We start from the raw sequence: 50,007 nt of genomic DNA on the forward strand, positions 1-50,007 counted from the left end.
CACAAGGGCAGCCCCACCCTGATCATCCCGCGCACCGTCAAGGGCTACGGCCTGGGCGAATCGGCGCAGGCCCGCAACGTGGCCCACAATGTCAAGAAGCTGGATGTGGAGAGCCTCAAGGGGCTGCGGACGCTGCTGGAGCTGCCCCTGACCGACGAGCAGGTCGAGCACATGGAGTACTACAACCCCGGGCCCGACAGCCCGGAAGTCAAGTACGCCCTGGAACGCCGCGCCGCGCTGGGCGGTCTGGTGCCGTCGCGCCACGTCGAGTACCCGCACCCCAGCGTGCCCACCGGCGAGTTCTACGAGGAATTCGCCTCTGGCAGCAAGGGCCGCGCCGTGTCCACCACGATGGCCGCCGTGTCGATCCTGAGCAAGCTGCTGCGCGACAAGGAAATCGGCAAGTACATCGTGCCCATCGTGCCCGACGAGGCCCGCACCTTCGGCATGGACGCGCTGGTGCCGCGCATCGGCATCTACAGCCCGCGCGGACAGACCTACACCCCCGTCGATTCCGGCAGCCTGATGGTCTACAAGGAAAGCATCGACGGCCAGATGCTCGAAGAAGGGCTGACCGAAGACGGCGCGATGTCCTCGTGGATTGCCGCCGCCACCAGTTACGCCAACCACGGCGTGCCCACCATTCCCTTCTACGTCTACTACTCCATGTTCGGCATGCAGCGCATCGGCGATCTGGTGTGGGCGGCGGCAGACCAGAAGGCGCGCGGCTTCCTGATCGGGGCCACCGCCGGGCGCACCACCCTGAACGGCGAGGGCCTGCAGCACCAGGATGGCAACAGCCACCTGCAGGGCTACGTGGTGCCCAACATGAAAACCTATGACCCGGCCTTTGCCTACGAGCTGGCGGTGATTATCGAGGCGGGCATCCAGCGCATGTACGTGGACGGCATCGACGAGTTCTACTACATCACGGTGGACAACGAGAACGAGATTCAGCCCGCCATGCCCGACGACGGGCGCACCCACGAGGAAATCCACGACGGCATCCTCAAGGGCATGTACGTGTTCCAGCGCAGCGGCAACAAGAAGGCCAAGCTGCGTGCCCAGATCCTGGCCAGCGGCCCCGCGATGGACGCCGCGCAGAAGGCCGTGGAGATGCTGGAAGGCTACGGCGTGGCGGCGGACCTGTGGAGCGTGACCAGCTACAAGGAACTGCACCAGGACGCCCTGCTGACCCAGCGCCACAACATGCTGCACCCCACCCAGGAGCCCAGGGTCAGCTACGTGGCCGGGCAGCTGAGCCCCCAGAACGCCCCCGGCGTGCTGATCAGCGTCAGCGATTACGTCAAGCTGGGCGCAGACGGCCTGAACGGCCACCTGGACCGCAAGCTGTGGACCCTGGGCACCGACGGCTTTGGCCGCAGCGAGGGCCGCGCCGAACTGCGCGACTTCTTCGAGGTGGACGCCAAGCACGTTGTGCTGGCCACCCTGTACGCCCTGCAGCGCGACGGCAAGGTCAAGGGCGACGTGGTGGCCAAGGCGATTGCCGATCTGGGCATTGACCCTGAACGCGACGCCCCCGTGCTGCGCTGAGCCGTCCTTGCCCCCTCTCTCCCGATGTGATAGGGGAGGAGCACCCCAGCGTTCTAGAATTCAAATCAAAACCACAAACCAAGGAGCCTGCCAATGGCGACAGAACTGAAACTCCCCGACGTCGGGGACAATATCGAGAAGGGCACCGTCGTCACCGTGCTGGTCAAAGCGGGCGACACCATTGCTGAGGGCGACCCGATCATCGAGATCGAGACCGATAAGGCGGTCATTGAAGTTCCGGCCTCGGCAGGCGGCACGGTGGAAGCCGTGTCCGTCAACGTGGGCGACACCGTCAGCGTGGGCGGCGTGATCCTGACCCTGAGCGGCGGCGGTGATGCTCCGGCGGCCCCCGCGCAGGCTGAGGAGCCTGAAGCCGAGGCGCCCAAGCAGGAAGCGGCAGCCCCGGCCACCCCAGCTCCGGCCATGCCAGCGACTCAGGCTCCAGCGCCCGCAGCCCCGGCCAGCTCCGGCGGTGGCAGCACCGAGGTCAAACTCCCTGACGTCGGGGACAACATCGAGAAGGGCACCGTCGTCACCGTGCTGGTGAAGGTGGGCGACACCATTGCCGAGGGCGATCCGGTCATTGAGATCGAGACCGACAAGGCCGTGATCGAGGTTCCGTCAAGCGCGGGCGGAACGGTGGAAAGCATCGGCGTGGCTGTGGGCGACACCGTGAACGTGGGCGGCACCATTCTGACGCTGTCGGGCGAGGGTGGGGGAGACGCGGCGGCACCACCTGCCCAGGGCGGCGGCGACACGGCGGCCACGGTGGAATCCAGCGCCACCGCCTCGGATCCGGCCACCGCCAACCGCGTGGCGCAGGCGCAGCAGGAATCCCAGAAGGAACAGGCCGCGCCGCAGGGTGGGGGGCAGCCGTCCCCGGCCCCCGCCGCCTCGGATGACCATGACAAGGTGCCCGCCGCTGCCGGGGCCACCACCCAGGCGCCCGGCGCACAGCGTCCGTACAACACACAGACCTACGATGGGCGCACGGTCATTCCCGCCGCACCCAGCGTGCGCCGCATGGCCCGCGAGATCGGCGTGGACATTCACGACGTGCAGGGCACCGGCATTGCCGGACGCATCAGCGAGGAGGACGTCAGGCGCAGCGCCGGAACACCCAGCGTGCCACCTGCCGCCGCGAGTGCCGCTGGCACTGGCAGTGCGCCCGCCGCCGCCGCCCCCGCCCCGGCCCAGGCCGCGCCCCTGCCCAATTTCGAGAAGTGGGGCACGGTCAAGCGCGAGGACATGTCTGGCATCCGCAAGGCCACCGTGCGCTCCATGACGGCCTCGTGGACCACCGTGCCGATGGTCACGCACTTCGACAAGGCCGATGTGACGGCCATGGAAGAGACCCGCAAACGCTTCGGGGCGCGCGTGGAGAAGGCGGGCGGCAAGCTGACCATGACCCACATCCTGATGAAGGTGGTAGCCAACGCCCTGCGTCAGTTCCCCAAATTTGGCGCGAGCCTGGATCTGGCCGCCGAACAGGTGATCTTCAAGGACTACGTGAACATCGGCGTGGCGGTGGACACCCCGGTGGGCCTGCTGGTGCCGGTGGTCAAGGACGCCGACCGCAAGAGCATCACCGAACTGGTGCTGGAACTCTCCGAGCTGGCGGGCCGGGCGCGCGAGCGCAAGCTCAAGCCCGACGAGATGTCGGGGGCCACCTTCACCATCTCCAATCTGGGCGGCATCGGCGGCCACGCCTTCACGCCCATCGTCAACAGCCCCGAAGTCGCCATCCTGGGCGTCTCGCGCGGCGGCATGGAACCCGTGTGGAACAAGGAGAAGGGCGAGTTCGAGCCGCGCAACATGCTGCCCATCTCGCTGACCTACGATCACCGCCTGATCGACGGCGCGGACGCGGCCCGCTTTGTGCGCTTTATCGCCGAGGCGCTGGAAGATCCGTTCCTGATCTCGCTGTAAGTCTCTGGCTGCCCAACTGATTGAAAGTGAATCCCCGTCCGGTGCGGCGGGGATTTGCCCTGTCGTTATTCGGTCAGGATTGACCCGCTCTCGTCCGGAAAATGAAGAGGCTGTTCTTGCCTGTGCTCCGGCCTACACCGGCGCCAAGCCCGGCCCAGATGAGATCATGGTGGAAGCGGTGCACCAGCCCCTGTCTTCCGTGCCAGGGGCGTTGCCAGATGAGCGGGCCGCCGGACAAAAGGCTTTCTCGTCCTTTCGACGATGCTTCTGACCAGCTTCAATGGAGTGCCCGCCCAGACGGGGCCGGGAAAGCCCCCATTCAGTGTGAAGGGACCTTCCCGGCGGCTCTCTGTGCTGGCGCGGCTCCCGAGACCTTATTTCGGTGTCCGCTTCACCACCCACGAAGTCTGCGCCAGAGGCTGCGGCCGCACCGAGCCCTGACCCGGATACACCAGCAGTTCCACGCGCTGCTGCGCGGCGTCGTACAGATGGCCGCCGAGCTTCAACAGCGGTGTGGGACCGCTGGCCGGCGCCGTCACAGGCAGCGTGATAACCGTGGAGCAACTGCGCTGACAGGCCCGCAGGGACACGCGGTACGGCCCGGGGGGCAGATTCAGGCGCACGAACGCCTGATAGTTCTGGGTGTCCTGAACGTCACGCGGGGCGATCAGGGCGTCCAGCGAGGCCTTGATGTCCGGTGCCGGCCGCAGGGCCCCCACCAGCAGCGGAAACGACAGCGCGGCCATCAGGCCCGCCGCCGCCGCGCCCCCGGCCCAGCCCACGGCGGGGGAACCCTGAGGCATGCGCGCCAGCACACTTCCCGCCGTGACCCAGAACAGTTCGCCCACAAAGGCGCCGGGCACGATCAGGGTGTTGTCGTTGGCGGTGGCCACCAGCAGCCCCGAGAGGATGGCGAGACCCAGCGGATCACGCTGCCGCCACGCCGCCGCCACAACCACCCCCAGCAGCACGAACAGGCCCAGCAGGCCCAGTGGTCCGGTCTCGGCCAGTTGTTGCAGGGTGACGTTGTGCGCGATCAGCCACGGCTGGCCCAGGCGCTCGATCCATGTCGGGCAGGGGGTCACGCGGCCGTCGGGGGCGGGCCACAGCGTGCAGCCCTCGCCGGGCGGGGAAAGACGGGTGCCCAGGCGGTAGGTGCCCACCCCGCTGACCGGCTCACTGCGGATCACCGACAGGGCGTTGTTCCACACCAGATCCCGCCCGGAGGTATCGGCCTTGCTCAGGCGGCTGACAGCCGGCAGGTCCAGGCGCTGGCCCAGGTAAAAGCCCCCGGCCAGCAGCGCTGCTCCGGCCAGGATGCCCAGGGCCACCCGGCGGTTCTGGCGCACGGCGAAGCCCAGTGCAGCGCCCGCCAGGGCGGCAGCCAGCGGCCCCCGGCTGCCGGACAGCAGCAGGATGCCCAGGGCCAGCGTGCCCAGCGGCACGCGCCACCACAGGCGTCCGCCCGCAAACAGCGCCAGCCAGATGCCCGCCGCCCCGGCCAGCCCCAGCGTGATGGGCGTCATGTAGGGGTGGCCCAGGCGCTGACTCAACGGATTCAGGCCGTCCCCCACGGTCAGGCCCAGCGCCGTGACGTACACCAGCGCCAGACCCACGCCCAGCGGGGCCAGCTGACGGGTGCTGTTCAGGCTTGCCCCCAGCGCCATGAACCCGAACACCAGCAGCGTGCGCCCCAACGCCAGCCCGGAGCTGAGCAGCGGCTCGGGGGTCAGCAGCGCCGGGAGTTGCTGGCTCAGGGCGTAGAAACCCAGCACCCACCACGCGGCCCTGGGCAGGCGGCGCAGCGCCGGGAGGGCCAACACTGCCACAGGCGCGAAAAAATACAGCGGGGCCAGCAGCGCCAGCCACACGCGAATCCACCCTCCAGTCCTGCGCTGCATCTGTCTCAGCTGAATTTGCCTCAGTCCCGGACTGCGGGCAGGACGGGGGCTGCGCCCGTTGTTTCGGGGCCGTAGGCGTAGTAGGTATCGCTGGTCCGCGCGATCTTGTTCAGCACAATGCCCAGCATCTTCACGTTGGCCACCCTTGCGTTCTGCAAGCTGCGCTCCACGTCATTCAGGCGGGTTTTGCCGCCTTCCACCACCAGAATCACGCCGTCGGTATAGGGTGCCACGGCCAGCGTGTCGGGCAGACCCAGCATGGGGGGAGTGTCGATCAGCACATAATCGTAACCCTGCGCCCAGCGGTCCAGGTAGGTGCGGAAGGCTGGTTGGCTGAGGATGCCGCCTGCACCGTCACCACGGTGGGGTGTACCGGCGGGCAGCAGGTCTACGTTGGTGCCCACGCGGGTGGCATAGGCCGCGTCTGGGCGCAGGAACATCTCGGTTACGGTAGTGGCGGGCGGCAGGGTCAGGTCGGTGCCGAGCAGTGGATGGGTGCCGATGCGGTCCGGGGACCAGACCTTGAGCTGGGTGGGGCGGCGCAGGTCGGCATCGATCACCAAGACCTTCTGACCAGCCGCCCCCAGACTCTCGGCCAGGGCCGCCGTAGTGGAGCTCTTGCCCTCGCCGGGATATGAGCTGGAGATTACCAGTCGGCGATGTTCGCGGTTTCCCAGCATGGACTGCACATTGATTCGCAGGAAGCCGATGCCCTCATACAGCGGGCCGCTGTGGGCAGCCGGCAGAAAGCCGGCGGCCAGATGGCGGCGGCGCAGCAGCGGCAATTGCGCCAGCACCGGCAGGCCCAGCGGTAGCAGGTCCTCGGTACCGTTGACCCGGCGACGCAGGCTGTCGCTGAGCAGCACCAGACCTGTGACCAGGAACAGCGAGAGCAGCCCGGCCAGCGCGGCGTTGCGCAGCGGGCGCGGCGAAACCGGACGGTTGGGGGCCACCGCATCGGCCACCGGAATCAACGTGCCGGTGGCCGCCGTTTCGAGCACGACCAACTGCGACAGGTTCTGCAAAAGCTGCCCACGGGCTGACAATAGACTCTCGCGTTCGAGCGGTTCATCAACAGATTCAATGCGCTCTGTCAGATTCTTCAGCTGAGCCTGAAGGCTCTCAAGTGAGCGGGTGACGCCCTGCTTGGCGCGGGCAGTGTCCCATGCCAGCAGCGCGGCCACGCTGGTCTCGGCCAGCAGTCTGGCAGCTTCAGGGGTTTCTCCCTGCGCGCTGATCTCGTACACACCGCGCTGCTGGGGGTCCAGGCGTGCCCGAACCTCGACCCGCTTGAAGACGTTGGCCGAAAGCTCCTTTTTAAGATCGCCGCTGATCTCGCGGATGACTTCAGGGGAGAGACTGCTTTTTTCCAGACTGTTAATGATGTTGTTGACTATATTTTGACTGTGCAGAACCTCTTGGACGGCGCCCTGCGGCAGTGGCGGCGCGGTCAAGACCGTGTCCTTAAGCAGTGAGTTCTGGGCGGTGGGGTCCACCGCGATGATGCTGGCACTGGACTCGTACAAGGGAGCCTGCTGCTGCGACAGTACGTATGTTGCCGCAGCCACCACTAGTGGGGTCAGGGCCAGTGGGACGGCGTATCGCCGGAGGGTACCAAAAACTTGCCGAAGGTCTATTTGATCCGCGTTTGCGGTACGGGGAGGCGGACTCTGCATTCTTGCTCAGTCTAACCTTAAAGGCGGAGAAGTTTCTGCGCTTTGCTAAGCCCCGTTTATAAGATGTATGTCCTGAGCAGTTGTGTTGCCATGGTCCTGGCCTCTACTTCCTCAGATGACCCCGCCGCCCAGCATCAGCCGCAGCGCGCCCAGCACGGCCACCACCGCGTTGAGGGTAACGGCGCCCCGGTCACGCGCCAGCGCCCCGAAAATCAGGCCCAGCACGGCGGGCGGCAGCACAAAGATCCAGTTGAGCCAGCCGAAGAACGGCAGGAACCCCAGCAGCAGGCCCAGCGCGGCGAGGATACCGAACACGACAGAAAGGACTCTCATGTCACGCAATACGCGCCGGACGCGCGGAAAGTTGCGTCCGTTCCGGGCGGACAATCGGGCGTGGGACGCGCTAGCTTGGACGCGTGACCCCTTCCGCTCCAAAAAAACCCGCTGGGCGCGGCGCGGCGCTCTCTTCGGGGCCGCGCCTGCCCAGTGGGGCCAGGCGGCGCGCCCCGCAGGTGCTGGTCTTGCTGGAACGGCTGTACCCCGACGCCCGCACCGAGCTGGACTTCGGCACGCCCTTCGAGCTGCTCGTGGCCACCGTTCTGAGTGCCCAGGCCACCGACGTCAGCGTGAATGCGGCCACGCCCACCCTGTTTGCCCAGTACCCGGACGCCCACACCATGGCCCAGGCCTCGGCGGAGGACATCGAGCCGTTCATCCGGCGCATCGGGCTGTTCCGGGGCAAGGCACGCAATCTGGCGGCGCTGGCCCGGCTGCTGGTGGAGCGGCATGGGGGCGAGGTGCCGGACGATTTTGACGCTGTGGTGGCCCTGCCCGGCGCGGGCCGCAAGACTGCCAACGTGGTACTGAGCAACGCCTACGGTTTTCCGGCCATTGCGGTGGACACCCATGTGGGCCGCCTGTCGCGCCGGCTGGGCCTGAGCGTGCAGACCAATCCGGACCGGGTGGAACTCGACCTGCAAAAGCTGTTCCCGCGTGGGCGCTGGGTCTTTCTGCACCACGCGCTGATCCTGCACGGGCGGCGCGTATGCATGGCCCGCAACCCGCAATGTCAGGTGTGTGAGCTGGCGTCGTTCTGCCCGAAAGTTGGGGTGGAGGCTTGAGGGCAGACAGCACGACCCACCGTGTACAGGGGATTGCGTGACCTGGCGGTTTTCCCCGCAGGTCTGGCTGTACCTGACCACCTCGTTCTCTTTCGGGCTGGCGCAGGCGTTTCTGGCGCTGTTCCTGAACTTCTATCTGCGGGCGCTGGGGCTGGGGCCGGAGTGGCAGGGCATCATGAACGCGCTGCCCGCGCTGACGCTGGTGTTTCTCAGCCTGCCTGCCGTGGCGCTGGCCCGGCGCATCAGCAACGCGCACACCATCAAGATCGGGGTGGCCCTGAGCCTGCTGGGCACGCTGATTCTGGCGCTGGCAGGGGGGCCGGCTGGCGTGGTCACGGGCGCACTCGTTCAGGGTGCGGGGGCGGCGCTGATGATCGTGGCCGGCTCGCCCTTTATGGCCAACAACAGCGACGAGCGCAGCCGCATCACCCTGTTCAGCGTCCAGAGTGCCCTGATGACCGGCGCGGGGTTCGTGGGCAACCTGATCGGCGGACGGGTGCCGGAAGCCTACGCGCTGTTTACCAGCACCCAGGCTGACGGCGTGGGGGCGCTGCGAACTGCACTGCTGGTTGCCACCGCCCTGCAACTGCTGGGCCTGCTGCCCGCCCTCAAGCTCAAACCCAGCGGCAAGATCTCGCACACCGGGCGCAGCTTCGCGGTGCGCGACAAGCGGGCGATGTTCCGCCTGATCTTTCCCAACCTGCTGGTGGGGCTGGGGGCCGGGGCCACCATCCCTTTTCTGAACGTGTTCATCGAGGGCAAGTTTCAGATCAACTACGCCAGTCTGGGCCAACTGTTCGCGTGGGCCAGCCTGGCGACGGCGGCCACCGCGCTGCTTCAGCCGCTGCTGGTGCGCCGCCTGGGGCAGCTTCAGGTGGTGTTGCTGGTCCAGGCGGGCAGCCTGCCGTTTCTGGCGCTGCTGGGTTTCGCGCCGCACCTGTGGATGGTCACGCTGGCGCTGTTCACGCGTGGGGCGCTGATGAACGCCGCCGGGCCGGTGTACGGGGCCTACGCCATGTCCTCTTTAGAGGAAAACGACCGCCCGATGTACTCGGCCCTGAACGTGATCGCCTGGGATTCCGGCTGGGCCGTCAGCAGCGTGCTGGCCGGCGTGGTGCGCGGGCAATTGCCGTTCACGCTGGCCTTTCAGGTGCTGTTTGGGTGGACCCTGCTGATGTACGGCGGCAGCGTGCTGGCCATTTACCTGGGGCTGTACCGCCCGGCACAGCGGCAGGCGCTGACGTTGCCGGTATAGGCAGGCGCCTCGCCCCAAGCCAGGATCTACCTCTTCCCCGGCCTCAAGGCAACCCGCCTCACATCCCGGCCTCGCGGCCTCTGTTAGCCTGTTTTGTTCGAGTGGGGCCGCCCTTTGTCGTGTTGAAACCGGTGTCCCTCCGCAGCAGGCCAGCTTTTCCACCGGCCAGAGGGGTGATTTTTTTGACCGCAGCAGCAAAGCAACCCGTGCCAGAGTACTTTCCCGCGCCCATCAAGACCGTCGAGGCGGGCAGCGCCGCTGCGCGTGCAGGTGTGCGGCCCGGCGACGTGCTGCTGCGCGTCAACGGGGCGGCCGTGACCGATGTGCTGGCCTACCGCCACCTGCTGTCGCAGGGCAAGGCCACGCTGGAAATCGCCCGCCCCAAAGAGGCCCCACGGGCCATGACCGGCGTGCCCGGCACCTCACAGGACCACCACCGTCTGCAGATGGCCGCGCCGCCCAGCCTGGACGACACCTTTACCTTCGATGTGGAGTGGGAGGATCCGGGCCTGGAATTCGAGGAAGTGCTGTTCGACGGCATTCATCTGTGCGCCAACAAGTGCGATTTCTGCTACGTCCATCAGATGCCGCGCGGTTTTCGCAAGAGCCTGTACATCATGGACGACGATTACCGCCTGTCCTTTCTGTACGGCTCCTTCGTCACGCTGACCAACCTGAGTGAGGGCGACATCAACCGGATTCTGGACGAGAACCTCTCGCCGCTGTACGTGTCGGTCCACACCGCCAACCAGGACCTGCGTCAGGACATGATGAAGTGGTGGAAGCTGAAGGTCAAAGACCAGAAGGCCGTGCAGATCCGCGACATGATCGAGCGGCTGGAAAGCATTGACCTGTACACCCAGATCGTGCTGGTGCCGGAGCGCAACGACGGCGAGAACATCGACGACACCGTGGAGTACCTGAGCAGCCGGCCCAACGTGATCAGCGCGGCGGTGGTGCCCATCGGCCTGACCTCGCACCGCACCAACCTGCCGGACGTGCGGACGTTCAACCGGGAAGAGGCCCGAGACAGCCTGCGCCGCCTGAACGTGTGGCGCAAGAAATTCCTGACCGAGCGCGGCACCCGTTTCGTGTTTCCCAGTGACGAGCTGTACCTGCTAGCCGGGGAGCCGCTGCCCAGCGAGGAAGAGTACGAGGGCTTTCCCATGCTGGAAAACGGCGTGGGCATGATCCGCGACTTCCTGACCGAGGCGCTGCCGGAACTGCCTGCCGCGCTGCCGGAGCCGCGCCGGGTGATTCTGGGCACCGGGACGCTGTTTGCCGAGGCGCTGGACCGCGCCGTGGAGCCGCTGCGGGCCATTGAGGGCCTGACGCTGGAGGTCCGTGCCGTGACCAACAAGACCTTCGGCCCGGTGACGACCGTGGCAGGCCTGCTGACCGGGCGCTGCTTCCGGCACGCGGTCAAGACCGGCGAGGCGGACCTGCTGATCGTGCCGCCCACCACCCTGCGCTACGGCACCGAGCTGATGCTGGACGACGTGAGCCTGGGCGAGCTGCGCCAGGAATTCCGCATGGACGTGCGGGCCGGCGGCGCGACGCTGGGCGAACTGGCCCGCGTGATCCTGGACGGCGCGCAGAGCAGCGGCCACCAGTGGGGCATGAGCGCCCACGCGGTCAAGGACAGCGGTCACACGCCCCTGGAGATCGAGGTGGCCGAGCAGGGGATGCGCGGGCAAGCGTAAGGGCCGCCGAAGGGAACGAAAAGGCCAGCCGCCCGGAGAAAGTTTCCGGGCGGCTGGTCCATATCAGGCGGACTCCCTACGGCCAGCGCGCTACGGGACCACCACTTTCCCCAGGGAGCCGTAGGTGGCCAGCACGGCCTCGCCCACGGCCGCTGCCGTCCCCTCGCGTACCAGGGCCACCACCGCGCCGCCGAAGCCCGCCCCCGTGATCCGCGCGCCAAAGACGTCCGGGTGGGCCTGCAACAGCACCACCAGGTCATCCACCAACGGGTGCGACACGGCATAGTCGTCACGCAGGCTGGCGTGGGTGGCATTCATCAACCCACCGAAAGTCACGGCATCGGCTTCCAGTCCTTCCAGCACGCGGGCATTCTCGGACACCACATGGCGGGCACGTTCTTTCAGCGGTGAGGGCAGCGCCTCCACGACGCTGATGTCGGTCACGTCGCGCAGCTCCTTGACGCCCAGCAGCCGGGCGGCTTCCTCCACCTCCCCTCGCCGTTCGTTGTAGCCGCTCTCGGCCAGACGGCGCGGCACCCCGGAGTCCAGCACCAGCACCTCGGCCCCCGCTGGAAACGGCACCGCGCGGCGCTCCAGGCTACGGGTGTCGATCAGCAACATGGTCCGGGTGTCGGCCAGACTGCTGGCCAGCTGGTCCATCACGCCGCACTGAACGCCCACAAACTGGTGTTCCACCTGCACGCCCCTCAAGGCCAGTTCTACGTCGTCCAGCGCCAGCCCGTACAGCTCACGCAGCGCCCGCAGGGTAGCGACTTCCAGCGCCGCGCTGCTGCTCAGCCCGCCGCTGGGCACCTCGCTGGTGATATAGACGTTCAGCCCCTCGGTCACGCCGCTCAGGTTCAGACAGCCGGTCAGGTACGGTGCGAAGTCTTCACCCACCTCACCCACCGGCACGCGCAGCGTCCGGTCAAGATTGGCGCTGTACAGCACGTGAGTGTCCGTGCCGTTCCTGCCGAGCCCTACCGTCGTCTTTTGCGGGATGGCGGTGGGCAGCACGAAGCCACCCTGGTAGTCGGTGTGTTCGCCCAGCAGGTTCACCCGGCCCGGTGCCGAAGCCGTGACTTCCGGTACCTGCCCGAACCGCTGCTCAAACGTGGTCAAGATTCACCTCTCGCAATTCTGCCGCCGCCACTTCAGGGAACTTGTCGTTGGCGAACTCACCCGAGCCCTGTTCGGTGCCGGCCAGATACTTCATGCGGCCCGGTGCCCGCAGGTACGGGTACAGCTCGATGTGCAATGGAAACTCGGGGTGGGCTGCATCAAGCGGCGCTTGATGCACAGTCAGCAGGTACGGCATCCGCACGCCAAACAGCGCGTCCAAGCGCAGCAGCGCGTCCTTGAGCACACGGGCAAAAGCGTCGCGCTCGTCGTCGGTCAACTCGGACAGCAGAGACACAGGCCGCGCCGGAAGAATCCATGTCTCGTAGGTGTAGCGCGCAAACGGCGGCACCACGCTCAGCGACAGGCCCTCGTCACGCACGATGCGTTCACCTGACGCTCTCTCGGCAGCCACGAAATCGGAAATCCAGGCATGCCCCGTCTCGGCCTGATGCTGCTGTGCCAGGTCCAGCATGCGTCCCGCCACGGGCGGGACGTGGTCATAGGCGTAGATCTGCCCGTGTGGGTGGTGCAGGGTCACACCCACCTCCACGCCGCGGTTCTCGAAGGCCAGCACACTTTTGATCACGTCGCCGGAAGCGAAGCGTGAGGTTCTGTCAGCCCACACCAAGAGCAGCAGACTTATCTGCGCGTCACTCAGGTCAGACAGGCGCCCCGCCGCATTCTGGCTGAACACCACGACTTCACACGCCCCCACGCCCGCCCGGGTGTGGGCCGGGCCGGGTGGGGGTTCGGGCGCCTCCAGGGTCAGGCTGGGAAAGCGGTTGGCGAAGACGGCCAAGTCGTAGGTACCGCGTGGCAGTTCGGTGGGATGTTCGGGGTCCGAGGTGGGGGCGAGGGGATTGTATTCGGGAGGTGGGAGGAAGGTGCGGCCCAGACGGTGCGCGGCGTACATCACCCATTCGCCGCGCAGGGGATGCCAGCGCATGACCGGGCGGGCGTCTACTGCCTCCGGGCTGGGACTGGGAATCTCGGACGTGACCACGATGGGTTGCAACCCGTACAGCGTCAGCGCCCGGCCGTCCGGCTTCTTGAACTCCTGCTGATGGGTGTGGCCCGTCGTGGTGGAGGTCATACCGGCCATTGTGCCCCGTGCGCGGGCAGATCGCCCACGCGAGAGTCGGTCAGGTTGAAGGTGGCGCGGCTAAAGTGGGTCACGGCCCCACCCAGACTCTCGGTGAGGGTGGTGGGCCGATCCGGCCTGCTGATCTCCAGGCAGCGGCGCAGCAGCGCCAGCCCGTCCACGTCCAGCATGGCAATCGGGTCGCTGCTGGCCCGCAGGCCGCCCACCACGTCCAGCATGGTGGCAACCGTGTGGCGTTCGGTGGCCGTCAGCAGGCTGAGTTCGCGGCGGCAGATCGCCACGTCCGGGTCCGGCTGGTACCAGGCGTGCTGATACCAGCGCGACAGGGCAGTGTGCAGGGCATTGCGGGCGCTGGGGCCGGTGGCGTCGCCCAGCCACACCCGGCGCGAGTCCTCGTCCCACAGCGGAGCCACATCCGGCCCGGTGCGCATGGCATCCACCACGCCGATGCTGGCCGCAAGCGGTGCGCCGCAGCCCAGCAAAAAGGCGTCGTCTCCGGCTCCGTCGCGCAGGGCCTGCAGGCCCATACGGTACGCCGCCGCCCGGCCCACCGAAGGATCGTGCCGTACCCCTGGCAGCGCCGCGCCGTACAGGAAATCCAGCTTCAGGTACGGGTACCCCCAGCCGCGTGCGGTGGCGGCCAGATCGCGCAGCCACACCAGGACTTCAGGATGGGTGGTGTCCAGCGCGTGATACGCCCCGCCCCAGTTGTGGCCCACCGCCAGTGGAGCGCCGTCCTTGCCGCGCAGCATCCAGTCCGGGTGATCGCGGAACAGCTGTGAGGTGGGTGAGGCCAGGAAGGGGGCCAGCCACAGCCCCGCCGTGAAGCCCAGTTCGTTCAGCCCCGCCGGAAGGTCACGGGCATGGCCACCAAAGTGGTCCGAGGCCGTGAACCAGTCGCCCAGATCGCTCTGAAAGCCGTCATCCAGCTGAAAGACATCGAAGGGAAGACCGTGCTCCCGGGCCAGCCGGGCGTTGTCCAGCATGGCCTCCAGCGTTACGCCCCGGTAATAGCTGTACCAGCTGCACCACACCCGCTGCGGCGCGGGCGTGCGGGCGTGCATGTTCGCCCCCAGCTGCGCGCTCAGCGTTTCCAGGATCGTGATCACGTCGTCTGTGGGTTCCCACGCCACGGCGGTGGCTGGCCCCTCCTGACTGCAGGTCACGCGCACCCGGTCGCCCTCGGCGCGGGCCTCCCAGTGGGTAAAGGTGTGGGTGGCGTCCTGTGCCGCGCCCACCCAGCCGCCCCCATCGGGGCGAACCAGCGCTAGCACGGTATGGCTGCGCCACACGCCCGCCTCGCCGCTGGGCAGGAAGGCCGGGTCGTGGCCCTGTTCGTGCCGCCAGCGCATCAAGGGCACGGCCTGCACGTCGGTCAGCGGGCGCAGCTCGGCCTCGCTCCACGACTGGTAGCCGCTGACGAGGACCCGGACCTGTGCCGGATCGGTGGCCAGGATCCACTCAGGCATGGGTGTTCTCCAGCACGGCGTCCTCCAGCACAGTGAAGCTGACCGGCTCCAGCATTTGTCCGTTCCACTCCACCCGTTCCGGGTTCCAGTTCTGCAGCAGGGTCCGCCCCGCCCGGCGGCTGAGGCGCACGCCCCCAGGCAACGGGGTGGTGGCCACGTCCGCCTCTGCCAGCACCCCGGCCAGCACCGTACCGATCAGTTCGCTGCTGTGCGCGCCGATCACGGTCACGTTGCCGTGGCGGATCACGGCGCTCTGGCCGTCCAGCGGGCCGCCGGAGTAGGTGTACAGCGTTTCGGCTCCCTTCACGCGGTAGCTCTCGGCCCAGGCGTGGGCCTCGAAGGTCCCGCCGTCGCCGGTCACGTGCTGGGAGAGGGTGGGGCGCAGCGAATCGTACTGAAGCAGCCTCGCGCCCACCAGCTCCGACAGCGGGCCGAACTGCCCGTCGGCCCAGGTTTCTCCGCCGGGCGTGCGGAAGGCGGTGCGTGGGCCGCAGACCAGCCGCGCACCGCCTTTGACTGCCGCGGTCCAGTGCGCCGCCCGCTGCTGCGGGACGAGCGTGATGGCGGGGGCGACGACCACGGCGTAGCCGCTCAGGTCCGCGTCGGCATGAATCACGTCCACGTCCACCCCCAGCGCCCGCAGCGCCGAGTAGTAGGCCAGGGTCTGTGTCCAGTAGCTCAGGGACGCGCTGTGCTTCTGCTCGTCGTACAGCCACAGGCTGTCGTAGTCGTGCAGCACGGCGACTTTTGCCGGCACCCCGCCCACCGGAAACTGCGTGATGTCCAGCCCGGCCACCTCGGCAAAACCCCGGTCCGGCGTTTCATCGTGTCTGAGCAGGCCGGAGTGCATGACTTCCTGCGCCATGGTGGCGGCCCGCCAGCGGAAGTAGCTCACCACGTCCGCGCCGTGCGCCCAGGCCTGCGCCGTCCAGAGTTGCACCGCGCCGTCGGCGGGCAGCGGGTTAAAGGGAGCCCAGTTCACCTGCCCGCACTGCTGCTCCATCACCCAGGGGCCGTTCGGGGTGCCCTGACCGTCGCGTCCCAGCGCATTCTTTCCACCCAGCAGGCCCCGGTACAGGTCATGGTTGAAGGCGATCAGGTCCGGGTGTCCCGTGCGGGCAAAGTGGGTCTTGACGTCCTCGCCGCTGCCGGGCGGAGCGAAGAACTCCAGCATGCCCAGCGGGTAGTTGTCCCAGGTCACGAAGTCCAGTCCCCGCGCCACATCGTAGTGGTCAAAACCCATCTCGAAGATCATGAAATTGTGCGTCACGAAGCGCCCCGGCGACAGCTCGCGCAGGATCGCCACCTGTTCGGCCTGGAACCCGGCGATCATGTCCGAGGCGAAGCGGTAGAAGTCCAGCACATGCGACGGGTTCGGCTCGGCCACCGTCAGGTTCGGCGGCTTGATCTGCTCCCAGGCCGTGTATTCCATGCTCCAGAAGACATTGCCCCAGGCCGCGTTCAGGGCGTCCAGCGTGCCGTACCTGCGTTCCAGCCAGCCGGGAAAGGCGGCTGCGCTCGCGCCTCCGTAGCTGCGGGAGGTGTTGTGGCAGCCGAACTCGTTGTCGGTCTGCCAGCCGGCCACCGCCGGATGCCCGCCGTAGCGTTCGGCCATCGCCCGCGTGATGCGCTGCGAATGCTCGCGGTACACAGGACTGGCGAAGTCGTAGTGCCGCCGCGCGCCGAATTCGCGCACGCGGCCCTGGGCATCTACGGGCAGAATTTCGGGGTGGGCGCGTATGAGCCATGCCGGCGGCGTGGCGGTGGGCGTACATAGCACGACGCGCATACCGGCGGCGTGGTAGGCGTCGATGGCGGTGTCCAGCCAGCTCCAGTCGTACTCGCCGGGACGCGGTTCCATGCGGCTCCAGGCAAACTCGGCGATGCGGACGAAGGTCAGCCCCAGCTCCTTTTGCTGCTGCGCGTAAGCGGCCCAGCGGTCCTGGGACACGTGCTCCGGGTAGTCGCAGGAGCCGAGAAGGAGATGGGGGGCAGGGGTAGAGGTGGATTGGGTCATGGCAGGTCCTGGGGAAGGGAAAGAGGGCTGAGGATCTGAAGGTCTGCCGGCCGGGTGCCGGGCATTGTCGGCGCACGGAATCGCTGTACCGGGGCGGACACCAAAGGCCGCTGGACGGGGCCGCACATCACAGGTGGGCACGGGAGGTGAGCATGGGAGAGGCGGGGGGCGGGGCCGGAAGCACCGGCCCCCACCATCAATCCTTGACGGCCCCGCCCGCGATGCCGGCCACAAAATGCCGCTGCAGCGACAGGAACAGCACCAGAAAGGGAATGGTGGCAATCGCCGTTCCCACCATGATGCCGCCCCACGACACGCGGGTCAGGCCCACCAGGGTGCCCAGCGCCACCGGCATGGTGTAGCTGTCCTTCTGGGTCAGCACGATCAGCGGCCACAGATAATCGTTCCAGGAAGCCAGGAACAGCAGAATCGCCAGCGCCGCCAGCGCCGGACGCACGATGGGCAGCGCGATCTGCCAGAAGATGCGGCCCTCCGAGGCGCCGTCGATGCGCGCGGCATTCAGCAGATCGCTGGGAACGGTCTGGAAGGCCTGACGCATGTAGAAAATGCCGATGGTGTTGGCCAGCGTGGGCAGGATGACCGCCCAGTAGGTGTTCGAGAGCTTCAGATCGCGCGCCACCAGAATGAACTGCGGAATGATGGTCACGAAGGTGGGAATGGTCAGTGTCGCCAGGATCAGGCCGAACAGCCAGTTCTTGCCGGGAAAATCAAACTTGGCAAAGGCGTAGCCGCCCATGCTGGTGAGCAGCATGCTGAAGACCGTGTACAGCGAAGCGATCATGGTGCTGTTGAACAGCGTCCGCAAGAAGTTGGTGTCGGCCTGCAGTCCCCGGAAGTTTTCCATGAATGCGCCGCCGAACCACAGCGGCGGATTGGGGCTGAAGATGGCCGTTTCCGGGTGGGTGCTGAACACGGCCATGATCCACAGCGGGGCCAGAAAGATCAGCGCCAGCGGCAGCAGGGCCAGATGCAGCCAGAGGGCGCCCGTGCGTTTGCGGGGCGTGACGCCCGGCGAAACCGGGACGGCCACCTGCGGTCTGGCGGTCATCTTTCCCTCCCGAACAGGCGAAGCTGGATCAGGCTGAACACGGCGGCGATGGCGGCCACGGTGTAGGCGATGGCGCTGGCGTAGCCGAAGTTAAACGAGCGGAACCCCTGCTGGTACAGGTAGGTGCCCAGCGTCATGGTGGCGTTGCCGGGGCCACTGTTGGTGATCAGGGCGGGTTCGGTGAACAGTTGCAGCGTGCCGATCACGCTCAGGACCATGCAGAACAGTAGGGTGGGGCGCAGCAGCGGCAGCGTGATCTTCCAGAACTGCTGCGCGGGTGTGGCTCCGTCGATGCTGGCCGCCTCGTACACGTCCTCGCTGATGCCCTGCAGGCCGGCCAGCAGAATGATAGCGTTGTAGCCGGTCCAGCGCCAGGTCATGGCCATGATGATCACCGACATGGCCGGCCCGGACTGGTTGAGCCAGTCCACGGCGGGCAGGCCAATTCCGGTCAGGGCGCGGTTGACCACGCCGAAATCGGTGTTGAACAGCAGCCGGAACACTGCCGAGTACGCCACCGTCCCTACCACCAGCGGCGCAAAGAAGGCGAAACGGAACCATCCGGCGGCCTTCAGAAGTTTGCTATTCAGGGCCACAGCCAGCACGGTGGCCAGCGACAGCATCAGCGGCACCTGGACCACCAGAATCACCATGGTGTTGCGCAGGGCCGTGCGGAAGAACTCGTCCTCGATCAGTCGGGACCAGTTGGACAGGGCGTAGGGTGCGTCTGCCCCCAGCCGCGAATCCTTGAAGCTCATCAGAAACGAGCTGACGATGGGCCACGCCCAGAAGGTCGCAAAGATCAGCAGGTACGGCAGGATAAACAGATACGGCGCCTTGGGCGTGCGCGCCCAGCGTCCTGCGCGCCGGGGTGGGGGAGACAGCGGCTGTGAAGTGGTCATGACTACCTCGGCAGTACACGGACAAGAGGCGAAGGGAAGGAGGGCAGCACAAACAGAAGCGGGCGAGGGAAGCGGGCGTCCGTGTGCTCGCCATTCCCTCGCCCCTGTCCTCACGCCGCGTTCAGGCCCGGCGCGTCACTCAGACGGCGTGGCAGAAGACGTGGGGGTCCAGGCACTCGCCTCTGCCCTGGCCTTACTTGGCGACAGGCAGGCCCGTGGCGCTGCTGATCTTCTTGGCGGCGTCGTCCAGGGCTTCCTTGGCGGTCTTGTAGCGGCCCTTGATGTAGTCAGCCTGCACCACGATCATGATCTGACGGGCGTCCTGGAAGTACTGCGTGCCGCGTGCCTGGGGAACGTCACCCAGGGTGCCCAGAATGGTCTGCCACACGGGCTGGTTGCCCCAGTACGGCTGCGCGGTCTTCACGTAGGGGTCCTTGGTGGCGCTCAGCAGGCTGGGAACCAGACCCTGCGACTTGAGCATGGTGACCTGACCGCCAGCGGTGGCCAGGGCATGTTCCAGGAAGGCGTAGGCGGCGGCCTGGTTCTTGCTGGAGCTGGGAATCGCCAGGGCGCTGCCGCCCAGGTTGCTGGCGCGCACGCCCCCGGCCTTGGAGGCGGGCATCAGGTACACGCCCCACTTGCCCTTCTGATCCGGGGCGTTGGTGCGGATGGTGCCCTCGTACCACGCGCCGAACATGGCGCTGGCGGTCTTGCCCGCCTTGATGTTGGTGATCTGGCCGCCCCAGTCGCCGGTGGTGACCACCTGCGCGTCGTACAGCTTCTTGATGGTGTTCAGCGCCGTCACGCATCCGGGCTGGTTAACCGTCACAGCCTTGGCCGCGTTGTCGAAGTAGAAGCAGCCGTTCTGGTTGGCGAGCATCCGGAACCACTCGTCGTCCTGGCCGTTGGCGATGGTTGCCAGCTTCACGTTGTTGCCGAACTTGGCATTGACCTTCTTGCCCGCCGCGATGAAGTCATCCCAGGTCTTGATGCTGTCCGGGTTGACGCCGGCCTGCTGGTACAGGTCCCGGCGGTAGAACATCACCACGGGGCCGGAATCCCACGGCATGGCGTAGCGTTTGTTGCCCGCCATCAGCTCGGTCCACTTGAAGGCCGGAAAGTCCTTGACCAGCTTGTCGGCGCCCTTGGTGTTCAGGTCAACAAAGCAGTTCGGGAAACGCGCCCAGAACACCTCGGCCTCGTTGTTCTCGATGGAGTAAACGTCGGGCATGTCCTGGCCCCCGGCGGCGCAGCCGGCCAGCCCGCGGTCATACACGTTCTGGTTGCCCAGATCCTCCACCTTCACCTTCACGTTGGGGTACTTCTTGTTGAAGCTGGGAATGGTGCTCTCCAGGGCCTTGGCGGCCGCGTCCCACGACCAGACGGTGATGGTGCCGGACAGGTCCTGGGCGGCGGCGGAACCGGCGAGCAGCAGGGCGGACAGGGACAGTACGAGTTTCTTCATGGAAAACCTCCGGTTGAGGAATGGATGTTGAGTGGGGGTAGATCTGCGCTGCATACCTTTTGAAGCACGCCTTGAAGCGCTGCGCCTCCTGAAGCGCTACACCATCTGCAGATCGGGAATGCAGCGCAGCAGATCCTCGGGAGGCTCACTGCCGTGCCGGTTGGTGATCAGGGTGTGCACCGCCGACACCGGGGCCACCTGCGCCTGGCTGATCTGACCCAGCTTGCTGTGGTCGGCCACCACCACGATCTCGCGCGCCTGTTGAACCATGACCCGCTTGACCTCGGCCTCCTCATGGTTGGCGTTGGTCACCCCGGCCCGGACACAAATGCCGTTGCAGCCCAGAAACAGCCGGTCTGCGTGAATGCGGCCCAGCACCTCCAGCGCGTAGGGGCTGACCAGCGAATGCTGCAGCGGGCGCAGCGTGCCGCCGGTAACGATCACGCGCATGTTCGGCAGCCGTTCCAGTTCCAGGGCAATGTTCAGACCGTTGGTGATGATGGTCACGCCGCGCAGCGTGGGCGACAGGGCACGGGCCACCTCGGTGGTGGTGCTGCCCACATCCAGAAAAACCGTCTCGCCGTCGCGCACCAGCGCCGCCGCCGCCCGCCCGATACGCCGTTTGGCCGCCGAGTGCCTGCGGCTGGTCTCTTCCAGCGGAAATTCGCGCTGGACATCCAGCGGTAGCCGCGCTCCACCGCGGGTGCGCCGCAACTGACCGGCTGTGGCCAGGGCCTTCAGGTCACTGCGGACCGTAACTTCCGAAACCCCCAGAAGTTTTGAAAGCTCGGACGCCGATACCTCGCCATTTTGCTGTGCCAGCGATAGAATCTCGCTTCTGCGGGCCTGAATCATGTTCACCCCCTCCGGATCTGCGTTTTCGTTACTTTCGCAGTTTACGTTGGGGCTGGTCCCACGTCAAGCATTGGGCGCGGTGTCTTCTGCCGGGGCCGCAGCGGTGGACACCGAGAGAATTTATGTTTGCCCAGACGGCGAAAAGAGGCGAAGCCTCCCTCCCGTTTTCCCATCTGTCCACGCAGTGGAGTGACCGATGGGAGGGGTGGCTCAGTCGTCGGTTGCCAGGTCCTGCTGAAAGAGGACTTTCCGCGGCACGCCGAACACCTGCGCCATGCGGAACGCGGCTTCCAGGGAGGGCGAGGACTGGCCTGCCTTGATGGCCGCCACGTTCGTTGGACAGACTGAACTCGAACAGCACGAAGGGGGGACCCAAGGCGAGCGCCGTTGCGCCCAGCGACAGCCACGCGATTTTCTCACTGGATGAAATGCGTTCTCCTTCTGCTGGGGCACTTCTATTCTAAAAACACGGAACACTGTGTCAAAAGATTCCTTCCATAAGGGCAGAGAACGGGTCCGCCCCGGGGCTGTGCCGGAGAAACGGAGGTTGTGCCGTCGCCGTTTCCCGCACTTCTCAGCGCCGCCCCCCGTATGCTGGGGGGGTGAAGCTCGCTCCCTACATTGACCACACCCTGCTGAAAGCCACCGCGACGCCTGCCGACATCACGAGGTTGTGTCAGGAGGCCCGCGAGAACACCTTTTACGCCGTCTGCGTCAACCCCGTGTACGTGGCCCAGGCCCGCGCCGAGCTGGAGGGCAGCAGCGTGAAGGTAGCCACCGTCTGCGGCTTTCCGCTGGGGGCCGTGACCTCCGGCCAGAAGGCTGTGGAGGCCCGCCTGAGCGTGGAGGAGGGGGCCGACGAGGTCGACATGGTCATCCACATCGGCGCGGCGCTGGCCGGGGACTGGGACGCGGTGCAGGCCGACGTGCGCGCGGTGCGGCAGGCCATCCCCGAACACGTCCTGAAGGTGATCATCGAGACCTGTTACCTGGACGACGCGCAGAAGCGTGGCGCGACGGAAGCGGCGGTGCTGGGCGGCGCGGACTTCGTCAAGACCAGCACCGGCTTCGGCACCGGCGGCGCGACGCTGGAGGATGTGAAGCTGATGCGGGACGTGATCGCGGGCCGCGCGAAGATCAAGGCGGCGGGCGGCGTTCGCAGCGCGGAGGACGCCCACGCCATGATCGAGGCCGGGGCAGACCGCCTGGGCACCTCGGGCGGCGTGGCCCTGGTGGCCGGCGAGCGGAGCGGCGAGGGCTATTGATGGCCGCTGAGACAGGCGGGCGCGAGGTGGTGCTGGCCTCCGGCAGCCCCCGGCGGCGTGAACTGCTGACGCTGCTGGGCGTACCCTTCCGCGTGCAGGTCAGCGGTGAGGAGGAGGACAGCGCCGAGACCAATCCGCACACGCTGGCCGCCGAACTGGCCGGGGTCAAGGGCCGCAGCGTGGCGGCCCTGAACCCGGACGCGCTGGTGATCGCCGCCGACACGGTGGTGGCCGTGGACGGCGTGCTGCTGGCCAAGCCCGCCGACGCCGCCGAGAACGCCGCCTTCCTGCGTCAGCTCTCGGGCCGTACGCATCAGGTCTTCACGGGGGTTTCGGTGTTCGCGGGAGGCCGTGAACAGGCCGGGGTGGCCCGCACCGACGTGACCTTCCGCGTCCTGGCTGAGGCCGAGATCGACTTCTACGCGCAGTCCGGCGAGGGACTGGACAAGGCCGGGGGCTACGGCGTGCAGGGGCTGGGGCAGGCGCTGGTGTCGCGCATCGACGGCGAGTTCTCGAACGTGGTGGGCTTTCCGATGTCGCTGGTGATCGCGCTGCTGCGCGGTCATGGCGTGCCGGTCTGGGGCGCGCTGGCACAGGAGGCTGCTCCGGCGTGACGGGTGGGCGTCAGCTGGGGCTGGTCTTTGCGGGACTGCTGCTTCTGAGCATGGTGCTGACCCGCTTTCAGGTGGTGCCGCCCACCGCCCTGCGCTCGTTCACCGCGCCGGTCTCGCAGGTGGGCGTGGTGGTGGCCGACAACCTGCGCCGCGCCGTGACCACCGTGACCCAGCAGCGTGACCTGCGGGCCGAGGTCACCCGGCTCCAGGGGGAAAACGACGTGCTGCGCCAGCGCAACGAATTGCTGACCCGCGAGGCCGCCCGCTTGCGGCAGCTGGACATCATCACCCGCACGCAGGCCCCCAACGCGGTGGGCATCGCGCAGGTGATTGCCGTCGATCCCAGTCCGCTGCTGTCGCGCCTGACGCTGAACCGGGGCACGCGCGACGGCGTGCGGGTGCGGATGCCGGTCACGGTGCCGGGCGGACTGGTTGGCCAGATCACCGGAGTCAGTGCCTCAAAGGCAACGGTGGTCTCGCTGATCGATCCCGAGAGCACCGTGGGCGTCACGCTGCAGAGCGGCGGCGGCGGACGCGGGCTGGCCCACGGCGTGCCCCCGGACCGCCTGCGCGCCGAATTCTCACGCAGCGTGCCGATCAAGGCCGGTGACGTGCTGGTCACGTCCAGCCTGGGCGGCGTGTACCCGGTGGGCATCCGGGTGGGCAAGGTGGAAAAGGTGCTGCCGCTGGGGCCAAACGACGTGAACCGCTCGGTGATCGTCCGGCCCGCCGTGGATCTGGGCGTGGTGGAAGACGTGACCATTCTGGAGGGGCTGTAGTGTTCGGGCGTCGTGGGTTGGGCGGAGGCCGGCGCGGGTTGGGCGGCCCACGTTTCACGTTCCGCAGCAGCGGACTAGGCCGGGGAGCGCTGGGACCACGCGCCAGCCTGCCCCGGGGGGGGGCTGCGCGGGTGGTGCGGGCTGTCCTGTACGCCGCGCTGCTGATTGCCACCCAGGGCCTGCTGTCGCGTCTGGCCGACGCGGCAGGCGTCGCCGCCCCAGACCTGTTCCTGCTGACCGCCATGGCGCTGGCGTGGCGGCTGGGGCCGGCTCCGGCGCTGGCGGCGGCCTACGGCGTGGGGCTGGGTCAGGACCTGCTGGGCGGCGGCGTACTGGGCCTGCACGCCGCGGGCCTGGCCGGGGCGGTGCTGCTGGCGCTGCTGATCCGGCGTTACGTGGCCGACTCCGGCCCCCTTCAGGTGATCCTGAGCGTGGTGGGCGCGGTAGTGGGCGAGTGGCTGACCTTCGGGCTGCTGGCGTACTGGCTGCGCTCGGACCTGATCACGGTGAGGGTGCTGCTGACCACGGTTCCCGGCCTGCTGCTGGGTACACTGCTGGCGTATCCGCTGTGGGAATGGGCCGTGCGCTGGGGCATGGGGCCGCGCCCCGGCCCGCAGGAGCAACTGGCGTGAGTGACAGGAGGAGAATGGGATTTGGGGTGTGGCACGTGTGGCGGGGCCGCCCGGCGGCGTCCGCATGAGCCGCGCCGAGCATCCCCTGCACCGTCCCGATCAGCAGCACGAGCGGCTCAAGCGCGAGCGCAGGCGGGCCGCGCCCCGGGCGGACCGGACCGGCGGCAAGGCCGGCACCCTCGGCAACGGGGCCGGACGGGTGGGCTGGGTGGCGTTTGTGTTCAGCCTGGGTCTGGTGGGGCTGGGGGCGCGGCTCTTCCACCTCCAGGTCACGCAGCACAGCCAGTACGCGGTGCAGTCGGCCAGCAACTTCCAGCGCGACGAGGTGATCCGTGCCCTGCGCGGCGAGATCCGCACCCGCGACGGCGTGCTGCTGGCCACCAACCGGCTGGCCGTGGATCTGGTGTACACCGGGCGCAAGGCAGCCGAGCGCGGCGAGGCCATTCCTGCCTGGGACAAGATCATCTACCTGGCCGGCATTAAACCCGACGCCCTGAAAGACGGGCAGCCGCGTGAGCCCGATTTCAGCCGGGAAACCGAGGCGGTGCTGGCCCGCAACGTGCCGCAGGAAAAACTGGCAGCCCTGTACGAGTACACGGTCCTGATTCCCAGCCTGGAACTGCGCGAGCGCGTCGAGCGCATCTACCCTGAGGGCAAGATGGCCGCCCACCTGCTGGGCTACGTGCAGGAGGCCAATGACCGTCAGGTGCGGGAGGAGGGCTACACCGTGGGCGACATGGTGGGCCGCTCGGGGTTGGAATACAGCCTGCAGAAGACGCTGGAGGGCAAGAACGGCGTGCTGCGGCGCGAGGTCACGGCCACCGGGCGGCCCCTGACCGAGCGGGTCATTGATCCCGGACAGCGTGGCCAGGACGTCGTGCTGACCATCGACGCCCGCCTGCAACGCGCCGCCGAGGACGCCCTGCGCCGGGGGCTGGCCGACGTGAACGAGGGCCGCAAGAAGTACGGCAAGCCGCCGGAACCCTTCACGCGCGGCGCGGTGGTCGCCATTGATCCGCGCTCAGGACAGGTGCTGGCGATGGCGTCGAGCCCGGCCTACGATCCCAACTGGTTCTCGCGGGTGCCCAGCCCCGATCCGGCGGCCAAGAACTGGGCCATCGATCCCAACCGCAAGGACGCGGCGCTGGACGCCGTGACCAGCAACCGGGTGGTGCAGGCCTACAACCCCGGCAGCGTCTTCAAGATCGCCACCACGCTGATGTACGTCGAGCGCTGGGGGAACTTCTCGCTGTCGTGCGCGCCGTCGTACTACTTCGGGCGGGCGCGTTTCAACAACTGGTCACACACCAATCTGGGTGTGGTGGATGGGCGCAAGGCCATCGCCTTCTCGTGCAACCCGTGGTACTACGACTCGGCGGTGCGGGCCACACCCGGCGTGTACTCCCGCCAGCTCAAGTCCCGCCTGACCGAACTGGGCTTTGGGCGCGCCACCGGGCTGGAGATTGTGGGCGAGAAGACCGGCACCCTGACCGATATTGACGACTACAACACCCCGCAGAACCCGTGGTATCCGGGCTCGGGGCTGAACATGAGCATCGGCCAGGGCGACGTGCTGGTCACGCCCGCCCAGCTGATCAAGGTGCTGTCCACCATCATCAACGAGGGCCAGGAGCGCCCGCTGACGGTGGTCCAGGCGGCCGGCGGAAAGGCCCCCACGCGGCCCGCGCCCACCAGCGTGGTGCGGGACGGCAACACCGACGTCTTCCGGTTCGTCAAGGAAGGCATGGACTGGACGGTCAGCATTCCCGGCGGCACGGCCAGCACCAAGCTGGGGTCCCACCTGTTCCCGGTGGCGACGGCGGGCAAGACCGGCACCGCCGAGAACGGAATCAGCGCCCGCCCGAACGGGGGTTACGCCTACACCCACGCGTGGTACGAGGGTTACGGTCCGCTGAAGGACCCCACCTTTGCGGTGGTGGCCTTTTTCCAGAACGGCGGCGAGGGTTACGGCCCCGGCATCAACGCCGTCAAGCGCATGTTTGCCGCCCGCTGGTGCGTCAATCTGGACGACAGCGCCAGGCTCAGCGCCCTGCCGCTGGAGGCGCAGCAGCCGTGTCTGGGCGAACTGGATCACATGCGCGACGTGTACCGGATTCGGGCTGAGCGGGCGGCGGCGGCACAGCAGCAGCCGTAGCGGGTGAGCGGCCTCCTGCGCCTTGCGCCTGAGGTGTGAACCTCAACCCGGCGGGAAGGAGAGGCAAAAAACACGGGTGCGTGGTTGAAATTGAAGGGCAATCCGTGTCGGCCCCCTGTCCTCAGCTGTCGCTGCCCGCCTGACCGTCGAGTGGTTCGGGCTCGCTGAGGAACAGGTTGTTGATGGACTCGCACAGCGTCGGGTGGGCCAGCGTGGCGTTGCGCAGGTCCGTGGCACTCAGGCCGCCCATCATCGCCAGTTGCAGGGCGCCCATCACCTCGCCGCCCTCGTGGCCCAGCACCGTGGCCCCCAGCAACAGGTCCGTGGCGTCGTCCACGACAGCGCGCATCAGGCCTGCCGTCTCACCGGTCTCGATGGCGCGGGCCACGCTGGACATGGGCAGGGTATAGACGCGGGTGGGGCGACCCAGGTGCTGTGCGCCCTGACGGTCCAGGCCCACCCGCCCCAGTTGCGGGTCGGTAAACAGCGTGTAGGGCACGGGCCGGTCGCCGGTGGTGCGCCGGGTGCCGCGCAGCAGATCGTCGCGCACGATGCGGAAATCGTCGTAAGAGATGTGGGTGAACGCCGGGCCGCCCTTGACGTCGCCCAGGGCGTACACGTTGTCAGCTGCCTGAAGGCGCTCGTCCACCAGAACCTCACCGTGCTGGCCCAGCTTTGCGCCTGTCGCCTCCACGTTCAGACCATCGGTGCTGGGCGTGCGGCCCACCGCCACCAGCAGATGCGAGCCGCGCAGCTGTTGCGTTTCGCCATGCTGCCGAACCTCCAGCGTGATCCCGTCTTCTTTTTTGTGGGTCTGAATGGCCTCCGCGTCCAGCAGGAAGGTCACGCCCTCGTCCTCCAGCACCGTTTGCAGCGCGGCGGCCACGTCCGCGTCCTCGTGGGACAGCAGCCGCTCGCCGCGCTCCACCACCGTCACGCGGCTGCCCAGTCGGGCGTACAGCTGCGCGAACTCCAGGCTGATGTAGCCGCCGCCCAGAATCAGCAGGTGGGCGGGCAACTCGCGCAGCAGCAAAATATCGCGTGAGGTCATCGCGCCCACGTCCCGTAGCCCGGGCAGGTCCGGCCACACCGGCGTGGCCCCCACATTGATGAACACATAATCGGCGCTGAGCTGCCGGGTGCCGCCGTCATTGAGCGTCACCTCCACCTGCCGCACGCCGGTAAACCGCGCCGCACCGTCCAGCAGCGTCACCCCGGCCTTCAGCACACCGGAGCGGCTGCCCTCACGGAAATCCTTCACGATGCTCTGCACCCGGTCCACGATCTGGCTCAGGTCCACCTGCACGTCACGGGCATGCACGCCCAGCTCCCCCGAGCGGCGGGCCACATGCGCGGCGCGGGCGCTGGCGATCATGGCCTTGGTGGGCGTGCAGCCCTCGTTGACGCAGGTGCCGCCCACATGCTCGCGCTCGATCAACGTGACCTGCCAGCCGGCCCGTGCCAGTGCGCCCGCCAGCGGCCCACCCGCCTGTCCCGCCCCGATGATCAGGGCGCTGCTGGGCGGTGTGGTGGCGGACTGGGCTTGGGCTTCGGCAGTGGTGTGTGTGGGGGCCATGTCGTCTCCTGGTAAAACCCGTCCTGGTAGAAATGCGGGCTGGTGGGTGGGCAGAGGCGGCGGTCGGAGCTGCCCGTGGCGTGGTGGAAAGGCCCAGCGGTGACAGTGCCGGGAGGCTCGGTGCGCGGCTGGCGTTGCCCTGCAAGGCAGTATGGGCGGGCAGAGCGCTGCGGATTCAGCGCACGGTGCAGGTGAACTCCGGGGCGCTGCGGCACACGATGTGCGTGTCCTGGCGGACGTTCACGCGCACCAGCAGCGTCTCGGTGCGGGCGGCGGGGTCCAGGGGCACGACGTTGACGTTGATCACGCCGGGGCGCACCCGCATCCGCAGCGGCGTGGGGCCAGCCGGCTGCCTCCCGATCAGCACGCGGGCAGCCACGTCGCTGTCCACCCACAGGCCACCGGTCTCGGGCCGCATTTCGGCCGTGACCCGGCTGGTGGTGTCCGCCGCCACGGTCACGGTCTGCGCCACGCTGTCGAAGCCTGCGCGCGACACCTCCACCGTGACCCGGCCCTCGGGCACATCCGGCAGGATCAGGGGCGCGTGGCCCACCCGGCGGCCATTCACGCGCACCTGGGCGCCGGGGACCGAGGCCGTGACCTCCAGCGTGCCGAAGCTCACCACCCGGTACACCGTGGTGGCCACTGTGTAGCTGCCAGTGGGCAGGGGGGCCGTGGCCTGCTGCACCACGCGGGCCACCCCGTCCACCGAACGTGCGTTTGCCGCCGCCGCCAGGTCCAGCGGGGCCAGACTGGTGACGGTAAAGACCTGTGTGAAGCCCTGCGTGGCCGGCAGGGCGACTGCCACCGCCGTGTCGGCCGGCACCGCGCCCACCCCGATCACCTGTGCGCCGCCGGACTGGGGCAGCAGTACCGCCGTCACGAAGGCGGGCCTATGGGTACGCACTTGCAGGGCCGCCGGGCCGGGGTCGCGGTACAGGCCGGTCTCGCCGGTGGCGGCCTGCACGGGCGCGGGGGTCAGGACGGTCTGCACCCCCACCTGCGCCCCCGGTTGCGCCCGCAACGGCGCGGGCACGCAGGCGCTCAGGGCGGCGGTAAGCAGGGCACCCACGGCGAACAGACGGACGGCGCGGTGGTTCATGTCTTCAGCATAGAAGGCAGTCTCCGACAGGATTCCGCCATGGCACACGAAAAACCGGCCCCGGGCGAACCCAGGGCCGGGGTGGTGGGCGCTGGGCTCAGGGCAGGCGCTTCATGATGGACTGCAGGCTCTCGCTGTCGGCCCAGGCCATGCCCTTCTCGACGTACATGCGGGTCATCTCGGTGTCGCCGCGCTGCAGGGCCAGGTAGGCCAGCTTGGCGGCGCTCAGGGAGGCCCACTGCTTCTCGGTGTCGTTCAGGTCACCCAGGCGCACCCAGGCGTTGTAGGCGTTGATCCACCACTGGGTCTTGGTGTACAGCTGGGCCAGGTACGCGTTGTAGTCGCGGTTGGTGGCTTCCATGCTGGCGGCGAAGTACGAGTGGTCCACCGCCGCCTTCCACAGCGTGCGGTCGTAGAACGACACCGGGTAGGCCACGTCGGCCTGCACGGCATATTCCTGTGCCTTGACGTAGTTCTCGGCGGCACTCAGCGAGGCCGGCGCCGTCATGGGCATGGGGGCAGGAGCGGTAGAGGTGTCCTGCGCGGCGGCCAGGCCGGTAAGCGCGAACGCGGTCAGCATGAGAATTTTCTTCATAACGTTGGTCATCTTAGGCCGTACCCTGGCAGGCGTCCACGCCCCTCCCCACCGATTCAACGTTGCGTAAAGGCAATGTAAAGGAGCTTACCTTCAGATGAGGAATCTTGTGCTCAGTTTTTCCCGCACCACCGTCCTGACCCTGGGCCTGCTGGTCGCCGTTCCCCTACCCGTGGCCCTGGCCCAGACGGCGGCCACGCCCGCCCCGGCTGTGGCCTCCTCTGCCGTACCCGCGCCGCAGTTCAGGGCGCCCAAGGTCGACTGGACCCGCGAGCTGCGCGTGATTTCCGGCGTGTCAGTGGCGCCGAACGGCGATCTGGTCTTTATCGGCAGTGACGCCCGCATCCACCGCACCGACGCCAGCGGCAAGGAGCTGTGGAACTACGCTGCCGGTGACCTGGGCCGCGCCTATCCGGTGATTACCCCGCAGGGGAGCGTGCTGGCGGCCAGCTACGACGACTCGCTGTACGCGCTGGACCCGGCGGGCAAGCTACTGTGGAAGGTCCGGCTGGACGGCGACATCTTCGCCACGCCCGCGCTGCGTGCCGACGGCAGCGTCATTGCGGCCACGGCAGGCGGCACGGTGCACGCCCTGAGCGAGACAGGCAAGACGCTGTGGACCTTCAAGGCCGGCGCGCCGATCTTCAGCAGTCCGGCGGTGGCGCAGGACGGCACCATCTACCTGGGCACGCAGGGCAGTCAGCTGCTGGCGCTGACTCCGGACGGCAAACTCAAATGGTCCTTCCGGGCCGGATCGCTGGTGTTCAGCAGCCCGGCCATCGACGCGGCGGGCAACGTGTACTTCGGGTCCAGTGACCGCAAGCTGTACGCGCTGGACCCGGCGGGGGGGCTGCGCTGGACCCGCCAGACCGGGCTGTTCGTGAACGCCAGTCCCATCGTGACCAGTACCGGGCTGGTGGTGGTGGGCAGCTACGACGGCCGGGTCTACGCGGTCAGGACCGACGGTCAGGACGCCTGGACCTACGTCGCCGGGTCCCCCGTCACGGCGCCCGCCGCCGAGCTGAGTGACGGCACGGTGGTGGTGCCGGATCTGGGCGGCACGCTGCACGCCATCGGTGCGGGCGGGCGCCCGCTGTGGCAGCTGAAGACCGGCAAGAAGATGGACCTGGGCGTGACCGTCAGCGACGCGGGCACGCTGCACTTCGTCACCGAGGGCGGCGGCCTGAGCGCCATTCGGGGTCAGCGTCCACTGGCGGTGGGGCCGTGGACCACCTTCCACGCCCTGCCCAGCGCCGTGGGCCGTGCGCCGGGCGCCCGTGAGCTGGACGCCGCTGCCCAGACCCGCCGGCCCGCCGCGAGCGCGGTGCTGGCCGCCCTGACGCCGCTGGCCCCGGTCGCAACGGCCCCGGCCCCCGCCACCCCCGCTCCGGCGGCTCCCAGGCCCACCGCGCCCGCCCCTGTTGCGCCGGCCCCCACCGCCCAGGTGCCGCCTGCCAACACCACCGCGCCCACACCCGCTCAGCCCCAGCCTGCCCCGGTTCAGGCCACGCCGCCCCAGCCTGCGCCAGTGCTGACGGCGCAGCAGCAGGCCCTCGTTGCCGCCGGAATCGCGCGTGCCGACGGCGGCCAGATCTACCTGCCGCTGGGCGAGAGTGCCGCGGCGCTGGGCCTGCGCGTGAGCAGCGTAACGCCGCGCACCGCCAACGTGCGGGTGGACTCCGCGCTGCTGCCGGTGACCGTGCGCGTCTTCAACAACGTGCCCTTCGTGCCGCTCGCGGCGCTGGCCGGGCTGCCCGGTACCTCGGCGCGGCTGACCGTGACGCCCGCTCCGGCCATCACCCTGACCCGCGCCGGGCAGGACATCACCTTTCCCATCAGCGTGGTGCAACTGGTGCCGCTGCGCGCTGCCCCCGAGTTCCCCGGTGTGCTGAAGTAAGGCTGCCGCCCTTGCCTGATGTCCGGGTGACGGCAACAGGCCCAGTCCGGTGGGAGTCAAGAGGGAAGACCAGCAGGGTGAGCGCTGGTCTTTCCGTGTACAACCACGAATTGCACCTGAAAAATCTTCGAGGCTTCATCCCCCCAGGACCGTACGCGGTTTATCCCGCAGGCACCACCAGGGCGTCCAACTCACGCGGATACAGGCTGAGGCGCTCTGATCCAGTGGCCGTGATCACCACGGTGTCCGAGTGCCGGAACCCGGCGAACTCCGGCACATACAGTCCCGGTTCTACCGAGAACACCATGCCCGGTTCGATCACCGTGTGATCATCGAGATCGAGGAAGGGATGCTCATGCCCTTCCAGTCCGAAGGCATGCCCGGTGTGGTGGCGGACCAGCCCGTCCATGCCCAGGTGATCGCGGACAAAGCGGCGCACATCGCCCTCGACCTCCGCGCAGGTCCGTCCTGGGCGCAGGGCATCGAAGCCCACCTGTTGGGCGGCCAGCATCGCCGCGAAGTAGCGCTGAAACTCGGCGCCCGGCTCACCGACAACCATGGTGCGTTCCAGTTCGGATTCGTAGCCGCCCACCACGCCGTAAGCGCCGGTGACCAGCACGTCGCCCACCCCCACCGTGCCCGCCTCATGCAGGCCGTGCGGGTGAGCGGTGTTGCTGCCGCGAATGAACATGGCATTGGCAGGCAGACCCTCGCGGGCCTTGGGCACGTAACGCTCACCCAGTTCGGCCAGCAGGTCGCGGGTGGCCTGCAAGCTGGCCCCGTGGGAAATCAGCAGCTCCTCGCTGCCCACGCGAATACTGTCCTGCATCAGCCGGTGGGCGTGGTCGCCCCAGCGGCAGGCCTCGGTCATCAGGGCGATCTCGGCAGCACTCTTGACCATCCGCAGGTCGTCGATCAGGGCCACGTTGGCCTGAACAGGCTGTCCCAGCACGGTGCTGAGCGCTGGCCCCCGGTAGCCCCAGCGGTGTTCGTAGCCGTCCACGTCCGCCGCGATCCTCTTGCCCAGCACACCCAGCCTGCCAAGCAAGGCTTGCAAGAAGAGCAGTGGGTGACGGCCAGAACCGCCGCCAGGGTATTCAGGGTAAATGGCACTATCGTCTAGTTCCGGTCCCTGCTGCTGGAAATGGCTGAGTTCGAGGTTCGGCAGTAGGGCGGCCACCTTGCCGTCCGCCGTCAGGACCAGGGCAATGGGCCGCTCGGTAGGTGAGAAGAAAAAGCCGCTCAGGTAAGCCACGCGTGTGGGGCCGAATACACACAGGGCGTCAATTTCCCGGTCTGTAAGAAGGTGGAAAACCCGGTCGCGGCGCAGAAGGTACTCGTCCGCGCCGATCTCCAGTCTGTCGGACTCAGAAAAAACAATGTCGGTCATGGGCAGACCCTCCGTGATCTTGCGGTTGAACGGGCAGCCCTCAGTCGCCTACAGGTTCAGCCATAGGCTGACGAATCAGTTCGTCGGCGCAGCGCCGGGCCATGCCGATAACCGCCTCGCTGACCTGCTCGATGCGGCCACGGCTCATGCGGCTGGTGGGGCCCGCCACCCCGATGGCCGCGATGACCTTGCCCGCCCCGTTGAGAATCCCTGCCGACAGGCAGCGCACGCCCACCTCGCGTTCCTCGTCGTCGACGGCGTACCCCTGCGTGCGGACACACAGCAGTTCGGCCAGCAGCGCCGGTTCGTCGGTGATGGTGTGGGGGGTGCGGGCGGGCAGGCCCGTCTTGCGGACGATCTCGTCCACGCGGGCGGTGGGCAGGTCGGCCAGAAAGACCTTGCCCACGTCGCTGCAGTGCAGCGGGGCAATGCTGCCGGGGGTGGTGAACATCCGCACCATGCTGAACGGCTCCACCTGACTGAGATACATCGCCGTGGTGCCGTAGAGCTGCGCGATGTGGGCGGTTTCCCCGGTCACTTCCACCAGTTCCTGAAGGTAGGGGCGTACCCGGCGCACCAGGTCGTAGCGCAGGTACAGTGCGCTGCTGATGTCCACGATCTCGGGGCCGATGTCGTAGCGTTTGGTCTGGGGGTCCTGAAACACGTAGTTCTTGACAGTCAGGGTCTGAAGGATGCGGTGGATGGTGCTGGGGGCTAGGCCCATGGCCTGGGACAGCTCCCCCACACTGAGCGAACGGTTGGCCGCCACGATGGTATTGATGATGTCGAGGGCACGCTCGACGCTCTGCACAGTTTCGCTCATAGGACGCTCCAGTCTAGGAGCCAAACATTCGCAGGCTGCGCGGAGAGTGCATCTGGCCGTACAGCGTTTCGATAAAGGCAGGCCACTGGCCCTCGCTCAGGCCCTCGCGCACCTCGCGTACCGCCTCATTGCCAAACCAGTACGAGGCGATGAACGGCCCCCGGAAGCTGTAGCTGGCAAAGCGGATACGCCCCTCGATCCAGGGCCGCTGCCCGAAGGAATAGCGTTCCAGGAAGGTCATCACGCGGTCCTCGGGCCAGTTCTCGCCCATCTGGTACCACGCCGCACTCGTGGCGCTGGCGCTGCGTACCCGCCGCAGCTGGGCATGCACCGCGTCGTCCTGGTGTTCAACCCAGTCGAGCAGTTCCACACCCTGGTCACCGATGCCCTCCTGCACGCAGCCGGTGACGGCGTTGGTGGTGCACAGCAGCACGTCCGCCGTGCTCTCGCTGCTGGCCGCCTTGTCACGGGTGTACAGCAGCTGGGTGGAATGGCCCGGAAAGACCTCGTGGCAGACCAGATGCTTGAGGGCCGCCCGCGTGAACTTGAGGTCCATATTCAGGTCCATCTGTCCCTGATTGAAGTTGCACCGCGCGGTAAACGGAACGTCACGCAGAGGGTTCAGGCGCATGGTGTAGTCACCTGTCGGATAGATCCGGGCGTCGGTGCGGCGCTGCGCCTCGGCCATCAATTCAACGAAAATGGGTTCCAGTTGGTCCGAAGCCAGCGCCCGCTCCTCTTCCCAGCGCCCGATGCGCTCGGCCAGGGTGCCATGGCGCATTCCGGCCTGATTCAGCATCTCTTCCAGCTGACCGTGCATCTCCAGCAGCCCATCGTCGCTGATCGGCTGAGCAGGCACGCCCACCAGCCCCTCCAGCTTCTCGCGGAAGCTCAGGACCTCGCCCTCGAACAGCCGGGTGGCCGTTCTCAGCGAGCGCAGCATGTCCTCCAGAAAGGCGTGACGCGCGCCCGCCGGGTACTGGGCCACCTGCCGTTCCAGATCATCGAGTTCGGTATGCACCGCGTCCCAGTCACTCAGGGCCAGCGGCGGCACCAGCTTGTCACCCAGATAGATCGGCACCAGGCCCTCGCTGTCCAGCACGCCGTGTCCGCGCGAGAGCTGACGTTCGAGGTGATCCATCCCGATAGTCAGGGCCGTGAGCTGGCGGCCGAGCGAAGCGTCGTTGGGGGCTGCGTTCTGATTGTCCATGTTGTTCCTCCTGAATGCCGTCCATCATTCCGTCAAGTGGAACCTGAAGTCAAGTTTTCATTCCACATCCCGGAATCTTTACTGCCTTGCGGGTCGCAGTCTTGGCTTGACTTCCCTGTGTGAATATGCATACACTGTGATTCAAACCTCAAACTCGATTCTGGTTTTGATCGTTCTGGTCACACTTTTCTCTCTCAGCGGAGGTTAGGAACATGGGCAATCAGATGCAAGCAGGAAATTCCGTCAAGCAGAAGAGAATAGTACTCGGGCTCAGTACAGCGATTCTGCTCAGCGGAATGGGAATGGCGCAGCAGCGCGGCGGCACCCTGACTGTCGGCCTCGGGTACGACATCGACACGCTGAACGTCTATTCCACGGGTTTCCTGGGTGATGTACAGGCGGCAGTGGTCGAAGGCCTGGTGGCCCCCAACGAGAAGGCGGAATACGTGCCGGTGCTGGCAACGCGCGTGCCCACCGTGCAGAACGGCGGCATCAAGGTGGCCGCCGACAACAAGAGCATGGTGGTCACGTACCAGCTGCGGCCCGGCGTCAAGTGGTCCGACGGCAAGCCGTTTACCTCCGCCGACGTGAAGTTCACCTGGGAGACGGTCAAGGACCCCAAGTTCATCGCCGAGTCCAAGGACGGCACCGAAGACATCTCGTCTATTGAAACGCCCAACGATCTGACGGTGATCGTTAATTACAAGCGCGTCGCGCCCGACTTCAAGAGCACCCTCTTTACCTTCGGCATCCTGCCCAAGCACGCGCTGGAAGGCAAGGATCTCAACACCGACAAGTACAACCAGATGCCGCTGGGCACCGGCCCCTTCAAGGTCACCCAGTACGTCAAGGGGCAGTTCGTGGTGCTGGACCGCAACCCCAATTACTGGGGCAAGGACAAGGCGGGCGTGCAGCTTCCGTACCTGGACAAGATGATCTTCAAGATCATTCCAGACAGCAACACGCTGGTCACCCAGCTCAAGTCCGGCGAGATCCAGATGGCCTACAGCGTGCCGTACTCGCAGATTCCCCAACTCAGCGCTCAGGCGGGCCTCAAGGTCATCAAGAACCCGGTGCTGTCGTGGCAACACCTGGATTTCAACCTGAAAGGCCCGGCCGCGCTGCGTGACATCAACGTCCGCAAGGCGATGGCGCATGCCATAGACCGGACCACCATCTCCAAGGCGCTGGGCGGCTACCCTATTCCGATCTCCACGGTGGTGGTGCCGGTCTTCTCATACAGCAACAAGGACGTGCCGAAGTACCCCTATGATCCGGCCAAGGCCAGGCAACTGCTGGAGGCGGCTGGGTACAAAGCAGGAAGCGACGGCATTCGCGCCAAGAACGGTGAGCGCCTGAGCTTCAACATCATGTCGCAGGCAGGCCGCGCGACCGACGAGGACGCCCAGCAGGTGCTGATCGCCCAGATGAAGGCCATCGGCATCGAACTCAAGCCGGACAACAAGGCGGGTGTGGCTTTCCGCGATGCGCGCTACAAGGGCAGTTATGACCTGTTCTACAGTGGCTGGATCACCTCAGCGGACCCCTCTTATGGCGTCTTTTTCGGCACCAAGGGAGTGAACAACGGCCAGGGCTATAGCAATCCCAAGGTGGACGCGCTGCTGGCAACCGCAGACAGCAGTCTGGATCCGGCCGTCAGGAACAAGGCCCTGCGCGACTTCCAGACGGTGCTGATGCAGGATCTGCCCAGCATCCCCGTGACCTCCAACCCGTCGATGATCGTCGTGACTGATAAACTCGGCGGTTTTGTCCCCAACCCCACCAACATGACCAACTTCGTCAATACCAGCGGCTGGTACCTGAAGAAGTAAGGAACAAGGCGCAGGCCCCGACTCGGCCCAGCTTTACTCGGCCTGCGGGGCCTGCGCACTTGACGTCAACGCCACCACACCTGCGAAGGGAGCGTCATGAGTCTGTCGTACATTTTCAAACGCCTGCTGGGCATGGTGCCGCTGCTGCTGGGCGTCTCGCTGATTCTATTCGGGGTGCTGCATCTCGCCCCTGGCGGCCCGCTGGACGTTTATGCCGACAACCCGTCCGTAACTCAGGAAGCGCTGGACAACATGAAACGGGCTTTCGGGCTCGACCAGCCGTTGCCGGTGCAGTACTTCCGGTGGGTTACAGCCTTTTTCCAGGGCGAGTGGGGCTTTTCTATTCGCAGCGCGCAACCCGTGATGGAGGAGGTGCTGGCCCGGGTGCCCGCTACCCTGATGCTCAGCGGCAGCGCTTTCCTGCTCGCCCTGATCGTCGCTCTCCCGCTGGGCATTCTGAGCGCCACCCGCCGCTACACCGGCGTGGACTACTTCATTACCCTGATGTCTTTTCTGGGCATCAGTATGCCCGTGTTCTGGCTGGCGCTGATGCTGCAACTGCTGTTCGCGGTGCAGTGGAAAATCCTGCCCTCAGCGGGCATGCAGACCATTGGGGACGGTTCGCTGCCTGATCTGCTGCGTCACCTGATCCTGCCTGTGTTCATCCTGGCCTTCGCCTCGGTGGCAGGCTGGAGCCGCTACATGCGCTCCAGCATGGTGGAGGTGCTGAGCCAGGACTACATCCGCACCGCCCGCGCCAAGGGCGTGTCCTCCCGGCGGGTGACGTACTCTCACGCGTTCAGGAACGCCCTGATTCCGGTGGTCACGGTGGTGGCGCTGGACTCGGCATCGATCCTGTCCGGCGCCGTCATCACCGAGACGATCTTCGCGTGGCCGGGCCTGGGCCGCCTGTTCATCGAGTCGATGAACGGACGCGACTACCCGGTGCTGATGGCCCTGCTGATGGTGGGCTCGTTCGCGCTGGTTCTGAGCAACCTTCTCGCAGACCTGGCATACAGCCTGATCGATCCCAGGATTCGCTATGACTGACACCCTTGAACACCGCGCCACACCGGGCGGACGTGTGCGGCGTGAGGGCTTCTGGCCCACGATGATCGCTCGGTTCCTGAAGCATAAGCTGGCGGTGCTGGGCCTGGTGGTGCTGATCCTGCTGGGTCTGTCGGCCATTTTTGCGCCCCTCATCGCCCCCTATACTTTTGATGGTCAGGACGTCAGCATCATGGGTCAGCCGCAGCCTCCCAGTGCCAAGCACTGGATGGGCACCGATCAACTGGGGCGCGACGCCTTTACTCGGGTGCTGTACGGCGCCCGCATCTCGCTGATGGTGGGGCTGTTCAGCGCGCTGCTGGCCACTTTTCTGGGTACCCTGATCGGTGCCCTGTCCGGCTACTACCGGGGCTGGACGGACACTGTGCTGATGCGCATCACAGACGTGGTGCTGTGTATTCCCCTGCTGCCGCTGATCATCCTGCTGTCGGGCATCCTGCGGCCCAGCGTCACGCTGCTGATCCTGATCGTGGGCAGCCTGAGCTGGATGGGCACCGCCCGGCTGGTGCGCAGCCAGTTCCTGAGTCTGCGCGAGCGCGAGTTCGTGGAAGCGTCGCGCGCCCTGGGCGGCGGCGATAACCGCGTGATGTTCCGCCACATCCTGCCCAACGCTCTTGGCCCGATCATCGTGTCCACCACGCTGTCGGTGGGCGGCACCATCATGCTCGAAAGTGCGCTGTCGTTCCTGGGGCTGGGCGTGCAGCCGCCGACACCCACCTGGGGCAACCTGCTGAACTACGCCAGCCAGTGGCTGACCGCCGCCCCGTGGCTGGCTGTCTTTCCTGGCCTGATGATCCTGATCACCGTGCTGGCCGTCAACTTCCTGGGCGACGGTTTGCGCGACGCCTTCGATCCGCGCAACTGAAAACCGCCAACTCAAAACAAGGAGACAACATGAAGATCACCATCCTGGGTGCAGGAGCCATCGGCGGCCTCGCCGGGGCCTACATGGCCGAAGCTGGACACGACGTGACGCTGGTGGACCGCTGGGCCGAGCATATCGACGCCATCAAGGTGCACGGCCTGAAGGTAGATGGTGTGCGAGGCGAACTGCACTTCGACGTGAAGGCGCTGCATCCGGGTGAGCTGGAAGGCCCACTGGAGGCCGTGTTGATCGCCACCAAGAGCCAGCACACCATCGAGGCTCTGGAAAGCGTGCTGCCGCTGTTTGGCCCCGAGACGTTCGTGGTGTCGTACCAGAACGGATTCAACGAGCACGACATCGCCGCCCGACTCACCGAGGCGGGACTGGGCGGCTTGGAGCGGGTCATCGGTTCCATTCCCAATTACGGCGGCGCGCTGGTGGATCCCGGTTACCTGGAATTTGTGCATGAGGGGGCCATTCAACTGGGCGAGATGACGGGCGAGCGCACCCCGCGCCTGCTGGAGTTGGCAGACAAACTCTCGGCCCTGACCGAGGTGCAGCTCAGCGACAACATCTGGGGCCAGATCTGGGCCAAGGAGGTCTACAGCGCCCAGGTGGTTTTCAGCGCGCTGGTGAATGCGCCGATCCGCGAGACGCTGGGGGTGGAGCGTTATGCCCGTGTGGCGGGCGCGGTGGTGCGCGAGGCGCTGGAAATCGCCGAGGCCAACGGCATCACGGTAGAAGCTTTCGATTTCTTCGATCCGGCCAATTACAAGCCGCAGACGCCTGCCGATACCCAGAAGCTGATCGACAACATTAATCACGCGGTCTGGCTGCTCAAGAAGGACCAGAAACCCGATGCCCATCAGTTCAAGAAGAAGGGCAGCGGCATCTGGTGGGACATTGTGTACCGCAACCGCCCCTCGGAGGTGCGCTCCAGCAACGGCAAACTGGTGGATTACGCCGCGCAGGTGGGGGCCGACTCGCGCCTGAACGCAAAACTGTGCGAGATGATCTACGAGATCGAGGGCGGTCAGCGGCAACTCGGATTTGAAAATTACGACGAGCTGGAAGCGTACATTGCCTCCATCGGCAAGGCGCTGCCATGAGTGGGAAAAAGAAGCTGGGCGTCGGCGTCATCGGCGCGCACGCCTGGGCCGAGCAGGCCCATCTGCCGGGCTACCACGCCTATGACCGCGCCGAGCTGGTGGCGATCTGCGATACCGTGCCCGAGCGGGCCGAGGCGTTAGCCAAACAGTTCGGCATCCGCAAGATCTACACCGACGCCAACGAACTAATCAACGACCCCGAGGTGCAGATGGTGGATGTCTGCACGCCCACCGACACGCACCTGCCGCTGAGTCTGGCGGCCATCAACGCGGGCAAGCACGTCATTTCCGAGAAGCCGCTGGCGCACGATGCGAGGGATGCCTTTGCCGCCGCCGCGCTGGCAAAGGAGAAGGGCGTCCGCACCAAGCTGGGCTTCACCTTCCGCTACTCGCCCGCCATCCGCCAGATCAAGACCTGGGTGGACGACGGTACGCTGGGCGAGATCTTCCACGTGCACGGCCTGGAGCAGAACTCTCAGTTCCTCGATCCCGACTACCCGCTGCGTCAGGTGCCGCAGGACGCCGATTGGACGCAGCTGATTCCCTCGTCCATCGTGGGCTACGGCTCGCACCTGCTGGATCTGGTGCGCTGGTGCGCGGGCGAATACCAGAGCGTGATCGGCAGTTTGCATAACTACGTCCCCGAACGCATCGTGCGCGGCTACGAGGGGATGCAGCGCATTCCGGTGGAGGACGGCGCGGTGGCTCTGGCCGAGTTCGCCAGCGGGGCGCAGGGCATCCTGCAGACGTCGTACATCGCGGTGGGCAACTACCCCGGCGTGGAGTTGCGGATCTACGGCAGCAAAGGCGCGGCGGTGGCCCGGCTGGTGGAGGAGAACGGCATCGCCGAAACGCTGCACTTCGCCACGCCCGACGCGGTGGAGTTCCGCAAAATTGACCTGCCGAGCGCGGCCTACCCGCCCGGCACCACGCTGCACACGCCCTGGCCGGAGCTGTACTACCGCAATCTGATCCGCTTCTGGGTGGACGAGATTCTGGACGATCTCCCCGGCGAATGCACCTTCTACGACGGGGCCAAGAGCCAGGAGACGGTCAACGCTATTGTGCAGTCGTTCCGGGAGCGGCGCTGGGTAGACCTGCCGAAGGTCGAGGCGCAGTGAGCCAGCTTGGAGGGTGGGTGGAGCAATACCTTGCCCTGCACGCCCAGTTTCGTCCGGTGGACGCGTCGTTCATGGGATTGCCGGGTCATGATTATCAGTTGCCTCCAGTGGATGAGGAGGCGTTGGAACATGAGCGGCATGACCTTGCCAACCTTTTGCAGAAGGTGGAAGCCTGGACGGGTGAAGCTGAGACGGCGGGCGAGCGGCTAGATCTGTGGCTGCTGCGCTCCCAGTTGCGCGTCACGTTGCGCGAGGCGCGGGAGCGGCCCCGCCAGCACAATCCGGCCTTCTATACGGGTGAGGCGGCCTTCGCCGTCATCAGTCTGCTGTTGCCGAACGAACGCCCGACAAACGCGGCGGCCGTTCTGGCACGGCTGAAGGCCATGCCCGAATTTCTGTCCACAGGAACCAGAACGCTGGAGCCGCTTAATCTGCCTGCCGACTGGGTAGAACGTGCCCGGAAGGAGGCAGAGGCGCTGGAAGCTCTACTCCTGCGTGGTCTGTCTAAACACTCCGACTATCAGGCGGATTGGCAGGAACCTGCCGCGCAGGCTGCCGCCGCCGTTCAGACGTTTGCCTCAGCCTTGAAGGCGGGTGACGCGGACCCAGCCTGCGGACGCGATTACTTGGAGTTCCTGATGCGCGAGGCCCACGCCCTACCCTATTCAGCGGCAGAGGCAGAGCGGCGGGCGCAGGCTGCGTTTGAAGCGCTGGGTGCGGAACTTGTGAAAATGGCCCATCAGCTTGACCCAGCGAAAAGCTGGCAGCAGCAACTGGCCGCACTGGAACAACATCATCCTGCTCTAGACGACGTACAACAGACCTATCAGGACTGGAACGCCCGCGCTCTGGACGCCGCTGAGGGTCTCATGACACCCGCCCGTGAATATGGCCTGGCCTTCGAGCTTCTGCCTGAATGGGCCAGGGAGGCCGCTGGAGCGCTGTATTTCCTGTTCTACCGCTCTCCGCCCGCCGGGCATCCCGGCGACGGCAGCATCTACTGGATCTTTCCGCCCGGCACGGACATGGCGGCGTACCTGCGCGGTCAGAACGTCCCATTCATCAAGGCTGTCCACGCCGTCCATCACGGCAGCATCGGCCACCACACCCAGAATACGCGGGCGCGGCAGGCGGCCTCAAAGCTGGCGCAGCTGGGCGGCACGGACTGCGCCAGCGGCATCGCCTTTCTGAGCGCGGGCACGCTGGTGGAAGGCTGGGCCTGCTACGCCGAGGATCTGCTGCTGGAGGCGCCCGGTTTCTACACGCCAGAAGAAGAATTGCTGCTCAAGCAGTTTGAGTTCCGCAACGCTGCCTGCTGTCTGGCAGACATCCGGTTGCACACCGGGCAGTGGACGCTGGAGCAGATGCGGGCCTTTTACCGGGATGACGTGGGCTTCGCGCCGGGCCGCGTCTGGGCCGAAACCACCCGCAACAGCATCTACCCGGCCACCCGGCTGATGTACTGGCTGGGCACCCAGGTGATCAGGGAACTGCGGGCCGAGCTTGACCTCGCGCCGCAGGTCTTCCATGATCGACTTCTCTCTTACGGCTGCGCCCCGGTCACCCTGATCGCGGACGAGCTGCGCCGCCGGCATTCACGAGGAACCCCATGACTGCAAAGCCCGAACCCCTTTCCAAAGAGCGCAAGGCTGAACTGCGCAAACGTTACCTCAAGGTGGATACGGCCAACGTCGCCGACGTGCTGGACGAACTGGGTCAGCCCGACCACGGGCTTGCCAGCAGCTTCTGGCCCATCCAGACGTCCCAGAACAAGATGGCAGGCTGGGCCTACACCATTCGCGGCCAGATGACGCCGTATTCCGGCACCGGCGATGCCGAAAAGATGAAGGCCGTGTCCGGTCTGCAAGACGGCGAGATCAGCGTCTGGAGCGGCGGCGGGGCGTCGGGCGTCTGTTTTTTTGGCGAGCTGATCGCCCTGGGTATGCAGCACCGGGGCAGTGTCGGCTCTCTGATCGACGGCGGCATCCGCGATATCGAGTGGATCGGCAAGATGAAGTTCCCGGTGTTCACGCAGTACCGCAGCCCGGTGCAGTCCATCGGACGCTGGGGGGTCAACGCCTGGCAGGTGCCGGTGTATCTGCCGGGAGCCACCACCGAGCGCGTTATGGTCCGCCCCGGCGACTTTATTCTGGCCGACGTGGACGGCGTGATCCTGGTCCCGCAGGAACTGGCCGAGACGGTGCTGGAGCGGGCGGAGGAATTGACCCGCAAGGAAGTCGCCATTCGTGAGGATCTGAACCGGGGCCTGGGCCTTCCCGAAGTGCTGGAAAAGTACGGGCACGTCTGATGGATCTTGGACTTCAAGGAAAAACAGCGCTGGTCACAGCGGCCAGCGCGGGCCTGGGTTACGCGACGGCGGCGGCTTTATCGGCGGAAGGTGCGCGGGTGGCAATCTGCTCGCGCGATCTGGGCCGCGCTCAGGCCTCGGCAACGCGCATTCACGCGGAAACGGGCAACGAGGTGCTGGCCTTCGAGGCCGACGTGGCCAGCGAGGGTGATCTGACCCGGCTGTTCGGCGAGGTGCAGACCGCGTTTGGTTCGCTGAATATTCTGGTGTGCAACGCGGGCGGGCCACCTCCGGGCAATTTCTCCGCTCTGAGCGAGGAACAGTGGACCACCGGGGTTCAGCTCACGCTGATGAGCGTGGTTCGCAGTGTCCGGCTGGCCCTGCCGTTGATGCGGCAGGCAGGCGGCGGGCGCATCCTGACCCTGCTGAGCAGCAGCGTCAAGAAACCCATCGACAACCTGACCCTCTCGAACACCTTCCGGCCTGCCGTGTACGGCCTGTGCAAGAGCCTGTCGCTGGAGCTGGCCGGGGACCACATTCAGGTCAACGGGCTGGCTCCGGGCCGCATCGAGACCGAGCGCATCAACCAGCTCGACGACGCGCAGGCTCAGAAACGAGGCCTCAGCCGCGCCGAGATTCGCACCGCCTCAGAGGCGCAGATCCCGATGGGCCGCCTGGGCCAGCCGCAGGAATTCGGGCGGGTGGCCGCGTTCCTGTGTTCGCCCGCCGCCATCTACGTCAACGGCAGCGTGCTGCTGGTGGACGGAGGAGCCGTGACCAGTCTATGAGTCAGTCTAACTATGATCCGAAAGCCCACGCCCGCCTGCTGACCGACTACTGCATTGCCGCCCAGCCGGGCCAGCGGGTGCTGGTGCAGGCCACCACCCTGGCCCTGCCGCTGGTGGAGGAACTGCACCGCCTGCTGCTGGAGCGCGGCGCCACCCCGCTGATCCGGCTGGAGTACCCCACCCAACTGGAGGATTTTCACCGTCTGGCCCCGGGCGCCCTGTTGGACGCCACAGAACCGCTGTTGCTGTCCGAGGTGGAGAGCATCGACGCCTCGGTCCGCATCCTGACGCCCTCTAGCCCGGCAGACGGCCTCGATCCCCAGCGGGTGGCGCGGCACCGCAAGGCCATGAACCCGGTGGCCCGCGCCCGTGCCGGGCGGCGCTGGAACCTGAGCCTGTATCCCACCGCTTATGGTGCGGAGGCTGCGCAGATGAGCCTGCCCCAGTACGAGGCGTTCGTCTCCAGCGCCATGTTTCTGGACTCGCCTGATCCGGTGGCGAAATGGGGCGAGATCCGCGAGTTGCAGGCGGGGCTGATCGAGCGACTGGCCCGCGCCAGCGAGGTCCGCATCGTGGGCGAGGACACCGACTTGACGCTGAACATCGGGGGCCGGATCTGGGTCAACAGCGACGGCAAGCGCAACATGCCGTCGGGCGAGGTCTTCACCGGTCCCATCGAGACCAGCGCCAACGGTCAGATCCTGTTCGATCTGCCCACGGTCTATGGCGGCGCGGCGGTGCGCAACGTGCGGCTGACCTTCAGGGACGGTCTGGTCGTGGACGCCCGTGCCGAACAGGGCGAGGCGGCGCTGCTGGCCGCTCTGGAAACGGATGATGGCGCGAAATGGCTGGGCGAGTTGGGCATCGGCAGCAACGCAGGCATCCAGGCCCCCAGCCAGAACATTCTGTTCGACGAGAAGATCAGCGGCACGGTGCATCTGGCGCTGGGCAACGGGTACCCCGAAACGGGCGGCACCAACATCTCGGCGCTGCATTGGGATCTGATCAAGGACCTGCGCGGGGGCGGGCAGATTCTGCTGGACGGTGAACTGTTCCAGGACGGCGGGCGCTTCGTCTAGCTTTCCGCTGCGTTCCACAGGCCCCGGCCCCGGCACCCCGTCCTGTAGACTCTGCAACTGATGATCGTGACCATTGACGGCGTGGCGGCCAGCGGCAAATCCAGCGTGTCCTCGGGGGTGGCGCGGGCGCTGGGCGTGCCGTACGTGAGCAGCGGGCTGCTGTACCGCGCCGCCACCCTGCTGGGGCTGGAAGCCGGGCTGGACCTGCACGGCGCGGCCAAACTGCTGGCTCATCTGCAGGCCCACCCTCTGCGTCTGGAACCCCTGGCCGGGGGCAACCGGGTCTGGCAGGGAGAGCGCGAGCTGACCGGCGGCCTGCACTCCACACGCGTGGACGCGGGCGTGAGTGTGGTGGCCGCCCTGCCCGACGTGCGCGGCTGGGTGGACGCGCAGCTTCGCGCCCTGCCGGCCCCCTTCGTGGCCGAGGGCCGGGACATGGGCACCACTGTGTTTCCGCAGGCGCAGGCCAAGTTCTACCTGACGGCCAGCCCACGCATCCGCGCCCAGCGCCGCGCGAGCGAGCGCCCGGAGGACGTCCCCGCCATTGAGGCCGCGTTGGTTCGCCGCGACCTGCTGGACCGCGTGCAGAGTGCGCCTGCGCCCGACGCCGTGGTGATTGACACCGGGCCCCTGACCCTGGACGGCGTGATCCAGACGGTTCTGGCGCAGCTGCCGCAGCGCACCCCCTCCGCCTAAGCGATGCCTGCATTGGCCCGCTCTGCCCCGGACGCCATTCCCACCCCTCACCCCTGGCTGTACCCGGTGATCCACTGGGGGGTGGGGTGCGTCGTGGCCTATGGCGGCGGGGTCCAGGTTACTGGCCTGGAACATCTACCGCGTGGGGGGCCGCAGGGTGGAGTGATTGTTGCCGGCACCCACGCCCTGGCGCTGGACCCCTTTACCATCGGCTTTGCCATTCCGCCGGGGCTGCACCGCCTGCAATTCATGGCCAAGCGCGACGCCTTCGAGTGGACGCTGATCGGCCCCCACGCCATCGGGCCGGTGCTGCGCGCCACCGGAGCGTTTCCGGTGGACCGCAGCGGGCGCGACACCCGCGCGCTCAGGCAGGCGCTGCGGGTGCTGGAGCGCGGCGGCATGGTGGGGATCTTTCCGCAGGGCACGCGGGGCGGCCAGGGCCTGCACGGCGGCGCAGCGCTGCTGGCCCTGAAGGCCAAGGTCCCCATTGTTCCGGTGCGGGTGTGGCACGAGCGCCCGGCGTGGCTGCCGCGCGGCCTGCCCGGCGGGCGCTGGCATGTGCGCTTCGGCCCGCCGCTGCAGCCCCAGGGTGACAGTCTGCGTGGCCTGACGCTGCGCTGGGAGAACGCAGTGGGCGTCCTGTAGGCGTTTTCAGGCCGGGTGAGGAGATTCGCCCTGGCTTCTGCCGGGCCTCAGCGGACCACCGTGAACTTCTGGCTCAGGTACGTCTCGGTGTCGGCGGCCACACTGGGATTGCCCAGCGCCTTCAGCACGTTTAACCGCAGCTGATACGTTCCGGCGGGTGCGGGCCGCCCGCCCTCCAGCGTGCCGTCCCAGCCCACGAACCCGAAAGTGTCGCTGTTCGGGTCGGTGTAGACGGCAGTGGCGCTGCGCCCGACATAGTTCTGCTCGAACACGGTGCCCAGACTGTGGCCGCCCGCATCCAGCAGCTCCAGCGTCAGGCGGCGGGCCTGATGGCCGAAATGGACCAGCAGTTGCGGCGCGTCCAGCACGGTGACCAGCTGGCCGCTGTCGTCACGGACCTGCACGTCCTCCAGGGTGTAGGCCGGCGGCGCGGGCGGGGTCAGCCCTTCCGGGTAATACTCGAAGGTCTTGGGATCGTACAGCGCCGGGAAGTTCTTGAAGGTCCGGCCCCCGTCGAAACTCACATCGCCCAGCACCGTCAGCGCCTGATAGTGGCCCACAAAACCGCCGTAGGGAATGACCATCGCCTGTCCGGTGGGGCTGGTCAGGACGACGTAGCCCCCGTACTGGCCCTGCGCGGGGCGGCTGGGCGGCGTGATCAGCACGTTCACCTCGGCCTCGCCGCCTGCCGGGACGCTGACCGTGACCCCCGCCCCGTCCGCGCTGTGGCCGTTGATGCTCAGGCGGGCTGCCTGCCCCACGGGTGACAGCGCCCCGCCCGCACTGTCCAGGGCCTGCGCCGGGACGTGCGTGGCCCGGAAGGTCTGCGCCTGCGGGCCGCTGTTCCTGAGCACCATGACCTTGCTGCGGGGGCCGAAGGTCTGGCTGGCCCCCAGGCCCAGACGGGCGGGCGTGGCCGTGACCGGGTTGCGGTGCGCCGCCAGCACGTTCACCAGCCCCGCGCCCTGCCGCTGCACCGGGGCCGGGGCGCCGCCCTCCTGCGCGGGGCGGAGGGCGGCGTTGTTCATCAGCCGGGCCGAGAGGTCCGCCGCCGTCAGGCCCGGCTGCGCCTCCAGCAGCAGCGCGGCGATGCCCGCCACCTGTGGCGCGGCCAGACCCGTACCGCTCAGGACCGCGTAACCGCTGGTCTCCGTCCTGAGGGGCGTGGCGGTGCGGACCCAGCCTCCCGGCGCGGCCAGGTCCGGCTTGAGGGCCAGGTTCGGCGCCGCGCCAACCGCCGAGAATGGGCTGACGCTGCCGCCGCTGGGGTTATCGAAGGTCTGCGGCGCTGCGTTGAAGGTCAGCCTGACCCCCGCCGCCATGCCGGCGTCGATGGTCGCGCCGTCCCCGGCGGGCACCGAGACGGCAGGAATGTCGATGGCCGCATCGTCAAAGGGATTGACAGGCTGGGCATTCACGCTGGCGAGACCAGGCTGGTTGTTGTACAGCACGGCGGCCCGCGCCCCGGCGTTCTGAACATTGAGAATCTTTTCGCGGGCGGGACAGTTGCCCAGGCGGACCAGCGCGGCCTGACCGTTCAGGCTGCCCGGCGCGTAGGGGTTCAGGCCGTCGATGGAGCAGCCGTCGTTGTCGGTGCTGGGCGTGCTGCCCGGCAGTTTGCCGACGGCCAGGGTCAGGCCAGCGGGTGGGCGGGGCGCGCCGCTGACGGGCCGGTAACCCACCACCGCGCCGCCCGGCGTGAGGCTGAAGTTGCCCAGCTCAAGTCGGGTGTTGTCCACCGAGGCCACCGCCAGCACGTTCTCGCCCAGGGCCGGGGCACCGACGCTGTAGGGTCCGGTCTCGCCGCTATCGCCCGCAGCGGCGCTGACCACCATGCCCGCCTTGACCAGGCGGCTGGCGGCGCGCGCCGTGGGGTACTGCGGCCACTGGAACGGCACGCCCAGACTGATATTCAGCACCTGCATGCCGTCGGCCTGGGCGCGTTCCATCGCCGTGAGCAAAGTGGCGCTGTCGGTGCTTCCCTGGCAGCCGAAGACCTTGTAGATGCCGAGGCTGACGCCGGGCGCGGTCCCCAGGAAGCCGCCCGCCGGATCGTGGCCACCCAGAATCCCGGCCACCCCGGTGCCGTTGCCCTGGCAGTCGTCTGGACTGCTGTCGGGCACAGGGACCGAGCCGGGCCTGGAAGCGTCGTAGCTGTCGCCCACGAAGTCGTATCCGACGACGACGCGGCCCCTGAACGCCGGATGGCCCAGGTCCAACCCGGTATCGATGATGCCCACCCGGACGCCCCGGCCACTCAGGCCCAGCTGCGACTGGGCCACGTCCACCCCGGTCATGCCCAGGGCGCTCAGCACGTCGGGCCGCAGGGCCTGGGACTTGAGTGCGACTGGGGCGCGCGGTGGGGGGATAGGACGCACCGGATACACGCCGGTCACCCCTGGCAGACGTGACAGCCGCCCAAGTTCCGCCGGGGTGGCCTGCACCGCGAAGCCGTTGAACAGCGTGCGGTAACTGGCGATTTCCCGGTACTGCGTCCCGCTGGCGGCGGCCTGTGCGCGGAAGGTGGCCTGCTGCGCGCCCACCCCCTGGGCGTTCAGGGCAGCGGGATCGCCGGCCAGTTCCACAAACCAGCGGTCACCGCTCTGGGCGGCCCCGGTGGGCAATCTGAGGGCGGTCCCGGTGGGCTGTGTGGGGGGTGGGGCGCTGCCCGCCGGACCGCAGGCCATCAGCAGGGCAGTCAGCCCCAGCAACAGGTGACGGCGTGGGCGTCTCATCGGCGCGTCAGGGCAAGCTGGTAGGTGTTGCCCTCCCGGTCGTCGCTGGCCTGCTCGTCGTCGTGAATCCTGAAACTGGTGACGGTCACGAAATAGCTGCCGGGGTGCGTCACGTTAAAGCGCAGCTCGGATTCCAGGCCCGCGCCGCTGTCGTCGTCGTGTTCCAGCACTGTAAACCCGTCGGGCAGCAGCACCTGCACGTACGGGTCGAGCGTGCTGCCGGGGTCCACGCCCACGCTCCTGACCGTCAGCCGGAGCTGTGCGCCCGCCTCGGCGCTGAACGTGAAGTAGTCCACGTCACGTGGCTGGCCGGTAATCCGCCCGTTCAGCCGCGTGCCAACCGTCAGCACGTTGGCGATGGCAGCGCTGCCGTTCGGCTCGCTCTCGGTCATTGGTGCCGGCGGCAGCGCGGTGTTGGTGCAGCCGACCAGCACGGCACTTAGCGCCAGCAGAAGCAGGGGAGAGGTGGGCTTGTTGGGCACGTCTCCGATTGTAGTCGGGCGGGAAGGAGGGTATTGGAGTGAACCCATAACTCCGGACCAGTGGTCAAGCACTTCTAAGCGGAATGATAGCGGGCGGCGAA

Annotated in this window: 41 protein-coding genes (1 of these 41 running past the window's edge); 22 read left to right on the top strand and 19 right to left on the bottom strand. The window is 67.2% G+C overall.

Going from position 1 to position 50,007, the window contains the following annotated elements:
* Positions 1 to 1,554 carry the 3' portion of a pyruvate dehydrogenase (acetyl-transferring), homodimeric type gene (gene aceE / locus IEY31_RS10150; RefSeq protein ID WP_188971555.1) on the top strand. Its footprint begins 1,176 nt before the window's first position, so 1,554 of the gene's 2,730 nt are visible here — the last part of the coding sequence; its start codon lies beyond the left edge, outside the window; its stop codon occupies positions 1,552 to 1,554.
* Positions 1,555 to 1,647: 93 nt separating this feature from the next.
* The gene (locus IEY31_RS10155) at positions 1,648 to 3,483 is read left to right on the top strand and encodes a 2-oxo acid dehydrogenase subunit E2 (RefSeq protein WP_188971557.1); all 1,836 of its coding nucleotides are present in this window, start codon (positions 1,648 to 1,650) and stop codon (positions 3,481 to 3,483) included.
* A 374-nt stretch (positions 3,484 to 3,857) separates the two neighbouring features.
* On the opposite strand, the gene IEY31_RS10160 is transcribed toward IEY31_RS10155, so the two are convergent.
* The 3 genes from IEY31_RS10160 to IEY31_RS10170 form a co-directional block, all read right to left on the bottom strand.
* Entirely contained in the window at positions 3,858 to 5,384 is a 1,527-nt protein-coding gene (locus IEY31_RS10160) for an O-antigen ligase family protein (protein WP_188971559.1), read from the bottom strand.
* Positions 5,385 to 5,404: 20 nt separating this feature from the next.
* Positions 5,405 to 7,060, bottom strand: a complete 1,656-nt coding sequence (locus IEY31_RS10165) for a tyrosine-protein kinase domain-containing protein (protein WP_188971560.1) — start codon at positions 7,058 to 7,060, stop codon at positions 5,405 to 5,407.
* A gap of 111 nt (positions 7,061 to 7,171) precedes the next feature.
* Positions 7,172 to 7,393, bottom strand: coding sequence for a hypothetical protein (locus tag IEY31_RS10170; protein ID WP_188971562.1), 222 nt, complete (start codon positions 7,391 to 7,393; stop codon positions 7,172 to 7,174).
* Between the two features lie 83 nt (positions 7,394 to 7,476).
* Between IEY31_RS10170 and nth the strand changes: the two genes are divergently transcribed.
* From nth to IEY31_RS10185, 3 genes are all read left to right on the top strand, one after another.
* Positions 7,477 to 8,181: an endonuclease III gene (gene nth, locus IEY31_RS10175; RefSeq protein ID WP_188971564.1), complete on the top strand. Its 705-nt coding sequence runs from the start codon at positions 7,477 to 7,479 to the stop codon at positions 8,179 to 8,181.
* A gap of 37 nt (positions 8,182 to 8,218) precedes the next feature.
* Positions 8,219 to 9,436 carry an MFS transporter gene (locus IEY31_RS10180; protein WP_188971566.1) on the top strand — a complete coding sequence of 406 codons (1,218 nt, stop codon included), beginning with the start codon at positions 8,219 to 8,221 and terminating at the stop codon, positions 9,434 to 9,436.
* A gap of 182 nt (positions 9,437 to 9,618) precedes the next feature.
* Positions 9,619 to 11,139, top strand: a complete 1,521-nt coding sequence (locus IEY31_RS10185) for a DUF512 domain-containing protein (RefSeq protein WP_188971567.1) — start codon at positions 9,619 to 9,621, stop codon at positions 11,137 to 11,139.
* Positions 11,140 to 11,229: 90 nt separating this feature from the next.
* On the opposite strand, the gene galK is transcribed toward IEY31_RS10185, so the two are convergent.
* The 8 genes from galK to IEY31_RS10225 form a co-directional block, all read right to left on the bottom strand.
* Positions 11,230 to 12,261: a galactokinase gene (gene galK / locus IEY31_RS10190; RefSeq protein WP_188971569.1), complete on the bottom strand. Its 1,032-nt coding sequence runs from the start codon at positions 12,259 to 12,261 to the stop codon at positions 11,230 to 11,232.
* Positions 12,248 to 13,354: a galactose-1-phosphate uridylyltransferase gene (galT, locus tag IEY31_RS10195; RefSeq protein ID WP_188971571.1), complete on the bottom strand. Its 1,107-nt coding sequence runs from the start codon at positions 13,352 to 13,354 to the stop codon at positions 12,248 to 12,250. The genes galK and galT overlap by 14 nt, the downstream gene beginning before the upstream one ends.
* Positions 13,351 to 14,832: a glycoside hydrolase family 36 protein gene (locus IEY31_RS10200; RefSeq protein WP_188971573.1), complete on the bottom strand. Its 1,482-nt coding sequence runs from the start codon at positions 14,830 to 14,832 to the stop codon at positions 13,351 to 13,353. The genes galT and IEY31_RS10200 overlap by 4 nt, the downstream gene beginning before the upstream one ends.
* Positions 14,825 to 16,849, bottom strand: a complete 2,025-nt coding sequence (locus IEY31_RS10205) for a beta-galactosidase (RefSeq protein WP_188971575.1) — start codon at positions 16,847 to 16,849, stop codon at positions 14,825 to 14,827. The genes IEY31_RS10200 and IEY31_RS10205 overlap by 8 nt, the downstream gene beginning before the upstream one ends.
* A 196-nt stretch (positions 16,850 to 17,045) precedes the next feature.
* Positions 17,046 to 17,918, bottom strand: coding sequence for a carbohydrate ABC transporter permease (locus tag IEY31_RS10210; RefSeq protein WP_188903711.1), 873 nt, complete (start codon positions 17,916 to 17,918; stop codon positions 17,046 to 17,048).
* Positions 17,915 to 18,820, bottom strand: a complete 906-nt coding sequence (locus IEY31_RS10215) for a carbohydrate ABC transporter permease (protein WP_188903713.1) — start codon at positions 18,818 to 18,820, stop codon at positions 17,915 to 17,917. The genes IEY31_RS10210 and IEY31_RS10215 overlap by 4 nt, the downstream gene beginning before the upstream one ends.
* Positions 18,821 to 19,013: 193 nt before the next feature.
* Entirely contained in the window at positions 19,014 to 20,285 is a 1,272-nt protein-coding gene (locus tag IEY31_RS10220) for an ABC transporter substrate-binding protein (protein WP_188903715.1), read from the bottom strand.
* Between the two features lie 96 nt (positions 20,286 to 20,381).
* Positions 20,382 to 21,140, bottom strand: a complete 759-nt coding sequence (locus IEY31_RS10225; RefSeq protein WP_188971577.1) for a DeoR/GlpR family DNA-binding transcription regulator — start codon at positions 21,138 to 21,140, stop codon at positions 20,382 to 20,384.
* A gap of 602 nt (positions 21,141 to 21,742) precedes the next feature.
* Between IEY31_RS10225 and deoC the strand changes: the two genes are divergently transcribed.
* The 5 genes from deoC to IEY31_RS10250 are packed head-to-tail and all read left to right on the top strand — an operon-like array spanning position 21,743 to position 26,585.
* On the top strand, positions 21,743 to 22,405 hold the full coding sequence (gene deoC, locus IEY31_RS10230; protein WP_188971580.1) for a deoxyribose-phosphate aldolase: 663 nt from the start codon (positions 21,743 to 21,745) through the stop codon (positions 22,403 to 22,405).
* Positions 22,405 to 23,019: a Maf family nucleotide pyrophosphatase gene (locus IEY31_RS10235; RefSeq protein ID WP_188971582.1), complete on the top strand. Its 615-nt coding sequence runs from the start codon at positions 22,405 to 22,407 to the stop codon at positions 23,017 to 23,019. Before deoC ends, IEY31_RS10235 begins: the two co-directional genes overlap by 1 nt.
* On the top strand, positions 23,016 to 23,798 hold the full coding sequence (mreC, locus tag IEY31_RS10240; protein ID WP_188971584.1) for a rod shape-determining protein MreC: 783 nt from the start codon (positions 23,016 to 23,018) through the stop codon (positions 23,796 to 23,798). The genes IEY31_RS10235 and mreC overlap by 4 nt, the downstream gene beginning before the upstream one ends.
* 38 nt (positions 23,799 to 23,836) lie before the next feature.
* Positions 23,837 to 24,430 carry a rod shape-determining protein MreD gene (gene mreD, locus IEY31_RS10245; RefSeq protein ID WP_229723475.1) on the top strand — a complete coding sequence of 198 codons (594 nt, stop codon included), beginning with the start codon at positions 23,837 to 23,839 and terminating at the stop codon, positions 24,428 to 24,430.
* A 28-nt stretch (positions 24,431 to 24,458) separates the two neighbouring features.
* A complete protein-coding gene (locus IEY31_RS10250; protein WP_229723476.1) occupies positions 24,459 to 26,585 on the top strand; it encodes a peptidoglycan D,D-transpeptidase FtsI family protein in 2,127 nt (708 codons plus the stop codon).
* A 121-nt stretch (positions 26,586 to 26,706) separates the two neighbouring features.
* On the opposite strand, the gene IEY31_RS10255 is transcribed toward IEY31_RS10250, so the two are convergent.
* The 3 genes from IEY31_RS10255 to IEY31_RS10265 all read right to left on the bottom strand — a co-directional run bounded on the left by IEY31_RS10255 (position 26,707) and on the right by IEY31_RS10265 (position 29,858).
* Positions 26,707 to 28,161: a mercuric reductase gene (locus IEY31_RS10255; protein ID WP_188971586.1), complete on the bottom strand. Its 1,455-nt coding sequence runs from the start codon at positions 28,159 to 28,161 to the stop codon at positions 26,707 to 26,709.
* A 175-nt stretch (positions 28,162 to 28,336) separates the two neighbouring features.
* A complete protein-coding gene (locus IEY31_RS10260; RefSeq protein ID WP_188971588.1) occupies positions 28,337 to 29,263 on the bottom strand; it encodes a PEGA domain-containing protein in 927 nt (308 codons plus the stop codon).
* A 97-nt stretch (positions 29,264 to 29,360) separates the two neighbouring features.
* Positions 29,361 to 29,858: a hypothetical protein gene (locus IEY31_RS10265; RefSeq protein WP_229723477.1), complete on the bottom strand. Its 498-nt coding sequence runs from the start codon at positions 29,856 to 29,858 to the stop codon at positions 29,361 to 29,363.
* Between the two features lie 109 nt (positions 29,859 to 29,967).
* Here IEY31_RS10265 and IEY31_RS10270 point away from each other — a divergent pair, with 109 nt between their 5' ends.
* The gene (locus IEY31_RS10270) at positions 29,968 to 31,755 is read left to right on the top strand and encodes an outer membrane protein assembly factor BamB family protein (RefSeq protein ID WP_229723478.1); all 1,788 of its coding nucleotides are present in this window, start codon (positions 29,968 to 29,970) and stop codon (positions 31,753 to 31,755) included.
* Between the two features lie 160 nt (positions 31,756 to 31,915).
* On the opposite strand, the gene IEY31_RS10275 is transcribed toward IEY31_RS10270, so the two are convergent.
* The 3 genes from IEY31_RS10275 to IEY31_RS10285 are packed head-to-tail and all read right to left on the bottom strand — an operon-like array spanning position 31,916 to position 35,178.
* The gene (locus tag IEY31_RS10275; RefSeq protein ID WP_188971594.1) at positions 31,916 to 33,145 is read right to left on the bottom strand and encodes a M24 family metallopeptidase; all 1,230 of its coding nucleotides are present in this window, start codon (positions 33,143 to 33,145) and stop codon (positions 31,916 to 31,918) included.
* Between the two features lie 40 nt (positions 33,146 to 33,185).
* Positions 33,186 to 33,968 (bottom strand): IclR family transcriptional regulator, encoded by a 783-nt coding sequence (locus tag IEY31_RS10280; RefSeq protein ID WP_188971596.1) that lies wholly within the window; start codon positions 33,966 to 33,968, stop codon positions 33,186 to 33,188.
* A 13-nt stretch (positions 33,969 to 33,981) separates the two neighbouring features.
* Complete coding sequence (locus IEY31_RS10285) at positions 33,982 to 35,178, bottom strand: hypothetical protein (RefSeq protein ID WP_229723479.1); 1,197 nt, start codon at positions 35,176 to 35,178, stop codon at positions 33,982 to 33,984.
* A 296-nt stretch (positions 35,179 to 35,474) separates the two neighbouring features.
* On the opposite strand from IEY31_RS10285, the gene IEY31_RS10290 reads away from it, so the two are divergent.
* The 11 genes from IEY31_RS10290 (at position 35,475) to IEY31_RS10340 (ending at position 46,689) form a co-directional block, all read left to right on the top strand.
* Complete coding sequence (locus IEY31_RS10290) at positions 35,475 to 37,010, top strand: peptide ABC transporter substrate-binding protein (RefSeq protein WP_188971598.1); 1,536 nt, start codon at positions 35,475 to 35,477, stop codon at positions 37,008 to 37,010.
* Between the two features lie 96 nt (positions 37,011 to 37,106).
* Positions 37,107 to 38,060 carry an ABC transporter permease gene (locus IEY31_RS10295; protein ID WP_188971599.1) on the top strand — a complete coding sequence of 318 codons (954 nt, stop codon included), beginning with the start codon at positions 37,107 to 37,109 and terminating at the stop codon, positions 38,058 to 38,060.
* Entirely contained in the window at positions 38,053 to 38,943 is an 891-nt protein-coding gene (gene opp4C, locus IEY31_RS10300; RefSeq protein ID WP_188971601.1) for an oligopeptide ABC transporter permease, read from the top strand. Before IEY31_RS10295 ends, opp4C begins: the two co-directional genes overlap by 8 nt.
* 29 nt (positions 38,944 to 38,972) lie before the next feature.
* Entirely contained in the window at positions 38,973 to 40,052 is a 1,080-nt protein-coding gene (locus IEY31_RS10305) for a ketopantoate reductase family protein (RefSeq protein WP_188971603.1), read from the top strand.
* A complete protein-coding gene (locus tag IEY31_RS10310) occupies positions 40,049 to 41,173 on the top strand; it encodes a Gfo/Idh/MocA family protein (RefSeq protein WP_188971605.1) in 1,125 nt (374 codons plus the stop codon). Before IEY31_RS10305 ends, IEY31_RS10310 begins: the two co-directional genes overlap by 4 nt.
* 17 nt (positions 41,174 to 41,190) lie before the next feature.
* Complete coding sequence (locus tag IEY31_RS10315; protein ID WP_229723480.1) at positions 41,191 to 42,786, top strand: DUF885 family protein; 1,596 nt, start codon at positions 41,191 to 41,193, stop codon at positions 42,784 to 42,786.
* On the top strand, positions 42,783 to 43,481 hold the full coding sequence (locus IEY31_RS10320) for an RraA family protein (RefSeq protein ID WP_188971608.1): 699 nt from the start codon (positions 42,783 to 42,785) through the stop codon (positions 43,479 to 43,481). Before IEY31_RS10315 ends, IEY31_RS10320 begins: the two co-directional genes overlap by 4 nt.
* The gene (locus tag IEY31_RS10325) at positions 43,481 to 44,269 is read left to right on the top strand and encodes an SDR family oxidoreductase (RefSeq protein WP_188971609.1); all 789 of its coding nucleotides are present in this window, start codon (positions 43,481 to 43,483) and stop codon (positions 44,267 to 44,269) included. The genes IEY31_RS10320 and IEY31_RS10325 overlap by 1 nt, the downstream gene beginning before the upstream one ends.
* Positions 44,266 to 45,348 carry an aminopeptidase gene (locus tag IEY31_RS10330; protein WP_188971611.1) on the top strand — a complete coding sequence of 361 codons (1,083 nt, stop codon included), beginning with the start codon at positions 44,266 to 44,268 and terminating at the stop codon, positions 45,346 to 45,348. The genes IEY31_RS10325 and IEY31_RS10330 overlap by 4 nt, the downstream gene beginning before the upstream one ends.
* A 60-nt stretch (positions 45,349 to 45,408) precedes the next feature.
* The gene (gene cmk / locus IEY31_RS10335; protein WP_188971613.1) at positions 45,409 to 46,044 is read left to right on the top strand and encodes a (d)CMP kinase; all 636 of its coding nucleotides are present in this window, start codon (positions 45,409 to 45,411) and stop codon (positions 46,042 to 46,044) included.
* 3 nt (positions 46,045 to 46,047) lie between these two features.
* Complete coding sequence (locus IEY31_RS10340; RefSeq protein WP_188971615.1) at positions 46,048 to 46,689, top strand: lysophospholipid acyltransferase family protein; 642 nt, start codon at positions 46,048 to 46,050, stop codon at positions 46,687 to 46,689.
* Between the two features lie 47 nt (positions 46,690 to 46,736).
* Here the strand turns inward: IEY31_RS10340 and IEY31_RS10345 are convergent, their stop codons facing one another.
* Both IEY31_RS10345 and IEY31_RS10350 read right to left on the bottom strand, forming a co-directional pair.
* Positions 46,737 to 49,424, bottom strand: coding sequence for a S8 family serine peptidase (locus IEY31_RS10345; RefSeq protein ID WP_188971618.1), 2,688 nt, complete (start codon positions 49,422 to 49,424; stop codon positions 46,737 to 46,739).
* Positions 49,421 to 49,906: a PPC domain-containing protein gene (locus tag IEY31_RS10350; RefSeq protein WP_229723481.1), complete on the bottom strand. Its 486-nt coding sequence runs from the start codon at positions 49,904 to 49,906 to the stop codon at positions 49,421 to 49,423. The genes IEY31_RS10345 and IEY31_RS10350 overlap by 4 nt, the downstream gene beginning before the upstream one ends.
* Positions 49,907 to 50,007 lie beyond the last annotated feature (101 nt).

The sequence above is a fragment of the Deinococcus aerolatus genome, assembly GCF_014647055.1.
Lineage (GTDB): Bacteria > Deinococcota > Deinococci > Deinococcales > Deinococcaceae > Deinococcus > Deinococcus aerolatus.

Excerpts from the sequence above, each read along its gene's own strand:
- galT (WP_188971571.1), bottom strand. The coding sequence starts at position 13,354 with ATGACCTCCACCACGACGGGCCACACCCATCAGCAGGAGTTCAAGAAG.
- IEY31_RS10170 (WP_188971562.1), bottom strand. The coding sequence starts at position 7,393 with ATGAGAGTCCTTTCTGTCGTGTTCGGTATCCTCGCCGCGCTGGGCCTG.
- IEY31_RS10305 (WP_188971603.1), top strand. The coding sequence starts at position 38,973 with ATGAAGATCACCATCCTGGGTGCAGGAGCCATCGGCGGCCTCGCCGGG.
- IEY31_RS10345 (WP_188971618.1), bottom strand. The coding sequence starts at position 49,424 with ATGAGACGCCCACGCCGTCACCTGTTGCTGGGGCTGACTGCCCTGCTG.
- IEY31_RS10255 (WP_188971586.1), bottom strand. The coding sequence starts at position 28,161 with ATGGCCCCCACACACACCACTGCCGAAGCCCAAGCCCAGTCCGCCACC.
- IEY31_RS10225 (WP_188971577.1), bottom strand. The coding sequence starts at position 21,140 with ATGATTCAGGCCCGCAGAAGCGAGATTCTATCGCTGGCACAGCAAAAT.
- IEY31_RS10290 (WP_188971598.1), top strand. The coding sequence starts at position 35,475 with ATGGGAATGGCGCAGCAGCGCGGCGGCACCCTGACTGTCGGCCTCGGG.
- IEY31_RS10325 (WP_188971609.1), top strand. The coding sequence starts at position 43,481 with ATGGATCTTGGACTTCAAGGAAAAACAGCGCTGGTCACAGCGGCCAGC.
- IEY31_RS10200 (WP_188971573.1), bottom strand. The coding sequence starts at position 14,832 with ATGCCTGAGTGGATCCTGGCCACCGATCCGGCACAGGTCCGGGTCCTC.
- IEY31_RS10155 (WP_188971557.1), top strand. The coding sequence starts at position 1,648 with ATGGCGACAGAACTGAAACTCCCCGACGTCGGGGACAATATCGAGAAG.
- IEY31_RS10275 (WP_188971594.1), bottom strand. The coding sequence starts at position 33,145 with ATGACCGACATTGTTTTTTCTGAGTCCGACAGACTGGAGATCGGCGCG.
- cmk (WP_188971613.1), top strand. The coding sequence starts at position 45,409 with ATGATCGTGACCATTGACGGCGTGGCGGCCAGCGGCAAATCCAGCGTG.
- IEY31_RS10330 (WP_188971611.1), top strand. The coding sequence starts at position 44,266 with ATGAGTCAGTCTAACTATGATCCGAAAGCCCACGCCCGCCTGCTGACC.
- IEY31_RS10285 (WP_229723479.1), bottom strand. The coding sequence starts at position 35,178 with ATGGACAATCAGAACGCAGCCCCCAACGACGCTTCGCTCGGCCGCCAG.
- IEY31_RS10320 (WP_188971608.1), top strand. The coding sequence starts at position 42,783 with ATGACTGCAAAGCCCGAACCCCTTTCCAAAGAGCGCAAGGCTGAACTG.
- IEY31_RS10310 (WP_188971605.1), top strand. The coding sequence starts at position 40,049 with ATGAGTGGGAAAAAGAAGCTGGGCGTCGGCGTCATCGGCGCGCACGCC.
- IEY31_RS10340 (WP_188971615.1), top strand. The coding sequence starts at position 46,048 with ATGCCTGCATTGGCCCGCTCTGCCCCGGACGCCATTCCCACCCCTCAC.
- IEY31_RS10220 (WP_188903715.1), bottom strand. The coding sequence starts at position 20,285 with ATGAAGAAACTCGTACTGTCCCTGTCCGCCCTGCTGCTCGCCGGTTCC.
- IEY31_RS10210 (WP_188903711.1), bottom strand. The coding sequence starts at position 17,918 with ATGACCGCCAGACCGCAGGTGGCCGTCCCGGTTTCGCCGGGCGTCACG.
- IEY31_RS10280 (WP_188971596.1), bottom strand. The coding sequence starts at position 33,968 with ATGAGCGAAACTGTGCAGAGCGTCGAGCGTGCCCTCGACATCATCAAT.
- IEY31_RS10235 (WP_188971582.1), top strand. The coding sequence starts at position 22,405 with ATGGCCGCTGAGACAGGCGGGCGCGAGGTGGTGCTGGCCTCCGGCAGC.
- opp4C (WP_188971601.1), top strand. The coding sequence starts at position 38,053 with ATGACTGACACCCTTGAACACCGCGCCACACCGGGCGGACGTGTGCGG.
- IEY31_RS10265 (WP_229723477.1), bottom strand. The coding sequence starts at position 29,858 with ATGAAGAAAATTCTCATGCTGACCGCGTTCGCGCTTACCGGCCTGGCC.
- IEY31_RS10205 (WP_188971575.1), bottom strand. The coding sequence starts at position 16,849 with ATGACCCAATCCACCTCTACCCCTGCCCCCCATCTCCTTCTCGGCTCC.
- IEY31_RS10215 (WP_188903713.1), bottom strand. The coding sequence starts at position 18,820 with ATGACCACTTCACAGCCGCTGTCTCCCCCACCCCGGCGCGCAGGACGC.
- IEY31_RS10160 (WP_188971559.1), bottom strand. The coding sequence starts at position 5,384 with ATGCAGCGCAGGACTGGAGGGTGGATTCGCGTGTGGCTGGCGCTGCTG.
- IEY31_RS10295 (WP_188971599.1), top strand. The coding sequence starts at position 37,107 with ATGAGTCTGTCGTACATTTTCAAACGCCTGCTGGGCATGGTGCCGCTG.
- IEY31_RS10165 (WP_188971560.1), bottom strand. The coding sequence starts at position 7,060 with ATGCAGAGTCCGCCTCCCCGTACCGCAAACGCGGATCAAATAGACCTT.
- IEY31_RS10260 (WP_188971588.1), bottom strand. The coding sequence starts at position 29,263 with ATGAACCACCGCGCCGTCCGTCTGTTCGCCGTGGGTGCCCTGCTTACC.